The 46,713-nt window shown below is 41.0% G+C and carries 33 protein-coding genes and 1 tRNA gene; 18 read left to right on the forward strand and 16 right to left on the reverse strand.

Annotated elements, in window-relative coordinates:
* Positions 1 to 296: 296 nt before the first annotated feature.
* Entirely contained in the window at positions 297 to 1,649 is a 1,353-nt protein-coding gene (locus I3259_RS03700) for an MATE family efflux transporter (protein WP_238028385.1), read from the reverse strand.
* A gap of 193 nt (positions 1,650 to 1,842) precedes the next feature.
* Here I3259_RS03700 and I3259_RS03705 point away from each other — a divergent pair, with 193 nt between their 5' ends.
* The 10 genes from I3259_RS03705 (at position 1,843) to I3259_RS03750 (ending at position 14,854) form a co-directional block, all read left to right on the forward strand.
* Positions 1,843 to 3,633 (forward strand): IucA/IucC family protein, encoded by a 1,791-nt coding sequence (locus I3259_RS03705; protein ID WP_238028386.1) that lies wholly within the window; start codon positions 1,843 to 1,845, stop codon positions 3,631 to 3,633.
* On the forward strand, positions 3,620 to 5,350 hold the full coding sequence (locus tag I3259_RS03710; RefSeq protein ID WP_238028387.1) for an IucA/IucC family protein: 1,731 nt from the start codon (positions 3,620 to 3,622) through the stop codon (positions 5,348 to 5,350). The genes I3259_RS03705 and I3259_RS03710 overlap by 14 nt, the downstream gene beginning before the upstream one ends.
* 10 nt (positions 5,351 to 5,360) lie before the next feature.
* Positions 5,361 to 6,617 (forward strand): AMP-binding protein, encoded by a 1,257-nt coding sequence (locus tag I3259_RS03715; protein WP_238028388.1) that lies wholly within the window; start codon positions 5,361 to 5,363, stop codon positions 6,615 to 6,617.
* 9 nt (positions 6,618 to 6,626) lie between these two features.
* Positions 6,627 to 7,901 carry a DUF6005 family protein gene (locus tag I3259_RS03720; protein ID WP_238028389.1) on the forward strand — a complete coding sequence of 425 codons (1,275 nt, stop codon included), beginning with the start codon at positions 6,627 to 6,629 and terminating at the stop codon, positions 7,899 to 7,901.
* A 1-nt stretch (position 7,902) separates the two neighbouring features.
* Complete coding sequence (locus tag I3259_RS03725) at positions 7,903 to 8,742, forward strand: TIM barrel protein (RefSeq protein ID WP_105059577.1); 840 nt, start codon at positions 7,903 to 7,905, stop codon at positions 8,740 to 8,742.
* 131 nt (positions 8,743 to 8,873) lie between these two features.
* On the forward strand, positions 8,874 to 9,581 hold the full coding sequence (locus I3259_RS03730) for a response regulator transcription factor (protein ID WP_238028390.1): 708 nt from the start codon (positions 8,874 to 8,876) through the stop codon (positions 9,579 to 9,581).
* A gap of 147 nt (positions 9,582 to 9,728) precedes the next feature.
* Positions 9,729 to 11,693 carry a TonB-dependent receptor gene (locus tag I3259_RS03735; protein WP_238028391.1) on the forward strand — a complete coding sequence of 655 codons (1,965 nt, stop codon included), beginning with the start codon at positions 9,729 to 9,731 and terminating at the stop codon, positions 11,691 to 11,693.
* Between the two features lie 75 nt (positions 11,694 to 11,768).
* Entirely contained in the window at positions 11,769 to 12,911 is a 1,143-nt protein-coding gene (locus tag I3259_RS03740; protein ID WP_238028392.1) for an ABC transporter substrate-binding protein, read from the forward strand.
* A gap of 90 nt (positions 12,912 to 13,001) precedes the next feature.
* Positions 13,002 to 14,078: an iron ABC transporter permease gene (locus I3259_RS03745; RefSeq protein WP_238028393.1), complete on the forward strand. Its 1,077-nt coding sequence runs from the start codon at positions 13,002 to 13,004 to the stop codon at positions 14,076 to 14,078.
* Positions 14,078 to 14,854, forward strand: coding sequence for an ABC transporter ATP-binding protein (locus tag I3259_RS03750; protein WP_238028394.1), 777 nt, complete (start codon positions 14,078 to 14,080; stop codon positions 14,852 to 14,854). Before I3259_RS03745 ends, I3259_RS03750 begins: the two co-directional genes overlap by 1 nt.
* A 245-nt stretch (positions 14,855 to 15,099) precedes the next feature.
* Here I3259_RS03750 and I3259_RS03755 read toward each other — a convergent pair whose 3' ends face one another.
* The 4 genes from I3259_RS03755 to I3259_RS03770 form a co-directional block, all read right to left on the reverse strand.
* Positions 15,100 to 16,407: a TolC family outer membrane protein gene (locus tag I3259_RS03755; RefSeq protein ID WP_238028395.1), complete on the reverse strand. Its 1,308-nt coding sequence runs from the start codon at positions 16,405 to 16,407 to the stop codon at positions 15,100 to 15,102.
* Positions 16,408 to 16,446: 39 nt separating this feature from the next.
* The gene (locus tag I3259_RS03760) at positions 16,447 to 17,829 is read right to left on the reverse strand and encodes an HlyD family type I secretion periplasmic adaptor subunit (protein WP_238028396.1); all 1,383 of its coding nucleotides are present in this window, start codon (positions 17,827 to 17,829) and stop codon (positions 16,447 to 16,449) included.
* A complete protein-coding gene (locus I3259_RS03765) occupies positions 17,822 to 20,002 on the reverse strand; it encodes a type I secretion system permease/ATPase (RefSeq protein WP_238028397.1) in 2,181 nt (726 codons plus the stop codon). Before I3259_RS03765 ends, I3259_RS03760 begins: the two co-directional genes overlap by 8 nt.
* Before the next feature lie 94 nt (positions 20,003 to 20,096).
* Positions 20,097 to 25,157, reverse strand: coding sequence for an Ig-like domain-containing protein (locus I3259_RS03770; protein ID WP_238028398.1), 5,061 nt, complete (start codon positions 25,155 to 25,157; stop codon positions 20,097 to 20,099).
* A 363-nt stretch (positions 25,158 to 25,520) separates the two neighbouring features.
* Here I3259_RS03770 and I3259_RS03775 point away from each other — a divergent pair, with 363 nt between their 5' ends.
* Together I3259_RS03775 and I3259_RS03780 are read left to right on the forward strand one after the other, a co-directional pair.
* A complete protein-coding gene (locus tag I3259_RS03775; RefSeq protein ID WP_005369422.1) occupies positions 25,521 to 26,501 on the forward strand; it encodes a sugar-binding transcriptional regulator in 981 nt (326 codons plus the stop codon).
* A gap of 106 nt (positions 26,502 to 26,607) precedes the next feature.
* Positions 26,608 to 26,702: transfer RNA gene (locus tag I3259_RS03780), tRNA-Sec, on the forward strand.
* A 10-nt stretch (positions 26,703 to 26,712) separates the two neighbouring features.
* Here the strand turns inward: I3259_RS03780 and selB are convergent.
* The 6 genes from selB to fdnG all read right to left on the reverse strand — a co-directional run bounded on the left by selB (position 26,713) and on the right by fdnG (position 35,660).
* A complete protein-coding gene (selB, locus tag I3259_RS03785) occupies positions 26,713 to 28,635 on the reverse strand; it encodes a selenocysteine-specific translation elongation factor (protein WP_238028399.1) in 1,923 nt (640 codons plus the stop codon).
* A 23-nt stretch (positions 28,636 to 28,658) separates the two neighbouring features.
* Entirely contained in the window at positions 28,659 to 30,131 is a 1,473-nt protein-coding gene (gene selA, locus I3259_RS03790) for an L-seryl-tRNA(Sec) selenium transferase (RefSeq protein ID WP_238028400.1), read from the reverse strand.
* Positions 30,132 to 30,144: 13 nt separating this feature from the next.
* Positions 30,145 to 31,035: a formate dehydrogenase accessory protein FdhE gene (gene fdhE / locus I3259_RS03795; protein ID WP_238028401.1), complete on the reverse strand. Its 891-nt coding sequence runs from the start codon at positions 31,033 to 31,035 to the stop codon at positions 30,145 to 30,147.
* Positions 31,036 to 31,134: 99 nt separating this feature from the next.
* Complete coding sequence (locus I3259_RS03800) at positions 31,135 to 31,770, reverse strand: formate dehydrogenase subunit gamma (protein WP_238028402.1); 636 nt, start codon at positions 31,768 to 31,770, stop codon at positions 31,135 to 31,137.
* Entirely contained in the window at positions 31,767 to 32,642 is an 876-nt protein-coding gene (fdxH, locus tag I3259_RS03805) for a formate dehydrogenase subunit beta (RefSeq protein WP_238028403.1), read from the reverse strand. The genes I3259_RS03800 and fdxH overlap by 4 nt, the downstream gene beginning before the upstream one ends.
* Positions 32,643 to 32,645: 3 nt before the next feature.
* Entirely contained in the window at positions 32,646 to 35,660 is a 3,015-nt protein-coding gene (fdnG, locus tag I3259_RS03810) for a formate dehydrogenase-N subunit alpha (RefSeq protein WP_238028404.1), read from the reverse strand.
* A gap of 102 nt (positions 35,661 to 35,762) precedes the next feature.
* On the opposite strand from fdnG, the gene fdhD reads away from it, so the two are divergent.
* A complete protein-coding gene (fdhD, locus tag I3259_RS03815; protein ID WP_238028405.1) occupies positions 35,763 to 36,590 on the forward strand; it encodes a formate dehydrogenase accessory sulfurtransferase FdhD in 828 nt (275 codons plus the stop codon).
* A 325-nt stretch (positions 36,591 to 36,915) separates the two neighbouring features.
* Positions 36,916 to 37,749 (forward strand): penicillin-insensitive murein endopeptidase, encoded by an 834-nt coding sequence (gene mepA, locus I3259_RS03820; RefSeq protein WP_238028406.1) that lies wholly within the window; start codon positions 36,916 to 36,918, stop codon positions 37,747 to 37,749.
* 86 nt (positions 37,750 to 37,835) lie between these two features.
* On the opposite strand, the gene I3259_RS03825 is transcribed toward mepA, so the two are convergent.
* Both I3259_RS03825 and yegQ read right to left on the reverse strand, forming a co-directional pair.
* Positions 37,836 to 38,090 carry a YfhL family 4Fe-4S dicluster ferredoxin gene (locus I3259_RS03825; protein WP_238028407.1) on the reverse strand — a complete coding sequence of 85 codons (255 nt, stop codon included), beginning with the start codon at positions 38,088 to 38,090 and terminating at the stop codon, positions 37,836 to 37,838.
* A gap of 5 nt (positions 38,091 to 38,095) precedes the next feature.
* Positions 38,096 to 39,484 (reverse strand): tRNA 5-hydroxyuridine modification protein YegQ, encoded by a 1,389-nt coding sequence (yegQ, locus tag I3259_RS03830; protein ID WP_238028408.1) that lies wholly within the window; start codon positions 39,482 to 39,484, stop codon positions 38,096 to 38,098.
* A 273-nt stretch (positions 39,485 to 39,757) separates the two neighbouring features.
* Between yegQ and I3259_RS03835 the strand changes: the two genes are divergently transcribed.
* Positions 39,758 to 40,786, forward strand: a complete 1,029-nt coding sequence (locus tag I3259_RS03835; protein ID WP_238028409.1) for a substrate-binding domain-containing protein — start codon at positions 39,758 to 39,760, stop codon at positions 40,784 to 40,786.
* A gap of 83 nt (positions 40,787 to 40,869) precedes the next feature.
* On the opposite strand, the gene I3259_RS03840 is transcribed toward I3259_RS03835, so the two are convergent.
* The 3 genes from I3259_RS03840 to I3259_RS03850 are packed head-to-tail and all read right to left on the reverse strand — an operon-like array spanning position 40,870 to position 43,830.
* On the reverse strand, positions 40,870 to 41,508 hold the full coding sequence (locus I3259_RS03840) for a bifunctional 4-hydroxy-2-oxoglutarate aldolase/2-dehydro-3-deoxy-phosphogluconate aldolase (protein ID WP_238028410.1): 639 nt from the start codon (positions 41,506 to 41,508) through the stop codon (positions 40,870 to 40,872).
* Between the two features lie 22 nt (positions 41,509 to 41,530).
* The gene (gene edd / locus I3259_RS03845) at positions 41,531 to 43,321 is read right to left on the reverse strand and encodes a phosphogluconate dehydratase (RefSeq protein WP_238028411.1); all 1,791 of its coding nucleotides are present in this window, start codon (positions 43,319 to 43,321) and stop codon (positions 41,531 to 41,533) included.
* A complete protein-coding gene (locus tag I3259_RS03850) occupies positions 43,318 to 43,830 on the reverse strand; it encodes a gluconokinase (RefSeq protein ID WP_238028412.1) in 513 nt (170 codons plus the stop codon). Before I3259_RS03850 ends, edd begins: the two co-directional genes overlap by 4 nt.
* A 163-nt stretch (positions 43,831 to 43,993) precedes the next feature.
* Here I3259_RS03850 and I3259_RS03855 point away from each other — a divergent pair, with 163 nt between their 5' ends.
* From I3259_RS03855 to I3259_RS03865, 3 genes are all read left to right on the forward strand, one after another.
* On the forward strand, positions 43,994 to 45,355 hold the full coding sequence (locus I3259_RS03855; RefSeq protein ID WP_238028413.1) for a GntP family permease: 1,362 nt from the start codon (positions 43,994 to 43,996) through the stop codon (positions 45,353 to 45,355).
* 71 nt (positions 45,356 to 45,426) lie between these two features.
* The gene (locus I3259_RS03860; RefSeq protein WP_238028414.1) at positions 45,427 to 46,005 is read left to right on the forward strand and encodes a DNA-3-methyladenine glycosylase I; all 579 of its coding nucleotides are present in this window, start codon (positions 45,427 to 45,429) and stop codon (positions 46,003 to 46,005) included.
* 137 nt (positions 46,006 to 46,142) lie between these two features.
* Positions 46,143 to 46,713 (forward strand): permease (locus tag I3259_RS03865; protein WP_238028415.1); only part of this gene is annotated, 571 nt, incomplete at its 3' end.

Genomic DNA, 46,713 nt, shown 5'->3' on the forward strand with positions numbered 1-46,713 from the left:
AGTTAAATGTATTTGAGTGAGTTGGTAGTTCAGTTGGTTAGCCTCTTTATTGGAGGGCTTAGCGGCCTGTCACGCCGGGGGGCGCGGGTTCGAGTCCCGCTTGAGCGCAAGCCCGGCCGTTCCGCCACTTATTAAGAAGCCTCGCTAGTAATAGCGAGGCTTTTTTTCGTCTGTAGAAAGTTGAAATGATAGTGTGTAGTTAAGCTTTTATTGCGAAGCTTAGGCAAGTCTTGTACTTTCGACCACTTATTTAAGATCTCAGTAGAGCTTTTTTGTATGGCTGATTATTATAAGCATCATATAGTTACCAGCTTAGACTTGTGTTTTATGCTGTGTTGGAAATGAAGGTAAAGCGTTAATGCAATAATAAAAGTGCTGAACTCTGCGATAGGTAAAGCAAAAAGAAACGGGATGCTTGGAATAAAATTTGTGAAGAGTAGAAGTAGTGATACAGGTAAAACTAACCCTCTTGATAAAGCGATAATAGATGATTGAAGAGGACAATGCATCGCTGTGAAATAACAAGATAGTAAGACATTTATTCCGCTAAAGATAAAACAGGGCCATATAACGCCAATATAACTTAATGCCAATTGATAGGCGTCAGATTCTGTATTTTCAATGAAAAGCTTCGTTATTGAATCTGATACAGACAGCGCACTTAATATTAATAGCGTACTAATACTTATCACGGTAACGGTAGCTAAAAGCATGAATTGGTTAATGCGTGTGAAATTTCTTGCTCCATAGTTTTGGCTTACCAGTATATGAAGCGCATCGATAATGCCGTAAAACAGCATCATGCTAATAAATAACATATAGTTTGCGACAGCGAAGCCTGAGATAGCGGTATTGCCCTGCTCTTTCATCAATAGCCAATGAATAGTGAAAATAACAATACCTACAGAAATTTCATTGATATATTCTGAAATCCCATTAAGTAACCCTCTGAAGTAAGGCTTCACGCTTGAATGGCAGAGCTGAAATTTAATCAACCTTTGTTTCTTAGTGAAAAAAGTACAGAGGACTAATAGCTGTATTATCTGTGCTATACCTGTTGCCCAAGCGGCCGATTGAATTCCCCACTGAAAATAGCCAAGAAAAAGAACATCAAGCATGATATTAACGATAGAGCCCAAGACTAAAGCTGTTGTTGCTAGAGTTGGAAATCCATCTACGCGTACAAAATAATATAAAACCATCGTGGTTAGTTGAATGATGAGTACGACTGATATTACTTGGAAGTAAGCTTGAGTAAGGGGGGCTAATTGTTCATCAACACCAAGAAATAAAAATAAACTCTCATTGAAAAATAAACTAATAATCGCCATCAAGGTAGCGAATAAAAAAATAGAGATTAACGATAAGGTAAAAATACCATTAGCCTCTTTATAGTTTCCTTCTCCGATAAATTTTCCTGCAGTAACTGTCCCACCAATAGCCACCATTAGACCCAATGCAAACATGAATGTGATGTAGGGAATAAGAATATTGATAGCAGCTAAAGCTTGAGGACCCAGATATTTACCTACAAAGATCCCATCGACCAAACTTGCAGTCGTAATAGCAAGTAATGCAATGAGTGCAGGAAAAGCAAACAGGAAAAAAGTACTAATGATAGGGCCTTGAGTGACCTTGTTATACGTCATGATTTTTATGTTTTATGAATGAGCTTAATTATCCATTTTGAAGCGTTTCAATCATAAGTACGAGCGTTGAAGTGCCATGTTTTGCTTCCGCATACATTTTTGTGTAACAAATGTAATCATTGTTGAAATGAGAATTAATATCATTAAGAATCTTTAACTAATTTCTTATTTATCAATAAATAGTCGGTTCAACATGATGTTAACAGCAAAAAAAATAGCTGAAGTCGCTTCATTTCAGGCCCTCTTTAATTGTTACTTAAAAGAATGTAAGCAAGATTTATGGTATCGAACTGATGCGTGGATAGAGAAAAATGAATTATGTTGTTCACCATCGTGTCAGTGGATTATTGAAATAAGCTTGCCTAAAGAACATGTGGTTATTGCCGTTGAAGTGACTTATAAAACCATTGTTGGTCGCCATGCTTTTGGTGATATTTGGTTAAAAAACAATGATGAAAATTGGTATACCATCTCTGAAAAAGAAGCTGCAATTACGCTGTTAGATTCACTTTTTGAGCAAAAGACAATGTCACTGAAAAAACAGGAACTCTTGATTCGCCTGTTAGAAAGTATGTCGCTCATGGAGTATTTTTTGGCGGAAAATATGACAAAAAATGCACCGCCTTCTCGCTGTTTTATTGATGCTGAACAGAGTTTAGTTTTTGGACATTGGCAACATCCGACGCCTAAAAGTCGTCAAGGGATGCTTGATTTTCATCATCAATATTATGCGCCTGAATTAAAAGGGGAGTTTGCACTTCATTACTTTAATGTTGCCCGCTCTTTGATTTGCCAGCGCTCAGCATTATCAATTTCAGCTGAAGAGATCATTGCTTCTTCTCTCGAAACCGCAGACTTACAAATTTCAGATGAGTTTATAGTCTTGCCTATGCATCCGCTGCAAGCGCAAAAATTATTACATGATCCTGCTATTCTGGATTTAATGACTCAGGGGCTAATTATTGATAGCGGACAGCATGGTTGTAAGTTCACAGCAACGTCCTCTGTGAGATCGCTATACAGTGCGCATTTATCTTGGATGTATAAGTTTTCGATACCTGTAAAAATTACGAATTCTCTTAGAGTAAATAAACGTCATGAACTTGATGCTGGCGTAGTTATGGTTGGGTTATATCGTAAGACGGGATTTAGTAGTGATTATCCTAGCTTTAATGTTGTGACAGATCCTGCATACGTCACCGTATTATTACCAGAGCAAGAAGAAAGTGGTTTTGAAACTATTATTCGAGAAAATCCATTTCAGGCGGGTCAAGATCAGGATGTTCTTACTATTGCAGCATTGACACAAGATCCGCTGCCAAGTCAAACATCGTTATTAGCCTCTATTATTGTTGAGTTGTCAACGAAAGAACATTGTTCTGAATCTCATGTAGCGATGCGATGGTTTGCCCGTTATTGGGATTGTGCGATAGATCCTATGATCCGTTTGTATGATGAGCATGGCATTGCTTTAGAAGCACACCAACAAAATAGCGTTATTCAATTAGAGAGTGGATACCCATCGAATTATTATTTCCGAGATAATCAAGGTTTCTATTTATCAAAAAGCTATCGTAGTTATTTAGAAGGTATGGAGCCTGAATCTAGCCGTGTTCATGACTTGTATTTTGATGATGAAATGATCTGTGAGCGATTCACTTATTATTTAATGATCAACCATCTCTTTTCGATTATTGGTCGACTAGGCGCTGATCATATTATTGATGAAGCTTTATTACTGAATTTTGTTAAGCAACGGCTCACCGCATTACATAAATCATTACTGGGTGGCGGTAAATTATTTGTCGAGCAATTACTGACAAATAAGCAATGGGCAATGAAAGCGAATTTACTGACACGTGTCCACGATGTCGATGAATTAATGGTTGAGAACGAACAGGCGATTTATTGCTACATCGATAATCCATTTATAACAGCTGATACCACAAATCAGAAAAAGGAGGTATCAGATGCCATTGCCTAATTGTCTTACGCTAGAACCTGAACAGAGAATCATTAAGCAACTTTTTGAAGCCATCATGTTTGAACAATTGGTTGAAATTGATGTTGGCTCTGAGAATGGTCACAATACGTTTACTTGGTTCATGGCGGAAAAGCATTATCACGTTCGTGGTCATATTGGCGCTTTTGGGCGTTATCGTTTAGATATTTCAACTTTAACGATTGATGGTCAGCCTCAGCTTATCTCGCAATCTTGGGAAGATATTGTTCGAGACTTGCCCGCCCTTGAGCAAGTTAAGTTATCTATTATCGAAGAGTTTAAACAAACCTCCAATTTGTGTCGCTGGAATCAAGACAATATTCCTGCTCGTGATTCACGTCGGCAGGCAAGCTTTATTGAGTTGGAAGCACAACTTGATGAAGGACATCCTTATCACCCATCTTTTAAAGCGCGAACAGGGTTTACCTTTCTTGATCATCAATGTTATGGGCCTGAAGCTGGGGAATCATTTTGTTTGCACTGGATCGCGATAAAAAGAACACATTTTCGTTCACATTTACCTGATGAGCATGATCGTTTTTGGTCTAGTGAATTAGATCAAGATCACTGGCAAACACTGAGTTTTATTTTATCTCAGCAGCAAGGAAACTGGCAGGAGTATGCTTTATTGCCTGTTCATCCTTGGCAGTGGCGTCAATTACACAAAGAAGATTTTCCATCTTTACTTGATCAGAAAATTATTATCGATTTGGGAGAGTTAGGGGACCAATATGTTGCTTCGCAATCGGTCAGAACTTTACTCAATGTAACTAATAAAGAAAAAGCCAATATCAAATTGCCATTGAATATGGTGAACACCTCTTCTAAGCGGACCTTAGCAGGTTATTCCGTTTGTTTAGCGCCAGAGATATCAACATGGCTTGAAACCATTGTTAGTCAAGACCCTGAGTTGTCAGGATTAGACATATTAGCCGAATACGCTGGCGGGATTTATGTACCGCTTGGGAAAACGGTGGAGTGTGATCCTTTAAGTGACCAACTGGCGGTTATTTTTAGAGAAAGCTTAGAAAACAAATTAGCGCCAGAGCAAACGGCAGTGCCATTTAATGCGTTGATGATGGTCGAGCAAGATGGTCAGCCATTCATTGATCATTGGATTGAAAAATATGGCTTAGTACCGTGGCTCTCGCAACTTATTGAGGTGGCAGTGATCCCAATTTGGCACTTATTGGTCAAGTATGGGGTGGGGACGGAGCCGCACGGACAAAACATGGTATTGGTTCACCGCCATGGTTGGCCTGAAAAGATTATTATTCGTGATTTTCATGAAAGTGTTGAATACCACTCAGAGTTCCTTAGTACTGAGTCTCCGGCACCTGATTTAGCATTATTAGAACCAATCTTAACCAAGGCACCTTTAGATATATTTTATGCCATGAGTTCGGTAGAGCTGCTGCGTGAATTAGTGATGGATACCTTATTCATTTATAACCTCGCAGAGGTTTCTCACCTTATTGAATGGCATTACGGTGGAACGGAAAGGCAGTTTTGGCAACTGGTTGAAAATAAGCTCGAACAGTACAGCGCAGCGCATCCAGAGCTCACTGATCGGATAGCTCAACTCGATTATCAATCTACTTCAATTGCAACAGAATCATTATTAGCTCGAAAATTTCAGGCTAAGAAACAAGAGTGTCACCATATCGTGGCGAATGCGCTTTCGTGCGCTTTTAAATAATAGGGATATTATGATTTACGTTAACGATGATTATATCGATAGTGCTTTTTTCTCACAGTGTTTCCAAATATTTTCAGCGCACCCTCAGTTAAAAGACTGTGCAGGAAAACGCGTTGCCGTGTGCCTACAAAATCCTGCTCAGCTGCTGGCACTTTGTTTATATTTAAAAAGAAATGGCGGGTCATTTTATCCTATTTTAGCCACGACTCCGCGTTTAGCGGCAAAGCGTTTAGCAGACAAAGCAAACTGCCATATCGTTATCTTTGATATTGAGCAGACGGGACTGACGCTAAAAAGAGAAGACAAAGATCAACAAGCGGTTTTAGTACAAACTAGCTCTGGGACAACAGGTGAGCCGAAAGTGATCACTCGCTCTTGGTTGTCTATTGATGAAGAAATTGAGAGTTATGTGGTAACTTTTACTGCACCTCAGTCCATGACCCCTTTAATTGCTTGTCCAATTACTCACTCTTATGGATTAATTTGTGGCGTACTTGTCGCGCTTAAGCGTGGTTTAGTGCCAGTGATCATAACCAACATTAATCCTAAATACCTATTGAGAAAATGCTTGGATAATAGTGAACACTTACTTTATTCATCACCAAGCTTACTGCATTCCCTCGTACAGCTATACCCCAAACAAGAACAGCTACATGCTGTGATGACGTCAGGAACAGTACTACCGCAAGCTTGGTTTGAAGCGATAAAGGTACGAAGTCAGTATTTATTCCAGCAATATGGCTGTTCTGAAGCAGGTTGTATTGCCGTCTGTGAAAATCCTGATTATGCCAATCAAATGGGCTTTCCCCTTCCACATTTAAGGGTATCAGCAGGGAGTGATGTAACTTCCCCGCAAGAGATCATCGTACCCAAAAATAAGCTTGATATTAATACTCAAGATCTTGGCTTTTTTGATGTGCAAGGGCAGTTATGTTTCGTTTCCCGTAGCGATGACATGATCAATGTTTCTGGGTTGAATGTGTATCCACAAGATGTGGAAAACGTTGTGATGGAATTGGCTGAAATTACAGATGCGGTGGTGTTTAAGCGTGCTGATGAGTTATCTGGTGAGCGTGTGTGTTTGCAGTTTGTGGCAGACACTATGATTGAACCAAGCCGTATTCGTCAATGGTGTCGAACGCGTTTAGCGAATCATCAGTTACCCGTTGATATAGAGCAGCGCGAGATTATCGAAAAAGCGGCAAACGGAAAGATAAATCGAAAAGCGCTTTCACAAAGTAGTGTTTCAATTGCAGCGATTGGTTAAGGAAGAAAAATGCAGCGCGAAGAAATGATCCAAGCTATCAAAAAAGTGCTTGAAGAAAATATGCAAAATAGCCATATGGCGCTTTTTAGTCCATCAGCAAAGTTGAATGAAGAGTTGTATTTAGATTCAGTGTTAATACTCCAGCTTATTTTACATTTAGAGCTCGATTTAGGATTGACCGTACCAGAGCAACATATTACAGCTGCAGATTATGCGACAGTTGCGAGCCTAGCCGACTTCCTATGCCAAGTTAACAACGAGTCAGAGCTAGAACCGAAAGAGCCTGAGGTTGAATTTGAAGATGTAAAAGTACATTGCTTTGTTAGTTGTGTGTGTGAAGCGTTAAAGAGCAAAGGCATTGATCATCGACCATTTTATTTTGCGGTATGGGATGCGACGTTTGATGTAAGTGAGCGCTACCAACTGCAATATCATAGTGACGATATTAATCACCAATTATTTATTGATTGGTACCAACGTTTGTTTGGTGGTGAGCTTATCGCTTGGTATGACAGTGAGAAAACCAAGCTCGCGAATTTAGCCACCATGAGAGCGTTACTTGGTAATAAATCGAACTCAGAGCACTTGATGGTGATGCTCGATCTTTATCACCTTCCTGAGCGTGAAAATAAATTTAATCAGAACCCATTTCCCCATTACGTTATGTTGACGGAAACAGAGACGCCAAAGCATTGGATGATGTGGGATCCTGACTTTCGTTGGCAAGGTGAAATTTCACAAGATCGTATTGAAAATGCTATCTCTCAGCCAACCGTTGAGGGAGGGTATATTTTTAATGAAAATGCTCTGCACGATGCGCCGTTAAATGTGGTGCAAGATTATTTCAAGCTTTGCTTTATTGAAGATAAAAACCCGCTAACAAATGCTGTTCGTGAAATTATTCAAGCTCACCTTGATGGAACGCAGGGGATTAGTTTGTCAGATCTCCCACTTGCTTTACGTGAATTAAAAGTTATCGCGGTGCGTAAATATGCCTACGAACATGGCTTTGCTTATTTTGGCAGAGCGTTAGGTCAAAGTGATGATGATTTTGAATATTGGTGTGATGTGATTGAAGAATTAATCCAGACCTATACCAGTATTCAGTATCAAGTAATGAAAATGGCAGAAACCAAAGATCTTAATTTATATACAGGTATTCAATACTTGTTGGATAAGCAAGACAGAACAGAAAAGCGTATTAAAAAAGGGTTATTTGATATGTATTCCGATTGGTGTGAATTAAACGACTTACCGTGTGATTCTGTAATGGAGGTTTGCTGATATGCAATTATCTATTTGTACTATTTCGTTTCGTCATCAATTAATGTCATTAGAACACTTAGCGCAATGGGCAAGAAGCCATGACTTTCAAGGTATTGAGCTTTGGGGGGTACATGCCATAAGTCTGGAGTCACAACCTCAATATGATGCTCAATGGTTAAAGGAAATGGGGCTCTCGATTTCGATGCTAAGTGATTACTTACCCTTAGTGGGGGATCCTACAGTCACTCAACAAAAGTGTGCGCATATTTGTAAGTTAGCAAATTATTGGAACACAAATAAAGTACGTACTTTTGCGGGGCATCAAGCCAGCGATAAGGTTAATAAAAATGATCGAGAAAAGCTGGTTACAAGACTACGCCATATTTGTGAATACGCGCATCAACAAGGTCTAAATGTACTTGTTGAAACCCATCCCAATACTTTAGCGGATACGACAGAGTCGATTCTGCAACTTTTAGATGAGGTTTATCATCCGGCTTTAAAAATTAATTTTGACAGCTTACATGTTTGGGAATCTGGTGCCGATATTAATTATTTCCATAATCAAATTAGTGATTTTGTCGATCATTACCACTTAAAAAATATCGCTTCCCGAGAATATTTAAACGTGTTTTCACCTGATAACGTTTATTCGCCAGCAGGTAGCCGTGAAGGAATGACACCTTTATTTGAAGGGGCATTAGATTATCAACATTTTATTGATGGATTATCTCAAAATAAAAATGCAACAGCATCACTTGAGTGGTTTGGGAATAATGTAAAGCAAACCTTGATAAATGATAAAAAAGCATTGGATAAGTTTAGTAAGAATATAAAACAAGCTGAGTTGTTATTTTAGTTTTAATTTTTATTTAACTTATATCGATAAATAGTCATTGATTATAAAAAAACGCGCGTATATTATCAGTTACCTAACTGATAGTGATAACTATTATCAATAAAATAACAGATATTTGGCTAGGGATTGGCATGAATATAGATAAGGTCCATCATTCAAGAACAATCTTAATTGTGGAACCTGATCATAATTATGGTCAGCAGTTAATTGAACTGTTTTGGCGTGAAGGTTTTGTGATCAAACGTTGTCAATCTGCACTTGAAGCTGAAAACGTTTATAAAAATGCGATAGTAGATCTTATGTTGGTCTCTAATCAATTACCTGAAATGAAGGGTTTTACGTTTTTAAAACAGTGTCGACAAGTTTCTCACATTCCTATTGTTTTATTAGCGTATAACTATAGTGATACAGAATGCGTAAACAGTTTTTTTCATGGTGTAGATGATTACATTCCACGTAAACAGCCGATTAAGGAAGTCTTGTGTCGTGTTATTGCGATTTTAAGACGTATTCAGCAGCGGCAATTACCGTCAAATAAAACCAAGTTATTAATTGTTGATGATTTGAAAATGGATAAGCAAAGCTTAGCGGTAAGTTATAAAGAAACCACATTATCAATGACACCAATTCAATTTAATTTACTTTGGACATTAGCTTTTCAACAGAATCAAGTACTGAGTAAAGACTATTTATACCGACAGGTATTGTCACGTGAGTTTAGTTTATATGACCGCAGTTTAGATATGCACTTAAGCCGAGTTCGGCGAAAATTAGTATCGGCAGGTATGCCTGTTGAGCGGCTGAAAACGGCTCATGGCGTTGGTTACAGTTTTAATTAATATAAAAAAAGCTCTTATCTAAAGGTAAGGGCTTTTTCCATATTTATTAAGTGGTTGTGAAGTTGTAACAATTGTAAAAAGTATTTACATCTTAGTGCTTAGAAGCAAAATAATGATAATTATTATCATTAACAATGGAAAATTAAGATGTTGAAAGGATGCAAATTCAAGCTGCTACCGACAACGGTTGCTGTCTCAAGTGCGTTGTTTACACAAATTGCGGTTGCCGACTCAGAAGGTGAACATGAAAAAATGGTTGTAATGGGTAACCCATTACAAGCGACAGAAGTGTTTATTGATTCTGAGCAGCTTGAACGACAACAAGCCAACGATATCAATGATATTTTCCGCACAGATCCCGAAGTCAGTATCGGTGGTGGTACTGGCGTCGCTCAAAAGATTTATGTTCGTGGTTTAGAAGATAGTCAGCTAAACGTGACTATTGATGGTGCCGTTCAATCAGGCAATATTTTCCACCACCAAGGGCGTTTATCAATAGAACCAGAATTATTGAAACAAGTTGAAGTTGCGGCGGGTGCTGGACGTGCGACAGATGGTGCGGGTGCACTGGGCGGTGCGATTCGTTTTAAAACCAAAGATGCAGAAGACATGCTGCAAGGTGACGAACGTTTTGGTGGCTTAGTGAAGGCGGGCTACTATGATAATACCGAAGGGTATAAAACTAGCGTTAGCGGCTATGGTTACCTTACTGACAACGTAAGCGTTGTTGCTACTATGGTGTATAGCGATTTAGGCAACTACACAGATGGCGATGGTAACGAGCAGCCGTTTACTGAAGCACAAAACAAAGTTGGTTTTATTAAGCTTGTTGGTGATATCACTGACGCACAAAAAATTACTTTAAGTTATGATCATCGCGATGATGAAGCGTATCGTAACTTCCGACCTCATTGGGCGGAAAGTAGAAAGAACTTCCCGCTTGATCAAGAGATGAACCGAGATACTTTCACGTTGAACTACGGTTTAAATCCTGCTGATAACCCATATCTTGAGCTAGATGTTACCGCATATAACACTGAAACTGAGCTAAAACACAAGAGTCGTCCAGACGCACCTCGTGAAACAAATAATATCGCGAAAACACACAGCTATGGCGGTGATATTCGTAACACGAGTAGCTTTAACTCGTTTGCAATCACTTATGGTGTTGATTACCGTAAAGATACAACAGATGGCACATTCTTAGCTTATAGCCCTGATACTTATGAGTTCAAAGGCACTGTCGCTGGCGTGTATGTACAGAGTGATTTCCGTATTGTTGAGCCGTTACTATTAAGTGTTGGTGGTCGTTACGATACATATGAATTAGAAGATTCTTACGGTACAGAAGTCGATCATTCAGGCTTTAGCCCTAATGTTAGCCTAAACTACAGCGTTATACCTGGCTTGAATGTTTATGCAGGTTACGCAGAAGCTTTCCGTGGCGCACAGATCCCTGATTCATTTATGACTGATATTGAGTTAGATCCAAACCGTAAAGCAGAGCGAGCACATAATACTGAGGTAGGTGCGAGCTGGGTAAACGGTGGTCTTAATTTATCTGCAACGGCATACATTAATAAAATTGACGATGTGGTCGGTAAAAGTGCGAAAAACCAAGGCGACTTAGAAACCAAAGGCTTCACTGCGCGTGCTGGCTACACCTTCAATGATTTAAGTATGTCATTAAGCTTCAACCACTCTCGCTCAGATCTTGATGGTCAACGTTTAATTGATGAAAACTTTGGTATCGGTACCTCTACGGGTGATACATGGGTTGCGGATATTAATTACTATGTACTTGATAACTTGTTAATTGGTTATACAGGTCGCTATGTTGATCGTCTTGATGATGCGGTAGAAGTGGTTGAAATCTATAAAGGTGAGGAGTACGTCACTAACTATAGTGAAAAGCCAGGTTATGCCGTTCATGATATTTACAGCCAGTGGCAACCATTATCGGGCGAAGAGTTAACGCTCTCGCTGGCAGTTAAAAATCTCTTTGATAAAGATTATCGTGATCATGCTAGCTACGGTGATGTAAACGCTATTGCGAGTGCACCACGCGAGCCGGGTCGTGATATCCGCTTTAATGTTGCGTATGCCTTTTAAATAAATGAACAAGGAGAGACAGATGTCTCTCCTTTTGTCGTTTAAGGCTAGGTGAATGTGATCAAAGGGAAAGTTATGCCGCAATTTCTATCAATAAAAAATCGTCTTACTGCACTGCTCAGTGTTTGCTTGGTTTTATTTAGTACTCACAGTGTAGCTAAAAGCATCACTGTAACGGATTTAGCTGGGCGAGAAGTCGTAATATCTCAACCAGTTGAAAGATTACTGTTAAGTGAAAGTCGCTATATTCCCGCGTTAGCGATTTTAGAAGGCGATCAAGTGTTATCTCGCATTGTCGGTATGATGGGAGACATGAAGTTAGTGGATCCTGATTCTTATCAACAATATCAAACCGCGTTTCCTAACATCGATAATATTCCTCTGTTTGGTAAAGGCGCAACTGAGAGTTTTAGTTTAGAAACCGCATTAGCGCTTAAAGCGGATGTGGCTTTTTTAGGTGTAGAAGGTCATGGGCCTAATGCGCGAAATAGCGAAATTATTGAAATTTTAGAGCGTGCGGGTGTAACGGTTGTCTTTATCGATTTTCGCAAAGATCCGGTGAAAAATACCTTACGCAGCCTAGAAGTTATGGGCAAAGTACTTGGTCGTGAAGCGCAAGCGAAAAGCTATATTCAATTTTATAACCAAGAATTAGATAAGGTGAAGCAAGGTCTTGCCACGGTAAAACCTGAAGATGTCCCGACAGTCTTTCTTCATAGCCGTGTAGGCGTTAACGGTGAATGTTGTGAGACCATGGCACGAGGGATGGTTGCTCAAATGCTTGACTTTATTGGGGTGAAGAATATGGCGCAGCCATTACTTCCGGGATCTGTGGGCGTATTAAATCAAGAGTATTTATTAACGCATCAGCCTGATATTTATATTGGTACCGCTGTTGGTTCAACCCAAACTCAAAAAGAAGCACCGCAATATATCGTTCTTGGTACCAGTATTAGTGCCAAAGTAGCGCACCAGTCTTTGGCTGCCATTACTCAACGGCCGCCACTTAATCAATTAACCGCAGTGAAAAATAAACGGGCTTATTCTATCTGGCACCATTTTTATAATACGCCGCTCAATATTGTTGCTATTCAGACGTTTGCTAAATGGGCCTACCCAAAAACGTTTGCTGAGCTCTCACCACAAAAAACATTAGAAACACTATATCGTGATTACCAGCCAGTGCCTCTTAATGGTACTTACTGGATGGCGTTATAAATTAAATATCAGTGTTGTTTTAATTAATTCAATGAGCCGGATGACGTCACTGTTATCCGGTTTTTGGCTTTGTAAGATAAAGGAAATATCATGAAATCAGCCACATTAAGTGTTGATGAAAACCATCAAACAACCAGTTTGTCGCAGTGTTATCGGCGCTTTGTGATTAAACGAATTCTCTTGTTAAGTATGATGGCGATAGCACTTGTCATTGCATGGGTTATTGATACTGCAACCGGCCCGTCTCAAATTGGCTTAAACCATATTTTTTCCGCGCTCTTTCAGCCTGAAGTACTCGATCCCGTCCAACAAGTTATTATTTTTGATGTCAGGATCCCTTACGCTTTAATGGCCATTGTTGTTGGTGCGGCATTAGGGTTAGCGGGGGCTGAAATGCAAACCTCTTTAAATAACCCGTTAGCAAGTCCGTTTACCTTAGGCATTGGTGCGGCTGCAACATTAGGCGCGGCGGTTGCTATCTTATTTGACTGGTCATGGTTACCGTTTCGCTTTGACTACATTTTGCCTTTGTTTGCTTTTGCTTTTGCGCTTTTAGCATCACTGCTGGTGGTGGTGTTATCACGAAGCCAAGGCGCATCGGTCAATACCGTGATCTTGTTTGGTATTTCACTCTTTTTTGCCCTTAACGCCTTAGTCAGTTTATTAATGTTTGTCGCAGACAGTAATGCTTTACAACAGATAGTGTTTTGGACCATGGGCAGTTTGGTGCGAGCAAATAACGAAAAAGTGTTGATTGTCGCGCTTGTCTTTGCGGTGTGTTTCCCGCTTTCTATGCGTCAAGCATGGGCGATGACTGCGATTCGCTCGGGAGAGGATCAAGCAAGAAGTATCGGTATTCGCGTAGAACGCATGCGCTTAATGGTGCTGTTGAGAGTGAGCTTATTAACGGCTGTCGCTGTGGCGTTTGTGGGGGAAATTGGCTTTGTTGGGTTAGTCGGTCCTCATATAACAAGAATGTTATTAGGCGAAGATCATCGTTTTTTTCTTCCGGGTAGTGCCATTGCCGGTGCATTGTTGTTATCGCTGGCTTCTATCGCTAGTAAGAGTTTGATCCCAGGTGTGATTTTACCGATTGGAATCGTAACATCATTAATTGGTATTCCATTCTTCATGAGCCTTATTTTATCGAGTAAAGGGAAGTTGTAATGTCATTAAATATTAATAGCCTCACAACGGGGTATGGTCAGCAAAAGATCATTGAGCAACTTTCTGTTGAGCCGATCCAAAATGGTGAATTGGTGGCAGTATTAGGACCTAATGGGGTAGGTAAATCGACATTGCTCAAAGCGATAGCACGATTACAAAAATATCAAGGTGATGTGTCTCTTGATGGCGAAATATTAAGTCAGTTAGCCCTTAGCGAAAGTGCCAGAAGAATAGGTTACTTGCCACAAACACTGCCTCAGGCAAGCAGTCTTGTTGCTTATGAAATTGTATTTAGTGCTTGTCGCGCGGTAAAACCCGAACTGAGTAAAAGTTATATTGAGAAAATCATTGAAAAAATATTTTCCCAATTAGGAATAACCCATTTAGCACTTAAACAGCTTGCACAAATGTCGGGGGGGCAGCGACAGATGATCGGATTAGCGCAAGTGCTGATTCGAGAGCCTCGATTATTATTACTTGATGAGCCAACCAGTGCGTTAGATCTGCATTGGCAAATTAGTGTACTTCAGGCTGTAAAACAAAATTTGGCGCAAACAGGCGGCATTGGTCTTGTCGCGATCCATGACATAAATTTAGCATTACGTTTTTGCGATAAAGTGTTGGTTCTCAGCCCTGATGGATTGGTCGTGATGGGCAAAGGAGAGCAAGTGTTAACAGCAGAGGTATTACGTAAAGCCTATGGTGTCAAAGGACGAGTTGAGCAGTGTTCGCAAGGTTATCCGATCGTGCTGGTGGATGAAGCGATGAGTGCGTAATTAATTGCGTGCAGACTTTTTAGCTTTAGGTATATATAAGGTAAAAAGCTGTACGCAATATTAAGTGTTTTTATATCAGTTGGTTATGTTTGATTTTAGACATAAGCCTACAGGTGGTAAAAAACACGTTCACTTTTGTGCTGTTTTTAATAGTGAAAGGTGTACATAAGAAGTGATCCTCTTTAGCGGTGTCTTTTCAGCGCTTCCTAGAATCACGTCTCTATCATTTAATGGTGAATTTCGGCTTAATTATTCATCCATGAGTCAGGTACCTGTATTTTATTTGCTGGTAGTAATTGTCCTGTTGCATTTAAGATACGGTAGTAAGCGATCGTCTTATCGCTTTCGGATTTTAAGTAATCTTTACGTGCTTCAAATAACTCGTTTTCAGCATCAAGTAAATCAACTAATGATCGCTGTCCTAACTTAAATTGTTGTGCGTAACTTGCTTGTGTGTCTTTAGCTGCATTAATATGTTGTTTAATATAGTCAAGTTGTTCATATACATATTGGTAAGCGTTCCAAGCCAGCGTGGTACCTTCTACAACTTGTCGATAAGTATAAGCTTCTGCGTCTTTTGAGTCTGATAGGCGGTATGCTAGTTCTCTTTCTTTGGCCATGTCTTTACCGCCTTTAAATAAGTTATATCGCATTTCAATTGTGGCATATGCCTGTTGCTTCGAGTTATCAAAACTATGATGTCTATCATAAGACTTATCTGACCAATCTTTTCCTAGCTCTAAATCAAATTGTGGTAGATAGTTTGATTTTACTGAATTTTGGTCGGCATGAATTGCATTTATGTTACTTAATGCTGCGTGAATCGTTGGATGATTTTTTTCTGCAACTTGAATAGCATTATGTAGCGATTTAGGCATTACTGACATATTGAGGCTTGGTACTGTTAAGTCGGTTGGTTGTTCGTTTGTAACAACAATATATTCAGCACGTGCGTCTGCTAGATTGTTTTTTGCAGCAATTAAATTTGAACGAGCACGAGCTAAACGACCTCTGATTTGAGAAAGATCGGCAACGGAGCCTAAACCTGATTCTGTTTTTTCTTTAATACGTTGATAAATGTTTTTATGTTTTTCAACGTTGTTATTGGCAAGTGTTACCATCTTTTCTGCTTCAATATAGTGCATGTAAGCCTTAGCCACTTGTAGTGCCGTATCTTCTGCCATTGAAATCATGACCCATTGCTTAGCAAGGGTTTGATTATTTAATTTTTCTACTTGGTGCGTGGTGTAAAGACCATTAAAGATATTTTGGTGCAAGTTAAGACTAATATCGCCAGAGTAAGACTGTAAATTTTTGCTGTCTTTATCATCTGTGTTATCTGAGCGATAACTTGAATGTAAATCAAGGCTAGGTAAGTAATCAGCTTTTTCTTGGGCGATTTGTTGTGCACTGGCTTTGTATTGATGCAAGGCTTGTAATACTTTTGGATTCGTTTGAATAGTATGAGACATGGCTTGCTCTAATGTTTCAGCTGATGCTGTTTGTGAAAAGAGAGCTGAAACGATAGTCAGTGTGATGATATTTTTTTTCATGAGTTATTGCCGCTGTTTTATTGCAAAAAAATGAGTAAGTTATCTTTCTTGGAATGCCATATCTTTGGCACGAAGAATCGGGTTTAGAATGTAATCTAAAATGCTGCGTTTCCCGGTGATCACATCTACGGATGTCAGCATGCCGGGAATAATTGGCATCGGTGTACCATCTTTTTTGATCAGGCTAGAGTGCTTGGTTCTTACCTTGATGATGTAGTAACTGTTGCCTTTGTTATCTTGCGAAGTATCGGCACTGATGTTTTCTACCATGCCTTTTAGCCCGCCATAACGAGTAAAGTTATAAGCACTGACTTTGACGACAGCAGGTAGTCCTGGATGCAAAAAGGCAATGTCTTTTGGTGCAATCTTGGCTTCAATCAATAGCTGATCTTCGGTAGGAACGATTTCTAAAATATCGACCCCCGGTTTGATAACACCACCAATCGTGTTTATTTTGATTGATTTAATAGTGCCGTTTACCGGGGAGGTAATAACAGCTTTGTCGACTTTATCTTTTGCGCCAACTTGTGCTTCTGTTAAGCGAGAAAGGCGAGCGCTCAATTCGTTGATCTTTTGGCGTACATCCTTTCTGTAATTGAGTACCGCTTCTTGGCGTTTTAGGATCGCTTCATCCTGCGCTGATTTCGCCTTTTCAATTTGGCTATATAGCTTTGAACGTTCGCCTTTCATGTCATTCACTTTACGCTGCAATTGCAACATATCGACTTCTGATACAATGCCTTTTTTCGCCATAGGGATAGTCATGTTCAGCTCTTGATGAATCAGGCTTAAGCTGTTTTTTAGCGTGCTTAATTGCAGTGCTAGGGTGTGACTTTCCTGCTCTTTTTGAATGACCTGACGACCAAGAATATCGAGCTGATTAGAAAACTCTGCCATTCGGCTTTGATACTCTTCTTTTTGCTGCTGTACGAGGTGCTGCTCTGTTTTTTCGAGATCGGCAGAGAACTGTAACGGGGTCGTATTCATGGTGACTTGCTTACGCCAGTCCGGTTCGTTTTGATCTATAGCGATGCTTTTTAACTCGTGCTGAAGACGTGTGATATTGGCATTTAAGCTATCCACTTCATCTTCTTGTTGGGCGAAATCAGATAAAAAGCGGGTGTCGTCGATGCGAGCGAGCGGTTGCCCTTTTTTGACCTGCATTCCTTCCTTTACATACATAGCTTCTAAAATACCGCCATCCAAACTTTGAATGATTTGGACTTGTGACGAGGGGATCACTTTGCCGTTACCACGGGTAACTTGGTCAACATTGGCAAAATAGGCCCATACAATGAAGGCAAAGATCATGGCGCAAAAAATACGGATAACCATGCGATGTAAGCGAGGAGATTCCATTAGCATGGCGCTATAGAGATCATCTGCCATCGCTAATTCGTCAGGCGTGTGTTGATTATTCATGGTGTGCAGCTCCTGTTGTTACGCCTTGACTCAGTTGTTGAAGCACTTGATCTCGAGGACCATTAGCAATGATGTGGCCTTTGTCGAGCACGATGATCCGATCGACTAATTGCAGTAGGGACATTTTGTGGGTGATCAAAATAAGGGTGCGTTGCTGAGACACTCTTGTCATGTTGTGGATAAATTGCTTTTCAGCAGAGGCATCCATACTGGCGGTAGGTTCATCCATGAGTAGGATGGAAGGATCGGCTAAAATGGCACGGGCAAGTACAACAGCTTGTCGTTGTCCACGAGATAGCGCAGCACCGCTTTCACCGACTTGTTTATCTAACCCTTCATTGTTCTCTGCGGTAAATTGTGCGACGCCTGAAAGATGGATTGCACGTAGCAATTGATGCTCGGTAACTTGGCGTTTACCAAACATAATGTTGTCGCGGATAGTGCCGTGGATCAGCGTGATGTCTTGTGGCATGTAACCGATATTACGACGTAGATCGGCTGGGTGAATTTGCTTTGATTCCACGCCATCAAACAGGAGATGTCCCGCAGTTGGCTGATAGAGTCCAGCTAACATTTTGGCAAGAGAGCTTTTGCCTGAACCGTTTTTCCCTAAGATAGCAACACGTTCACCGGGATTAATGGTGAAAGAGGTCGGTGCGAGGATCGCTTCATCACTGTTTGGATAAGTAAATTCAATATGATTAGCGGTGATTTTTCCCTGTAGTCGTTGGCGATTGATCAAATGTCCTTTTTCTGAAAACTCGTCTTCTTGCTGCATGATCATATCGAGTTGACGCAATGCCGTGGCGGTTTGGTTGCCACGGGTTAGTAGGCTAGCGAGCTGTGCCATAGGTGACACTACTCGACCAGATAACATGACGGCTGCGATAATGCCACCCATTGAAATATGCCCAGCAGAGACTTGGTAAACACCTAAGATCACAACAAAAATAGATGTTAGCTGAGTAATATAAGTAGCAAGGTAAGAGACTGAATTAGAAAGCTCTTTGATTTTAAGTTGCCAGTCTGCGGTGTGGGCAATCATTTGTTGCCATGTATGCTGCATGATCCCTTCTGCAACATTGGATTTAATAGATTCAATCGCACTTAAACTTTCAATTAAGTGGGCGTTTTTAAGGCTAGAGAATTTATTCGACTCTTCTACGGCACGCTTTAATTTAGGTTGGATATAAGCTGTGTACAGCAAAATCACAACGCCAGAAAGCAGTGGGATCACCGCTAAATTGCCAGAGACAAAATAGATAATAAATAAGAACAATAGTGCAAATGGTAAATCAACCAAGGTAGTGATGGTGGCTGATGTCAGCATGTCTCGTACGCTATCAAATTCACTCAATTGTTTTGCCATGCCACCCACGGACGGGGATTTTTTCTCAAGCGGCATGTTCATCGCTTTGGCAAATAAGCGTGATGAGACGATCACGTCGATTTTTTTACCTGCGATATCAATTAAGTAGCTTCGCATATGGCGAATAATAAAATCGAAGGTGAAAGCGACAATAGCACCTGTTGCCAGCACCCAAAGCGATTCAAAGGCAAGGTTAGGTAAGATCTTGTCGTACACATTCATCATAAATAGTGGTGAGATGAGTACGAATAGGTTGATTAATATCGAAGCAAATAAAGCATCACGATAAATAGGGCTGGCTTCTTTGATCATTACCCATAGCCAATGGCCTTCATTGACATGTAAGTGGGTATCGATACTTTTATCGCCACGCAGTTGTTTCTTAATTAAAAACGCATAGCCGGTATAAAGTACATTTAATTCATCGAGGGTGATTTCGGTTTCACCGCCATTTTCGGGTAATTGAATAATGGCTTTGTTTTCATCGTTATCAATGGAATACAACATACAGGCACGTTTATCTTCTAATAATAAAACGCACGGCATTGAAATCGCTGAAATAGTTGTTAGTGGCTTTCTAAGAAGTTTGGCTTTAAGCCCTGCACGAGTGGCTGCTTGAGGGAAAATATCAGGCGTTAACCAAGCATTAGACAGGGGTAACCCTGCGACTAATGCCTCGCCAGAGCAAGGATTACCGTAATATTCTGAGAGTAATACTAAGGCATCTAATAATGGATCTTCGGTAACGGATTGTGAGGCGGAAATATGCCATTGCTCATTTTGATTAACGGTCGTTGATACCACAGAAGGTTCTCTTACTTTTATTTAAATACGACAAATGGGAATAGATAAAAATCTATTCCCATTATTAAATGTTGATGCTAATTAATTAGATGAATTAACAAATGGCATCGTGGTGGTGATAAGTATCTAAAGCCACATTATCAGATGCGGCATGATGGCTATCATGGGCAAAGATCGCTTTTGCTTCGTTGCTATCAAGGAGGTGATTGGTGATCACACCTGCGTTTTTGATGAAAGTTTCAGTATTGGTATTTTTCAAGACAATGTTTAATTCATCATGATGCGCATCGACTTGTCCTTGGCTCTCAATGGTAATGAGTGTGTCGTTACCTTTACCTGAGAGAGATAACACATCTTCAATTGATGCTGAGTTATGGATCAAATCAGACAGATCTAACTTATCGTGGTGAACATCGAAATCTGTGATGGTATCGGTTTCACGGTATAGGCTTTGGTTAGCAAATTTAAAGGTATCATTACCTTCGCCACCCGTTAGCGTATCGTTACCAAGACCACCTGCTAGGATGTCATTACCTTGGCCACCAAATAGCATGTCATCACCAAAGTTGCCATGTAGGGTATCGTTTCCTTGACCACCAAGTAACGTATCATTGCCAAAGTAGCCTTGTAGTTTATCGTTACCACCCTGACCAAAAATAATATCGTTACCATAACCGCCTTTGATGCTGTCATTACCGTCATGATCATTTGAAAGATCAAATGCATTCACATGGTGCTTGATAGCATCTGTAATATCAGACGCTTCTAGAGTACTTGCAGGTTTTCCTGATAGTTGAGCAACATGTTCTTTAAGGGCGCTATAGCCTTGCTCACCGTTAAAGTTAATGCTATCACCAAAAAGAATGTCATCACCTGAATAACCATTAATGATGTCATTACCCTGTACACTTACATCACCTAGCATGAGATGAGCGATATTATTAGGATCAATGCCAGCAAGAGCCGTATGATCCGTATCATAAGGGTTTAAGTCTTCTGTATTAATATCGTGATTAATACCAATAGCTTCGACAGGTGATAATTCAGCTAACTTGTGAAATGCTTGCTGCGCGTACTCTTTTGCGCCTTCTATATTGGAGAACCAGTGGTGGTTATCAGTTGTTGGTTTACCGTCAGTTAATAAGTAAGTAATGTTGTTGTAATGTGTTTTATTCGCGTTTTGTTGTGTAAACCAAGTTGTTGCATGGTTAAACGCATCTTCATAATTGGTACCATTAAAAAGGTCGTGAATTTTATTAAAGAACCCTTTGGAGTACTCATCAATCAATGAATGTGCTTTATAATCAGATAAATTAATATTTACTGTTGTGGCATAGCCGTTCATTGCAATAAGAGATATATTAATATCACCGTATTTAACGCCATTATGGTTAGCATTTGCGACAGTATCTTTTAAATTCATCAATACTGTATCTATCTGTTTTAATGCTGCTGTATAAGCATCAGAACTGCCATTGTACATGCTACTTGATGTATCTAAGATAAATGCAATATTGGTTTCTTCACCTTGGGTTAATTGAATCCCTTTAGTATCACCAATAATAATATCATTAGTAATTTCGTGGTGCGCATCACCAATAATTACATTATCTGCATTTGCGTTAACTGCTGCGATATCGTGTACTGTGTTGTGAGTAGCAGCATCTTGTAAATTGACGTTAATAGAAAGGCGGTTACTTATCTCATCGTTATGGTCGACAACATCAAGTCCAAATGTTTTCGCACCATTTAAGCCATCAAAATCTTCAGCTTTATTGATGTAATGCAAGCTGCGTAGTGCCGCTTCAAAGTCATTATTGCTCACCTCACCATTAGCAATTAGCTCCCAACGACCAGTTAGTTGATGTGTATTTACATCAGTATATGGTGCTACTTTTAGGGTAAAGTGTGCAGAGAATGCATCATCTAAGGTTAGGTGATCATGTTCGATATCAAAACCATTACGACCATCATTATTCACATCTGGTGTAATAGTGATAGTTGCACTTTTTATTCCATTTTCACCGGCAAGATTGATATTAGACAGTAATGCCATTCCTTTGCTATTTTCACTGAATACGCCAGTAGTAGCATTTTCAAATATCCAGCCATGGTGGTTCATATTATCCGTATAGATGAATGGTGTTGTATCCACATTATTTTGCGCAAACTCACTTATTGCATGTAGTGCCGTTGCTTGTTGATGCATCACGACATTTACTGACAGTGTTTTATTTACCGCATTTTGATCATCAACCACATTGATGCCAAAAGATTTAGCTCCATTGAGACCTGTCATACTGTCAGCAGTATTGCTGTAAGTCAGTGTTTGTAGCGCATGTTGGAAGTCTTCAACACATGGGTTAGTGCCTGCTTTAGCAACGAGTGTCCATGTTGCTTGAGCACTGTTGTGATCTGCAGTTAAAGTGAAAGTATCTTCTAGGGATTTTGCTAGTGTGAAGTGATCATGATCTGCATCAAAGCCGTTGTGATCTTTGCTCGCATTCATGCTAATAACAACACGAGAAAGATGTTGGCTATCTACGTCAGTCAGTTTTATATCAGACAGTAATGCTTGCTCGCCAGTCCCTTCGTGGTAACTACGTGTGATCCAGCCATTTTGCACATCATCAGCAGTTGTGATAGGCGCATCATTCATTAATAGGTTTACAGAAAATGCTTTATTTAGTGCATGCTGATCATCCATAACATTGATGCCAAATGATTTAGCTGCATTTAATCCTGTCATGCTGTTAGCTGTATTTTCGTAACATAGTGCATGCAGTGCATTTTGGTAGTCTTCAACCGTTGTATATGCAGGATCTGTCGCCTGTAGTGTCCATGTCGCAGCGTTGTCATCATGAGCTGCTGTTAGGATAAATTTATGAGCTAGCTCTGGCGGTAAGCTGAAATGATCATGTATGGCATCAAAAGCATTATGATCTTTGCTTGCATCCATAGTGATAACAATACGATCAAGGTGTTCGCTATCAACATCTTTTAAGGCAATATCTGTTAGTAGCTGCTGAGGACCTGCATTTTCACTGTAAGTGCGAGTGATCCAGCCATTTTGCATATCGTCAGTTGCAGTGATTGGCGCATCGTTCATGATAACATTGATAGAGAAAGCATCGTTCGCTGCATGGTGATCATCAAAGACGTTAATACCGAAAGATTTTGCACCGTTAAGACCCGTCATGGATTCTGCAGTATTTTCGTAGCTAATTGACTGTAGTGCCGCTTGGAAATCTTGCACGCTTAGCTGTGCGCCATTTTTTGTTGCTAGTGTCCATACCGCAGCACCATCTTCAACGTGCTGAACGAGGGTAAATTTATCGGCAAAAGCAGCATCTAAAGTAAAGTGATCATGCGCAGCATCGAAGCGATTAACATTACCCTCTGTTGTCATGGTGATCTCAACATAAGATAAATGCTGGCTATCAACATCTTGTAACGTAACGTTAGACAGTAATTGCTGTGGACCTGCGTTTTCACTGTAAGTGCGAGTGATCCAGCCATTTTGTACATCATCCGCCGTTGCGAGAGGTGCATCATTAACGTTATTCATAATAACGTTCACAGAGAAAGCATCATTTGCGGCATGGTGATCATCAAAGACATTGATACCAAAAGACTTCGCACCGTTAAGTCCCGTCATGGAGTCTGCGGTATTTTCATAGCTAATTGACTGTAGTGCGGCTTGGAAATCTTGCACACTTAACTGAGCGCCATTTTTAGCTGCTAGTGTCCATACTGCAGCACCATTTTCAACGTGTTGAACGAGTGTAAATTGATCGGCAAATTTAGGAGAAAGAGTAAAATGATCGTGTGCAGCGTCAAAGCGGTTGAAGTTTCCTTCAGTCGTCATGGTGATTTCAACATAAGATAAATGTTGGCTATCCACATCACTAAGCGTTACGTGTGATAATAATTGCTGTTGGCCTGAATTTTCAGTGTAGTGGCACGTGATCCAACCGTCTTTTGCCTCATCTGCTGTAGCAATAGGTGAGTCATTCACATTAATAGGATCAAGTTTGATACTTAGACGGTTACTAAAGGCATTGTGATCATCGTAAACATCAAGACCAAGTGACTTTAAGCCATTAAGGCCTGTCATTGATTCTGAGGTATTAATGTACTGCACTGAACGAATTGCTTGTTCGAAATCATGAATAGATGCAGGTGCACCATCTTTGGTTGTTAAGATCCAGCTACCAGCATCTTTTGAATAATCAAATGATTGGATTAACTGGAACTTACTATTCATTGAAGCATCCAGTTGTAGGTACTCATGTGCAGCATCGTAGCCGTTAATACCATCGTGATTCACATCAGGCGTAATAGTGAAAATAGCTTTAGTTAATGTTTTGCTATCAACATCTGAAATTGTGGCATTTGGGATCAGGTATTGCGCACCTGTACCTTCTGTATATTGGGTGTAAATGTAGTTGTTTTTATTAGCATCGGGTGTTGTTAAATGTGGAGCATCGTTCATAGGAGTGACGTCTATATTGATAGTGTGAACCGAATTGGATGTTTCACCTTTTATGGTGAAATCGAATGAAGCATCACCATTGAAGTTTTTATCTGGGGTAAAAGTGATCGCTCCATTGTTATTAATGTGGAGTTGACCATGAGAAAGTGAAACATCTTGTTTTTCACCTGATAGACGAATGTTATTAATACTGACAATTTCGTTATTATTGGTATTAATATTTAACAATAAGCTATTATCTTCTTTTATTGAGTAATAATCTTTTGTGTCTGAATTATTAAATGGTGTTTCATTGATATGATTATTAATATTTAGCTTTGATAATGATTGGGCATATTCATTATTGTTTAAGTCGCTACTTATTTCGCTATTTGGTGTTGTTGCAATAACTTCATTATTATTTCTTTCAATAGTGACATAGCCAAAATCACCACCGCCATTTACAGTATGACCTGCACTAGGTGCTGCTAATTGTGTTGGGTCTTTTCCGTCAAGAATATAAGAGTAAAGTGTGTTTAAATCAGATGGAGTAGTGTGTACAAGTGCATTGTTGCTTTGATTATTCACTGAATGGTTAATAGTATTGATGGTACTGTAACTATCTGAATTTATATTGGTATTTAAGGGGTGTTCTTTGTTGGCTAAGAGTGACGGTTTCATTTGCTATCCCTGATAAGATAAATGAAAAGTAATGATTGATAATAATTTGTATGTATCAAATGGCATATATTATTCTCTAGCAGGATAGGTGTGAAGTTGCATTCTTGTTTTGGTTGTTAATCTTAATAAATTAAGCGTGTTTAAATATGGTTTGATTAATATATAATCCATATTTTAAAATATAGATATGATTGTTATTTTAAATTTAACTGTCATTACTTAAATATAAATAATAGAAGTATTGTTAAATTATTTTTAGGTATTTAACTCGCTCTGTTATTAAAAATAATTAATCATCTTATTATTGATTGAAAAGTGTTAAAATTATTAAGTTAATCGTATTGCAATAGAGTGAGGATTAAAATGAGCATAAGCAGTACTGACAGTAACCATGTAGACAGTGATTTACTTACCGAGATCGCTATTGCTTATTATCAGGATGGTGCTACTCAAGAAGAGATCTCTCAGCGTTTTGGTATGTCTCGCGCTAAAGTCGGTCGTTTACTGCGTCGCGCGCGTGATGAAGGGGTAGTGGAAATTACCGTTAAATATCACCCTGTTTTTAGTGAAAAGTTAGAGCAGCAATTAATTGAGCGCTTTAATTTAAAACGCGCATTGGTTGCACTTGATCAGCCTGATGATGAAACCCAACGTCAGCAAGTGGCAAGTCTGGTTTCGAGCTACCTAACGACGACATTAACTGATGATATGGTGGTTGCGGTTGGACAGGGACGCAATATCGCGTCTATTGCTAATCATGTTGGTGTTGTCCCGCACCGTAAATGTCGTTTTGTTTCTGGTATTGGTGGTACGCACCGTTCAGGTAATGCGATTAATGCCGATCATATTTGTCGCCAATTAGCGAAAAAATATGATGGTATTAGTGAAACCTTGTATGCCCCAGCTTATGTTGACGACATCATTGTGAAAGAAGCATTTATGAAAAATGGTACGGTAAAAGAAACCTTAGATCGTGCTCGTCGTGCTGACTTAGCGTTGGTTGGCGTCGGCGACATGAATGAAAATAGCCATATGGTGAAGTTAGGTTGGTTCACACCGCAAGAAATTGTAGAAGCCCGTATTCGTAAAGGTGTGGTCGGTGATATTGCGGGTTATGACTTTTTTGATAGCCACGGAAAACAAGCCGATACTATGATGAGTGATCGTGTTATTGGTTTAACCATGGAAGAGCTACGAAATATTCCTACGGTTGTGGTAACGGCAGCAGAAAATAGTAAAGCCTTAGCACTATTAGGGGCGCTGCGTTCTGGGGTTGTTGATGTATTAGCAACCAGTGTAAGTAATGCGCTCACTATTTTAAATTTAGATCAACAAATGAAGTAGTTTGATATTTAATCAGTTGATCTTAAAAATAAACGGCTATCACTGAAAGATGGTGATAGCAGTTGATAATAATGCTTTTAGCGCATAAAATACGTCACACAAATGTGGAAGAACGGCGTATCCGGTGATGCGTCCGGATTTCAAATCCGGGTAGGGCTGCCAGCAGTCCTGGGTAGGTTCGACTCCTATGTTCTTCCGCCACTTCATTTGTTTACTCTTTGAGTAACGCTTCATCACGCAGTTCGCGATAGTTAAATTTCCGTTTTGTAAAACCAATCTTATCGAAATATTCCAAGATCTGAATGGCGACTTTTCGTCCTAATTGACTAATTGTTCTAAACTCTGCTGTTTCAAGTTTTTGATGGTGTTCAATATGCTCACGGACACGGTTAGCAATTGAGATCAAATAGTCGTGGCTTACATAGCGATCCTTAACTATTGCAGAGATATAGCCCAGTTGTGCCAATTTATAGCTCAGAGAACGCAATTCGTCTTCATCAAAATCACATTCATTGGCGAGATCGCGCACCCACCAAGGCGTTGGATTTTGCTGCATGATTTGGGCAATGTGCTGCCAGCTTTTTTGTTCAAGCTCTGTGAGTTGTAGCTGGTGGCTGGCAAGGTGTAACCAACCACGAGTATTGATAATGCTTTGCTGGGCTAATAACTGAGCCAAAAGCTCATTAAAAATAGCTGCAGGTTGGTTGAGTGCTGCAATGCGATAAAGACGATCTTTACCTAAGCCGATGTGGTCATTTTCTTGTTGATGATACTGCGTTAGCTTTTCAATGATGTGCAGTTGTAGTTGTGCTTGATACGCAGAAGTACAAAGGAAATCACCGTACTGGGTAATATCGTTTTTAACATTACTCGCTGCGATTTGTTCGATGTGCTGATTTTGATGCTGCCACGTTAACTCACTGATAGATTGTGGTTTATTTTCCAATTTAAAGGAAATGATGTCTTTAATGGAATCAAGTTCTGCGCGTTGGGTTAAATAAGTTAAACGCTCCGGCTTTCGCTTACCACGGTTAGGCGGCAGCAAATCAATGACAACGCCACTACCAAGGTTCGTTTTTAAAGCGGGATCACGTAGTAAAAGGCGATCTTGCTCTGCTAAACATAATGGACTATCGAAGGTAATTTCAGCCAGTACATGCTCGCCTGCTTTCGCTTTATCCGTTTCAAGTAGTGCAATACGACCCGTGGTATGGGCTGCAGCATGGAAAACTTGTACGGCTTGCCAGTGCCTTATATCGGTATTGGCAGTCAGTGTCATCGTTACGCGATTGATCACGACACCGGGCACAATGTTGACTAACCAGTCACCACGGCTAAGTTCGTCCTTATCAATGTCACCAACGATATTCATAGCTACACGCTGGTTTGAAGTTGCCACTTGCGCTGTATTTCCTTGGGCATGTAAACCTTTTATTCGTACATTTTTTGCCTGTGTTTGCCCTTGCTTAAGTTTGTTATGGCTAACAAAACTCAGACTATCACCGACCTTTACATTGCCACTTAATGCCGTTCCTGTAACAACCAATCCAGCGCCTTTGACGTGAAAAGCACGATCAATGGCAAGACGAAAGCCTAAATCATTTTGCTGTTGTTTTTCATTGTCAGCTAAAGCGATCAAGTGAGTTTTAAGTTCGTCAATACCATCACCAGTAAACGCGGAACAATGAAATATTTTTGGCTCGGTAAAACCTTGCTGAAATAAGAGTTGAGTGAGTTGTGCTTCTAACTGCTGCTGTTGCGCTAAGGTAGTGAGATCTGACTTGGTGATCACCACTGTTAGGCTATCCATGGCCAATAAACGCAAAATGACTAAATGCTCATAGCTTTGCGCCATCATGCCCTCATCACCCGCGACAATCAGCATCGCATGATGGGCTGTACCGACACCGGCTAGCATGTTGGAAAGAAACTTCTCGTGACCCGGAACATCAATAAAACCAAGCGTTTCTTGTTGCTGTGTTTGTGCTGAGTAATAGGGCATAAACGCGTAACCCAAATCAATGGTTAATCCACGTTTTTGCTCTTCTGGTAAGCGATCAGTATTGATGCCCGTTAAGGCTTGAAGTAAATGGGTTTTACCATGATCAACATGGCCAGCAGTGGCGATTATCATAAAGTGGTGTTATTAGTTCTTTGTTATTCGTGATTGGAAAGTGAAAGTTGAGCAAGCTGAGCAAGCTGAGCGATGAAGTCTTGTTCATGGCTGATCCCACGTAAACATAACCATAGTTTGTCATGGTGAATGCGACCGATAATTGGGATCTCGCCGCTTGCTAAAAGATCCGCAAGATCATTAAGCGTATAAGATGTTTGGTTATTGTTAATATTGAAACATAAGGCGACAGATTCAAGCTGCTCGGTGGGTAGTGCGCCACTGCCTATTTGTCCCATTGAAGGCATCACCGTAACTGTAAAATACTGGCTAACCAACTGCTGACAGTAAGGCACTAGACGTTCACCTAAATCTGTAAGTGCATCAAGGCTACGAGTTAGCATAGATAGCGTGGGTAGATCGCAAGGTAAACGCTCTGGATGACGGTATAAATTCAGTGTCGCTTCAAGAGCCGCTAAGGTCATTTTATCGCAGCGAAGTGCGCGTTTAAGTGGGTGATGTTGCAGTTGCTCAATGAGTTCAGATTTACCGGCAATGATCCCAGCTTGGGGGCCACCCAATAGTTTGTCACCTGAAAAGCTCACTAAATCAATGCCATCTTGCAGCATCTTTTGTGGCATAGGCTCGCTTGGTAGTCCGTACTGGGCTAAATCGATTAATGAACCACTGCCTAAATCGCTGATCACTGGCACTTGCATTGCGCGCCCTAACGCACAGAGTTCAGCTTCAGATACCGCGCTGGTGAAGCCTTGGATCATGTAGTTACTGGTGTGTACTTTCATCAATAACGCGGTGCTTTCATTAATTGCTTGTTGGTAGTCTTTTAAGTGAGTGCGATTCGTGGCACCAACTTCAACGAGCTGACATCCCGCTTGGCGCATGACATCAGGAATGCGAAATGAGCCACCAATTTCAACTAACTCACCGCGTGAAACAATCACTTCTTTGCCATTGGCTAAACTTGCTAACATGAGTAGTACTGCAGCAGCATTGTTATTAACCAAACATGCATCTTCACAACCAATGAGCTGTTGCAGTTGCTCACTGATCGCTTGATCACGATGACCACGTTTACCTTGCTGGAGTGAATATTCCAAGGTTGACGGAAAGCGCATGACATCAGTCACTGCTTTTATAGCGGCTTCTGCCTGTAAAGAACGGCCTAAATTGGTGTGTAAGATAGTACCGGTTAAATTAAAAACGCGACGCTGTCCTTTATGTTGTAAAGGTTCTATTGATTGTGCGAGATGATGAGAAAACAGATTGATACGCGCCAATTTTTGTTGTGGAAGTGCCAGCCCGTCGCACTCACTGAGTGTTAGCCATTGCGGTAATTGTTGTTGTTCACGAATGGTATTACGAGCTTGTTCTAAAAGTTGGCGAACAAGTACAGTGGTGTGTTCTTTGCCAAACTGATGGATCAAGGGCTGTTGTAATTCGTGATTTAAAATTAGATCAACACTGGGTAAGTGGGCATAGAGTGCTTGGGCTGTCATATCGCTCTCGGCATTACTGCATTAGTGGTAAAAGGAATGGGTTAAAACCATTACGGTATAATTCGTTTTGGTTTAACTTCTGATCTAGCACTAATGTTGCAAGGTCGTCTGCGATAGGATCAAGGTTTGGTTGTTTTTCTAAAAATAAAACCTTCAGGTAACTATTACAGTGATCGCAAGTTTCTGCACGTACCGCATCTTCTAGCGTTTCACTTTGTAGTTGAATATTTTCACCATCCGCACATTGGGTACATTCAGCACGAAGACGATGCCACTCAGTTTCACATTGGCTGCAATGTAAGTAACGGTGACCACTGCCTTTAATCAAACTAGCTACTGGCGCACCACCACAAAGGGGACAGAAATGTTGTTTTACATTTGGCTCAGGTTGCCATTCTAATGCTGTGGTTTTTACAACCAAGCTAGTGAAGGTATTGATACAGGCCCATAGTAAAATGGCAAGATCTGCAGGTACACGCTCAGACTGATTATGCTGAAGCGCGGTGAAGTAATGATGAAGAGTGTCGCTATCTACATCTTGCAGTGAGTCGATCACTTTTACGATATCATCAGATGTCACTAGGCGTAACGATGTGGTTAATTGCAATAACATGGCTTCGAGAATAGGGTACCAAGCTTGATCTAAAGATAGCGGCCAAGTTAGGGTGTTTTCTGATACAAAGTTAGCAACGGGTTGGGCAAAATCTTCGGTTAATTGCGCTTGTTGTTGCACAATCTGTCCGGCTAGTAATAGGTAGTCTGCCATAAAAGAGTCTTTAGCTAGTGCACGTAAACGTTCGGCACGAGCAGAAAAAATGGTTGCAGGATCCCCAATGATTAACGGAGTAAAGCCGTCACTGTTTTGCTTAATGATGGTGTTTTTATCTAGAATTTTAACGCTCATACTGTTTTCCAATTACAAGAATACCAACCAAAGTAAACCTTGGTTGGTATGAAAATAGAAAAGCGGTAAGTGCAGGCTTACCGCTTTTTAATTATGTTGTTAGTGTTGGTTTTTGCCGCTAGTTAGCGAGCGGAACCAACGTGGGTGGTGTTTCTTCGCCCAAGCAGGAGAAACTTTACCTTCTAACATGCCGTCGATTGACCCTTTAACCCAGTATGCCATGTAAGCATGGATAATAAGGCTAAGCGCAAAAACAATGGCAGTGATTGAGTGAACAATCAGTGCTATACGTACAACATCAATGCTGAAGTACGCCGCAAAGTAGGCACGCCATGCAATCAAACCAGTAACGAGAAGGATCAGTCCACAAGCAATAAATTGACGTAGGATCATTTTTTGACCTGCGTTGTATTGTCCTGCTTCTGGTACGTTTTCTTCGTTCTCGGTTAAGACATCTTTAACTTTGAGCATCCACTGGAGATCACCTTTTTCAAAGTGATTGTGGCTCCAGTAGCGCACAACTAAAAACGCTAAGCCAATGGTCATAATAATTGCGCCGAATGGGTGCAAAATACGTGCAAGTTGCGGCGAACCGTAGACATAGCTAAGGAAGTGCAGTGGTGCAAACATAAAAGATAAACCAGACAATAGTGTCCAGATACCAGTTAATGCGACAGTCCAGTGCACAACGCGATCTAAAGGCTTATGACGTAAAATTGTTTTATTCAAACTCATTTTTCATCTCCTTCTTCTTCTGCAACACGGCTACGACCAACGGTGACACGGTGAATAGCAGCAAGTGCAAGCGTACCCACTAAACCTGCAGCAGCCAGAGGCTTCACATCGTCTTTCCATAGCTTCACGGTTTCACTGATCTTTGGATCTTTAGGTAGATCGTATCGCTCAGGATCGGTGATATCGTGCAATACATAAATTACGTGTGTACCGCCGACACCTGCTGGATTATATACGCCAGCATTTTTGTGACCTTTGGCTTTCAGTGCTGCGACACGTTGATTAGCGTATTCAAGAATTTCTTCTCTCTCACCAAAACGTAGTGCACCTGTAGGACAGGTTTTTGCACATGAAGGCACTTGACCTGCCTGTAGGCGATCAAGACACAAAGTACACTTGTAAACACGGTTATCGACTGGGTTCATGCGTGGAATATCAAACGGACAACCAGCAATACAGTAGCCACAACCGACACACTTTTCAGAGTTGAAATCGACAACACCGTTTTCGTATTGCACGATAGCATCAGGCTCTGGACAGGCTTTTAAACAGCCAGGATCAGAACAGTGCATACAGCTGTGTTTACTGAATAACCATTTGAACTTGTTATCTTCTTCAATTTCTTTGAAGTGGATAGTGGTCCATGTTTCAGCGGTTGTATTTGGCGGGTTTTGGTAAGTGCCTTCAAAGGTACCTACTTTGCCGCGCAAGTTGTTCCATTCGCTACACGCATCCATACAGCCTTTACAGCCAGTACAGCACGTTACATCGATAAGCTTTGTTACCTGAATTTGGCGTTTACGCGCATCAGGTGAAGGCGTTAGCGATGATGTCGCAGAACTACGAATAATATTCTGTGATTCCATACCCATGGCTTACTTCACCTTTTCCACGTTAACCAAGAATGCCTTGTACTCTGGTGTTTGCGAGTTTGCATCACCCACATCTGGTGTTAGCGTGTTAGCTAAGTAACCAGGTTTGGTGTCGCCTTCGTAACCCCAGTGAATAGGAATACCTACAGTGTGAACGGCTTGACCGTTAACATGCAGCGGCGTAATACGCTTAGACACATAAGCTTTCGCTTCAATGAAGCCACGCTTAGAGGTGACGCGAACCATGTCAGCATTCTTGATGCCACGCTCTTTCGCTAAGCCTTCACCAATCTCAACAAATTGTTCAGGTTGTAGAACAGCGTTGAAGTGAGAGTGGCTCGTCCACGTATGGAAGTGCTCCGTTAAGCGGTAAGTTGTACCGACAAATGGGAACTGCTCTTTTTGACCAAGCTGCTCAAGATCGTCTTTGAAAATACGTGCCGCTGGGTTGGATACCACATTCTTATGTAATGGGTTGGTACCAATTGGTGTTTCAAACGGTTCGTAGTGCTCAGGGAACGGACCTTCAGCCATTTTATCAAGCGCAAATAGACGACCCACGCCTTCTGGTTGCATGATAAATGGACCGGCATTGCTTGATGGTGGCAACTTAGCGTTAAAGTCTGGCACATCAGGACCAACCCACTTACTACCATTCCATTCAACTAACGTGCGTGACTTATCCCAAGGGCTACCGTCAGGGCGTGTTGATGCACGGTTGTACAGTACACGACGGTTAGCAGGCCAAGACCATGCCCAGTTTGGCGCTAAACCTAAACCGGATGGATCGCTATTATCACGACGTGCAGTTTGGTTACCCGCTTGAGTCCAACTACCTGTGTATAGCCAACAACCCGCAGTGGTCGAACCGTCAGCTTTTAGTTTACTAAAGCTAGATAGTTGATTACCGTTAGCATCTTTACCGTTAAGCTCTTGTGCTAATTCTTTGGTGTTTGGCGCATCAGGGATAGCGTAGTTCCAATCTAGAGATAAGATTGGATCTGGGTATGTACCGCCATTTTTCTGGTACATATCGCGCATCTTCAAGAAGATACCCGCTAAAATCTCAGCATCACCTTTCGCTTCTCCCGGCATATCTGCCGCTTTCCAGTGCCACTGTAACCAGCGCGCTGAACTTACGATGGTGCCATCTTCTTCAGCAAAACATGCACAAGGTAAACGGAATACTTCAGTTTGGATATTCTTGGTATCCACTTCGTTTACGTTTGGCTTGTTCTGCCAGAAAGTAGAGGTTTCTGTCGCTAGTGGATCGATCACTACCAAGTATTTCAACTTAGATAGCGCATCCAGTGATTTCTGCTTGTTAGACATCGAGCCAACAGGGTTGAAACCTTGACAGATGTAGCCGTTCATTTCGCCTTTCTTCATCATGTCGAAGACGCGAAGCATGTCGTAACCCTTATCCCACTTCGGCATCATGTCGTAACCAAAGTTGTTTTCTGCGGTTGCATTTTTACCGTAGAACGACTTCAGTAATGAAACGAAGAAAGACGGGTAGTGTTGCCAGTAGTTTGTTTGATCTGCTTCAAGTGCCACGGGTGTGTGGTGCTTAAGGTGAGTAGCAAGATCGACATCTTTATCAGATGGCAGCTTTAAGTAGCCCGGCAAACTTTGTGCTAGCAAACCAAGGTCAGTAATACCTTGGATATTTGAGTGACCACGTAGGGCGTTAACACCGCCGCCAGCCATACCCATGTTACCGAGTAGTAACTGGATCATTGCCATACAACGGATGTTTTCAGCGCCTTTTGAGTGCTGAGTCCAACCTGTTGCGTACAAAATAGTGGCAACACGGTTATCGGCTGCTGTGCTACCTAGCGCTTTACACACGTGTTCAAACATATCAACAGGGGTACCTGTGATGTTTGAAACTACATCAGGTGTATAGCGAGATACGTGATCTTTTAGTAAGTTCCATACACAGCGAGGATGTTGTAGGGATTCATCCTTCATTGCGTAGCCGTTATCGTCTAGCTTGTAGAACCAGCTACTACGATCGTACTTACGTTTCTCAGCGTCATAGCCAGAGAACAGACCATCGTGGAATGCGTAATCATCACGTACGATAAAGCTAGCGTTAGTGTAGGCTTTCACATATTCGTGATTCACTTGACTGCTTGCGATCAGGTAACGAATAGCACCTAATAGAAAAGCAATATCAGCACCAGATCGGATCGGTGCATAGTGATCAGCCACTGCTGCTGTACGCGTGAAACGTGGATCAACAACAATGATTTCAGCGTTATTGGTTTTTTGAGCTTCAATTGCCCAGCGGAAGCCAACAGGGTGTGCTTCTGCTGCGTTACCGCCCATTACAAGGATTACGTTGGCATTTTTAATGTCAACCCAGTTGTTGGTCATCGCGCCGCGGCCAAATGTTGGAGCAAGACTTGCTACCGTTGGGCCGTGTCAAATACGCGCTTGAGTGTCAACTGGAACCATGCCCAAACCACGGGCAAATTTTTGTGTTAACCAACCATTTTCGTTGCTTTCTGCCGAAGCACATAGCATACCTGTGGTTAGCCAGCGGTTAACTGTGGTGCCTTGCTCATTTGTTTTAACAAGGTTTTCATCACGGTCTTGCTTCATTAACTTGGCAATACGGGTGAATGCTTCATCCCATGAGATACGTTGCCATTTGTCTGAACCAGGTGCGCGATATTCGGGGAATTTCAAACGTTGTTCGCTGTTAACAAAACCAGCTAGACCCGCACCTTTTGGACATAATGCACCACGGCTTACTGGATGATCAGGATCACCTTCAACGTGGAATACTTTTTGTTTAATGTTACCGTTTGAAGCACCAGTGCTATAAAGCAAAGTACCGCAACCAACAGAACAGTAAGAACACGTATTACGCGTTTCTTTTGCCGCTGTTAATTTAAATTCTCGCGCTTGCGCCCAAGCCTTTTGCGGTATTGTGGCAAGGGAAGCAATAGATGTCGTAGCGACAGCTCCCGCGCACAATTTAAATAATTGACGTCTACTTATATTCAAAGTCAACTCACCTAATTATTATTAAAAAGAATTGTATTACATAAGAGGTCGGCTATTATAGGCGCGAATATAATATCGTCAAATTTTTGTGTGAAATAATAAATGTCTAGTTGTTTAATTACTGATGAATATATAGAACATAAAGAATATTCCATTCATGAAATAATCAAATATAAGAATGGAATAAAAATAGAATGTGAAGACTTTATTGCAGAAGAAGTTCCCATTGCGCTTATTTATAATGGAATATCCCATGTGGTAATGATGGCAACCCCTTCAAATCTAGAAAGCTTTGCTATTGGGTTTTCATTATCTGAAAGAATCATTAACAATATTAAAGAAATAAAACATATTGATATAAAAAGTAGTAAAGAGGGAATAGAAGTTTATATAGAATTACAAAATCGTGCTTTTATGATGCTTAAAGAACAGCGTCGACAGTTGGTGGGAAGAACCGGTTGTGGGCTGTGTGGTATTGAGCATTTAAAACAAGCAATGAAGCCAGTTAATACTGTCCCTGATACGCAGAGAATGCCACTTTCTCTTATTAATCAATCTCTTAAATCTCTCTATAACAATCAGGAACTCGCTAACCGTACGGGCTGTACCCATGCTGCAGTGTGGCTAAATGAGCAAGGTGAACTTGCCGCAATTTATGAAGATGTTGGTCGGCATGTAGCATTAGATAAGTTAATTGGTGCTCGTGCAAAATACTCACGACTTACCAAAGGTGCAATCTTAATTACCAGTCGTGCAAGTTATGAAATAATTCAAAAGGCCACATCTGTGGGAGTGGAAATATTATTTGCAGTATCAGCACCTACAGCATTAGCGATTAATTTAGCTGAAGAATCTGGATTAACATTAATCGGATTTTGTCGTGAAGGTCGCGCAACTATTTACACAAATAAACACAGAATAATAAATTAGAAATTTTCTTTTAAATAAATAATAGGCAATGGTTATAACGTTTAATAATGTTATTAGATTATGTTTACTTTCTATTTTATATAATCTTAGAGTCAGTAATTATTATTTTAAATAAGTTAAAATAACGAATACTGACTTATATAAACCTAAAATACCCTATAGTTTTAATTACACAAGATAATCATTCTCATTTATTTGTTAAATCTGTGATGTGTCTAAATGTGTAATATCGCTGATTGTAGAGATAAAAAACAGAGCTTAATTGGAATCAAAAAAGTGCTTAGGCTATGATCGGTCATTATTAATAATGAATGGGAAATATCGAGTGCTAGGGAAATTATTAACGACAGGGTTGTTACTCGTAGCTGCAAGTTCGAGTGTAATGGCATCGCCATGGGAAAAAGTAAAAACGCCAACGGTTGGCGCATCAAATTCGATTGGCTCATACGCTAACGGTTGTTTGGCTGGAGGTGAAAGTCTGCCATTACAAGGCGATGGTTATCAAGTGATTCGCGCAGAGCGTGGTCGTTATTACGGTAACCATGAAATGATCACCTTTTTAAAAGAGCTAATGAAGACCTCACAGCAACTTAAAATTGGTAATGTGCTGGTGGGTGATATTGCGATGCCTCGTGGTGGACGCTTTTCGTCAGGTCATGCTAGCCACCAAACAGGATTAGATGCTGATATCTGGTTACGTATTCCTGAAAAGCCATTAACCCAAAAAGAATTAAAAACAGTGTCTGCGCTGCCAATGGTGGATGTGAAAAATTACAAAATCATTGAAAAGAACTGGAGCAGTAAACAAGCACATTTGATCCAGCTTGCGGCAAGTGATGAGCGTGTCGCCCGTATATTCGTTCATCCTGTGATTAAAGAGCAGCTTTGTAAAACGGAGTGGAAAGATCGAGGCTGGTTACGTAAAGTCCGTCCATGGTTTGGTCATTACTACCATTTCCATGTCCGCTTAAATTGTCCTGAAGGTAGCACTTACTGTGAACCACAAACACCGCCACCACCGGGTGATGGTTGTGGTAAAGAGCTTGCGTCATGGTCGCCTGACTATAAAAAGCCAGTATCAAACAAGCCTGCGGTGAAGCCAAAGCCGAAGCCAGTGTTACCTGCGCAGTGTCATGTAGTTATAAATGAAAAAGCGTAAGGTTTAAAACTAGATACCATTAGCGAGATATAAAAAAAGCGCCAAAAGGCGCTTTTTTATTGTCTGATTGTTGGCTCGAATAAGAACTAAGCAAGCCCTTGTAAGGTAACAAACTTTTCTAACAGTTCATCGTCAGATTCAACGTGATCAGGATCAGTAATAATGCAGTTGGTGATTGGACAAACCGACTGACAGGTCGGCTTGTCGTAATGCCCTTTACATTCAGTACAGCGATCTGGGTTGATTTCATAGATCTCGTCACCCATGGTGATCGCCTCGTTAGGGCATTCAGGATCACACATATCGCAGTTAATGCATTTGCTTGTAATGAGCAGTGCCATAGTGCTTATTTACCGTCTTTAGGAGCGTGAGGGTTACGTGTATCTTCGCCATTACCCAAGTTACGCATTAACAGACCAAAATCAAGATCCATATCAGCAGGTACAGGGATAAATACGAAGTGACCATTACCTTTCGCGTCATCAATTACTTCAGACTTACGGTTTTCCATTGTCTCAAGATTGAAGATAACGTTACCTTTGGGTGTCATTACTTCAAGGCTATCACCAACAACGAACTTGTTCTTCACTTCAACTTCCGCAAGATCGCCACGGCGTTTACCTGTGAACTCACCAACAAATTGTTGAGAATCAGAAATTGAGTAACCGTAGTCATAGTTTTGGTACGTGTCATGGGTGTGACGACGTAGGAAACCTTCAGTGTAACCACGGTGCGCTAAGCTTTCTAATGTGCCTAGTAGTGATTCATCAAATGGTTTACCTGCAACGGCATCATCAATCGCTTTACGGTAAACTTGCGCAGTACGAGCACAGTAGTAAAACGACTTAGTACGACCTTCAATCTTCAGTGAGTGAACACCCATCTTAGTTAGACGCTCAACGTGTTGAACAGCACGAAGATCTTTTGAGTTCATGATGTAAGTACCATGCTCATCTTCAAATGCCGCCATTTTTTCTTCTGGACGGTGAGATTCGCTTAGTAGCACAACATCATCAATAGGTTTACCTAGACCTAGTGTATTATCAGGACGCTCTTTAACGTCTTGTGTTTGCACTGCGTCTTGAACTTCAACGATTTGACCCGCATCGTTTTCAGTTGCTTTTTCTGTTTTATATTCCCAACGACATGCATTCGTACATGTGCCTTGGTTTGGATCGCGCTTGTTGATGTAACCAGAAAGTAGGCAGCGACCAGAGTAAGCCATGCAAAGTGCACCGTGAACGAAGATTTCTAGTTCAGTGTCAGGACAATGCTCACGAATTTCTTCGATTTCTTCTAGTGAAAGTTCACGAGATAGAATGACACGTTCAACACCTTGGCTAGCCCAGAATTTCACTGTTGCCCAGTTAACCGCATTGGCTTGAACTGACAGGTGAATAACAACCTCAGGGAATGCTTCACGAACCATCATAATAAGACCAGGATCTGACATGATAAGTGCGTCAGGGCCCATTTCTACGATTGGTTTAAGATCGCGAATGAAGGTTTTTAGCTTTGAGTTATGCGGTTGAATATTACATACCACATACAGCTTTTTACCTTGTGCGTGTGCTTCATCAATACCAATCTTTAGGTTTTCATGATTGAATTCGTTGTTACGAACACGAAGGCTGTAACGAGGTTGACCTGCATAAACAGCATCAGCGCCGTAGGCAAATGCATAACGCATGTTTTTAAGGCTGCCAGCAGGTGAAAGTAATTCTGGTTTAAACATCGCTCTATATTCTCTTATTCTGATTCCAGATCAGTTCGTATCACCTAGTGATACAAAGTTAAGGCGGGATTTTACGTTTTTCGTGACCTAAGTGCCACTTTTCTCATTGAGTTTTTTCTTTTTTGCAATAAATCGATTCTTTAATATTGCTTTTAAGCTTAGGGTTAAAAAGATAATGATGATGAATTTGCAGATAAATAGTTGCTGCTATTAGATTTACCTCATAATCTACGCTATATCACATTTTATTTTATCCATCGTCAGGACTGACTCATGACAACCAAACCGAAACACCGTCCCACGTTAAATGATGTCGCAAAACAGGTGGGAGTGACAAAAATGACGGTGAGTCGTTATTTGCGTGATCCTAGCTCTGTGGCTGAAAGTACCCGAGAAAAAATCGCGGTAGTGGTGGAAGAGTTAGGTTATGTCGCCAGTCGTGCGCCTGATATTTTATCGAATCGTAACAGTAAGGCGATTGGGATCTTACTGCCTTCGTTATCTAACCAAGTGTTTGCCTCTTTATTACAGGGGATTGAGTCGATAACCCAAAAAGAAGGTTATCAAACCCTGATCACCCACTATGGCTATAGTGCGGAGGAGGAAGAAGAAAAGATTGCTTCGTTATTGTCTTACCATGTTGATGGTTTGATCCTGACTGAAAGTATTCACAGCGAACGCAGTTATAAGATGATCAATGCTGCAGCTATTCCTGTGGTAGAAACCATTGATTTGCCTGAAAACCCAATTGATATGGCGGTAGGGTTGGATCACAAACAGGCGGCATTTGATTTAGTCTCTAAGATGATTGAATACGGACGCTGCAATATTGTTTATTTTGCTGCGCGATTAGATCGCCGTACCCAATTGCGTTGTGACGGTTATATTCAAGCGATGGAAGCAAAAGGACTAACGCCACGTATTGTCTCGACAGAAGAGCACTCAAGCTTTACCCAAGGGCGAGAATTAATGCGTCAAGCTCTCGCGCAACACCCAGAGTTGGATGCCGTATTTTGTACCAATGATGACTTAGCGATTGGCGCTATGATGCATTGCCAAGAGCACAATGTTGCCATTCCAAGTCAGGTAGCCATTGCAGGCTATAACGCCTTAGATATTGGTAAAGCGATTTCCCCGACGCTTGCGAGTGTGAATACACCGCGTGAAGAAATTGGTGCGGCAGCAGCGACATTATTATTGAAGAAATTAGCGGGAAAGAAAGTGGCGAACCCTATTCAAGATATTGGTTATAGCTTGTACTTAGGTGAGAGCTTAGGAAAGCCAAAAGTAGAAAGTAAGTAATAAAAAAACAGCGCACGAGAGTATCGTGCGCTGGCTACATTTATTCATCAATCTTTATTTATTAATCACTGATTGATTTAGCATTACGCTAATAGTGCTACCGCCTCTTGAGAAAGTTTGGTGATTTCTTCCCACTGACCATTATCAATCAGATCCTTAGGTAGCATCCAAGAACCACCAACTGTAGCAACACATTTCACCGCTTTGTACTGATCAACGTTTGCAGGGCTAATGCCGCCCGTTGGGCAGAATTGTACTTGTGGTAATGGCGCAGCAATAGCGGCGAGAGCTTTAGCACCACCATTCGCTTCCGCAGGGAAGAATTTTAATTGCTGGTAGCCAAGCTCTAATACTTGCATGATTTCTGATGGCGTACTCACACCTGGAATTAAAGGTGCGGTGCCAGATTTTGCATAGCTAAGTAACTTAGGTGTCATTCCTGGAGAAATCACAAATTTTGCGCCAGCTTCAACTGCAGCGTCATACTGCTCGCAGGTAAGTACTGTTCCAGCGCCCACCATCGCATCAGGCATCGCTTCGGCAATCGCACGAATAGCATCAAGAGCAACAGGCGTACGAAGGGTAATTTCAAATACCGTGATACCACCATTTTTTAGTGCTTGTGCCATAGGAACAGCGTCTTCTACGCGTTCAATGATCATTACAGGTACAACTGGCGATGCGGCAAACACATCTTGTGGATTAACTTGCCAAGTATTCATGTTTTTCTTCCTATCCAATAACTTAAAAAATAGTGGCGCCAGTATCGGCACTTGAAACTTGCTTGCGTAAATTGGCGAATAAGTTACGACCAAAGGTAAATGCAGGTATGTCGTTTTCCATCGGTGCGCTACGCGCTGTAAGATCAGCGTTAACCGTTAGCTCACCTGTGATCGCATTTAATTCCACTACATCGCCATCTTTAATTAAACCAATTGCACCACCACGTAGGGCTTCTGGCGTAATATGGATTGCAGCAGGAATTTTTCCTGATGCACCTGATAAGCGACCATCGGTAACCAATGCGACTTGATACCCTTTCTTTTGGATATTACCTAAAATTGGCATTAATTTGTGAAGTTCAGGCATACCATTTGCTGCAGGTCCGTTATGGGTCACAACAATAATCGCATCTTGATCTAACAAACCTTGTTTATAGGCTTTTTCAACCTCGTTTTGGCAACGGAATACTTTCGCTGGTGCTGTAATATGTTGATGCTGTTTTGCAACCGCAGACACTTTAATCACCGATGTACCAATATTTCCCTTTAATACTTTTAAGCCACCTGTCGGGTTAAAAGTGATCTCAGGTGTACAAATAACATCACTATCTGTTGAGTCAGCACAAGGCGACCATACCAGTTTGCCATCTTGTAAGCTTGGCGTGGTCATTTGGTCAGTAAATTCACCAAACGCCGTTTTCACATTGGTATTGAGTAGCCCACGTTGGTGCAATGTTTTCATTAATGTTGGTACACCACCGGCTTGTTGGAAAGCATTAATATCAGCAGGCCCATTCGGATACATGCGTACCAATAAAGGAACCACATCAGATAAATCACTAATGTCATCCCACGTTAAAATAATGCCCGCACTACGAGCAATCGCCACCATATGTAAGCTATGGTTAGTACTGCCACCTGAGGCTAACCATGCCACTAAACCATTCACCAAACTTTCTGCCGTCATTACTTCATAAAGAGGGCGGTATTGGCTTGATTGCTGATTTGCTGCCGCAGCAATACGACAAGCGGTTTCTTCAGTTAATACTTTTCGTAGTTCGCTTGTCGGTGGCACAAACGCCGAGCCCGGTAGCATTAAGCCCATAGCTTCTAAAATAAGTTGGTTAGTATTCGCTGTGCCATAAAATGTACAAGTACCCGGTGAGTGGTATGCCTGGCATTCCATGGTTAATAGCGCAGCAGAATCGACTTCACCAGCGGCATATTGTTGACGAACATTAACCTTTTCATCATTGCTGATCCCTGTACCCATAGGTCCAACTGGCACGAATGCTGTTGGAAGGTGTGCAAAAGATAATGCGCCGATTAATTGCCCCGGGGCGATTTTGTCGCAGATGCTTAATAGCAATGTGGCATCAAAAGCGTTATGACTTAAGGTAATTGCCGTTGCTTGGGCGACAATATCACGAGAAAACAGCGACATTTCCATGCCAGGTTGACCTTGAGTAATACCGTCACACATTGCAGGAACACAACCTGCGACTTGGCTGGTATGACCGTATTCCGCCAGCGCTTTTGCAATAATATCTGGGTAATATTTATAAGGCTGGTGAGCACTTAGCATGTCATTGTAGCCACTGACGATAGCAATGTTGGCATGCAGGAAATCTAAAATCGCTGATTTTTCTTGGGCGCAATTAGCCGCAACAACGTGAGCTAAATTGCCGCAAGAGAGCTGGCTACGGCCTTTACCCGCTTGTTCCATTTCTTTGGTCATAGCTAACCATTGCGGATAACTTTCAGCACTTCTTGCTTTAATACGATCGGTAACGGCTGAAATGATCGGATTCATAGATTTGCCTCACGTAATTGCTGAACTGCATCTTCAATAATTTCGTTAATAGAACCATCGATAGAGACAGTGAACACATCCATCTCATCAACAGGGCGCTCAAGAGTTTCAAGTTGGCTAGTTAACATGGTGTCACGCATAAAATGACCTTTACGGGCACGCATTCGTTCAAGGATCAATTCACGATCACCATCTAAAAAGACGAACGATACATTTTGATTACCTTCACGGATCTGATCGCGGTATTTCTTTTTTAAAGCTGAGCAAACAATGATCCCAACTTCGTTTTTATTCTCGAGGCTATAAGCCGCATCACGAATACGCTCTAACCAAGGTTCACGATCGGTATCGTTCAATGGAGTTCCACTGGCCATCTTTTGGATGTTTGCTCTTGGGTGTAAATCATCACCATCGATGAACTTTGCATTTAAGCTGTGGGCGATACCTTCACCAATCGTAGATTTCCCGCAACCACATACCCCCATTACAATTATGCTTTGACCTGCCATTTTTTAACCTCTATCTCACTTTTGAACATCAGTTGTTCTATTTTCTTGTAAGTTACCATGTTACGGGTAACATGTTACCCGTAACATTGAGCGTTGTGAAGATACTCACAATAAAAATATTCACAACGGAATAAAACATTCTTTTTTACTGGAGAGATCCTGTATGACGTTAGACCCAACCTACTTATTGTTTATCGCAGCATGTTCTATCTTGTTGTTATTACTGCTTATAATGAAATTTAAGTTACATGCTTTCCTAGCGTTAACTTTAGTGAGTTTTATTACAGCAGTAGTAACTGGTGTTAATGCTGATCAAGTTGTACCTACCATGATGTCAGGTTTTGGAGGCACATTAGCCTCTGTTGCTCTTCTGGTTGGTCTAGGTACCATGATAGGGCGAATTCTTGAAGTGACAGGGGGCGCTAAAGTCTTAGCGGATACCCTTATTGGTCGCTTTGGTTCGGATAAAGCCCCCTTTGCATTAGGTGTTGCATCATTATTATTTGGTTTCCCTATCTTCTTTGATGCTGGCTTAATGGTCATGATGCCAATTTTGTTTAGTGTTGCTAAACAATTTGGTGGCTCAACAATTAAGTACGCGCTACCTGTTGCTGGTGCTTTTGCTGTGATGCACGCATTCTTACCGCCACACCCAGGTCCTGTTGCTGCAAGTGAATTGCTGGGAGCAAATATCGGTTTATTAACCATTGTTGGTTTGTTGATTGCACTGCCGACTTGGTATTTAGGCGCTTACCTTTACGGTCTATGGGCGGGTGAAAGATTTAACCTTCCTTTGCCACAAGCATTCTTAGCAACGCAAGAAGTGATTGACGAAAATAACTTACCTAAGTTCTCAACGGTACTTGCTATTTTGTTAATGCCTTTAGTGCTTATTTTTATGGATACAGGTTTACACACACTAACAGTCATGGGTGTGGTAAATGGTGATGCAACATGGGTTAATGCCTTACGTATGTTGGGTAAAACACCAATCGCATTGATGATCACCTTGTTGTTCTGTTTGGCACTGTTCTCTAAAAATTACGGCATGGCAAAACTTGAAAAACTATGTGGTGATTCACTTGCGCCAATCTGTGCCGTTATTCTTGTAACAGGTGCCGGCGGTATGTTCGGTGGTGTACTTCGTGCAAGTGGTATTGGTGACGCGCTAGCTAACTTAATGTCTGATACTGGTATGCCAGTAATTGTAGCTGCATTCTTAGTTTCTACCGCACTGCGTGTAGCACAAGGCTCAGCAACGGTTGCTCTAACTACAACAGCAGCGTTGATTGCACCTATGGTTGCAGCCACAACAGGTTTAAGCGCATTAGATTTATGTTTCATCGTGATTGCGATTGCATCGGGTGCAACCGTGTTATCTCACTTCAACGATTCAGGGTTCTGGCTAGTAGGTAAACTGCTAGATATGGACGAGAAAACCACCCTAAAAACGTGGACAGTAATGGAAACACTTCTGGGTACGATTGCTTTCATTATTGCTGCAACATTAAGTGTTTTCTTATAAATTATTATAACGACATGTAGAAGCCAATACGGGAGTAGCAATACTCCCGTATTTTTTTATTAGAGGGTGTTATGACTAAAACTCGCTGCGATTGGGCAACGACCGATCCATTGTTACAGCATTACCACGATACCGAATGGGGTAAAAAAACATGTGATGATAACGCCCTTGCAGAATGCTTTGTTTTAGAAAGTATGCAAAGTGGCTTGAGTTGGTTAACCGTGCTGCGAAAACGTCCGGCTTATCGGGCTGCTTTTCTTGATTTTGATTTGGCGAAAATCGAAGCTGAATTATTGCCACAGCCACGAGAAGTATTGGTCGAGCATATTTGCCAACATTTTGATGTGATAAAACATCGAGGGAAAATAGCGGCTGCTTTAAATAACCTTGCCTTGTTAATTGAAATTCGTAAGCAGATGCCACTCGCTGATTTTTTCTGGCAGTTTGTGGAACATAAAACGGTCGTTAATCAATGGCAAACCATGGTAGAAATGCCATCCCAAACAGATCAGTCGGCATACATGAGTCAGGTACTCAAGAAGCAAGGGTTTAAGTTTATTGGTGCAATAACCTGTTATTCCTTTATGCAAGCGGTAGGGATGGTGAACGATCATTTAACGACTTGTTATTGTAATTCTAATAACACATAACCTATTTGATATTGTTGTATTTTTACTAAGACACATTTGCAAAGTTAGTTTGAGTGATAAAGCGATGTAAGGCTTTCGGTAAGCGTACTATGCTTAATTTATATTCTCTTCTAAATAACAATAACAAAGGTGTCTTCATGGAAAGTGGGGATAGCAATATCGTCTTTCATGTCATTTCTGTGTTTTTTAACATGTCATGGCAAATCTTTTGGCCATTAGCCTTTGGCTTAATACTCTCTTCTTTTATTCGTAACTTATTACCTGTTGATACCGTGGTGAAACACTTAGGCAAAACTAATGTGAAAAGTCTGAGTTTTACAACCTTATTAGGTATGGTGTCATCATCGTGTTCTTATGCTGCGGCGTCACTGTCTCACACCTTGTTAGCAAAAAAGGCAACAGTCGCTAACGCAATGGCATTTTTAGTATCAAGCACTAACTTGATAGTGGAAATGTTTATTGTGCTGGTGGCACTAATGGGGTGGACATTCTTATGGGGTGAAGTCATTGGTGGCTTGATCTTAATCGTAACCGTTGGCTTTTTGTTTAGTCGTTTTTATCCTAAAGATGTTGAACAAGAGCTGCGTGATCATATAGCAAATGCCGAGCCACAACAAAAAGCCAGTTGCGGCATGGACATGTCTGAAATGAAACATGACAGCAGCGATTGCGGCATGGATATGTCTAACATGAAACATGACAGCAGTG

The sequence above is a fragment of the Photobacterium sp. Ph5 genome (assembly GCF_022129445.1).
GTDB lineage: Bacteria > Pseudomonadota > Gammaproteobacteria > Enterobacterales > Vibrionaceae > Photobacterium.

What these genes read in the sequence shown, in the direction of transcription:
- I3259_RS03860 (WP_238028414.1), top strand. Translation starts at nt 45,427, where the DNA reads ATGACTAAAACTCGCTGCGATTGGGCAACGACCGATCCATTGTTACAG.
- fdhE (WP_238028401.1), bottom strand. Translation starts at nt 31,035, where the DNA reads ATGAGCGTTAAAATTCTAGATAAAAACACCATCATTAAGCAAAACAGT.
- I3259_RS03855 (WP_238028413.1), top strand. Translation starts at nt 43,994, where the DNA reads ATGACGTTAGACCCAACCTACTTATTGTTTATCGCAGCATGTTCTATC.
- I3259_RS03730 (WP_238028390.1), top strand. Translation starts at nt 8,874, where the DNA reads ATGAATATAGATAAGGTCCATCATTCAAGAACAATCTTAATTGTGGAA.
- I3259_RS03750 (WP_238028394.1), top strand. Translation starts at nt 14,078, where the DNA reads ATGTCATTAAATATTAATAGCCTCACAACGGGGTATGGTCAGCAAAAG.
- I3259_RS03735 (WP_238028391.1), top strand. Translation starts at nt 9,729, where the DNA reads ATGTTGAAAGGATGCAAATTCAAGCTGCTACCGACAACGGTTGCTGTC.
- I3259_RS03760 (WP_238028396.1), bottom strand. Translation starts at nt 17,829, where the DNA reads ATGAATAATCAACACACGCCTGACGAATTAGCGATGGCAGATGATCTC.
- selB (WP_238028399.1), bottom strand. Translation starts at nt 28,635, where the DNA reads ATGATAATCGCCACTGCTGGCCATGTTGATCATGGTAAAACCCATTTA.
- yegQ (WP_238028408.1), bottom strand. Translation starts at nt 39,484, where the DNA reads ATGTTTAAACCAGAATTACTTTCACCTGCTGGCAGCCTTAAAAACATG.
- I3259_RS03710 (WP_238028387.1), top strand. Translation starts at nt 3,620, where the DNA reads ATGCCATTGCCTAATTGTCTTACGCTAGAACCTGAACAGAGAATCATT.
- I3259_RS03725 (WP_105059577.1), top strand. Translation starts at nt 7,903, where the DNA reads ATGCAATTATCTATTTGTACTATTTCGTTTCGTCATCAATTAATGTCA.
- I3259_RS03800 (WP_238028402.1), bottom strand. Translation starts at nt 31,770, where the DNA reads ATGAGTTTGAATAAAACAATTTTACGTCATAAGCCTTTAGATCGCGTT.
- fdxH (WP_238028403.1), bottom strand. Translation starts at nt 32,642, where the DNA reads ATGGGTATGGAATCACAGAATATTATTCGTAGTTCTGCGACATCATCG.
- I3259_RS03775 (WP_005369422.1), top strand. Translation starts at nt 25,521, where the DNA reads ATGAGCATAAGCAGTACTGACAGTAACCATGTAGACAGTGATTTACTT.
- I3259_RS03825 (WP_238028407.1), bottom strand. Translation starts at nt 38,090, where the DNA reads ATGGCACTGCTCATTACAAGCAAATGCATTAACTGCGATATGTGTGAT.
- I3259_RS03720 (WP_238028389.1), top strand. Translation starts at nt 6,627, where the DNA reads ATGCAGCGCGAAGAAATGATCCAAGCTATCAAAAAAGTGCTTGAAGAA.
- I3259_RS03745 (WP_238028393.1), top strand. Translation starts at nt 13,002, where the DNA reads ATGAAATCAGCCACATTAAGTGTTGATGAAAACCATCAAACAACCAGT.
- I3259_RS03850 (WP_238028412.1), bottom strand. Translation starts at nt 43,830, where the DNA reads ATGGCAGGTCAAAGCATAATTGTAATGGGGGTATGTGGTTGCGGGAAA.
- edd (WP_238028411.1), bottom strand. Translation starts at nt 43,321, where the DNA reads ATGAATCCGATCATTTCAGCCGTTACCGATCGTATTAAAGCAAGAAGT.
- selA (WP_238028400.1), bottom strand. Translation starts at nt 30,131, where the DNA reads ATGACAGCCCAAGCACTCTATGCCCACTTACCCAGTGTTGATCTAATT.
- I3259_RS03715 (WP_238028388.1), top strand. Translation starts at nt 5,361, where the DNA reads ATGATTTACGTTAACGATGATTATATCGATAGTGCTTTTTTCTCACAG.
- I3259_RS03700 (WP_238028385.1), bottom strand. Translation starts at nt 1,649, where the DNA reads ATGACGTATAACAAGGTCACTCAAGGCCCTATCATTAGTACTTTTTTC.
- I3259_RS03770 (WP_238028398.1), bottom strand. Translation starts at nt 25,157, where the DNA reads ATGAAACCGTCACTCTTAGCCAACAAAGAACACCCCTTAAATACCAAT.
- I3259_RS03740 (WP_238028392.1), top strand. Translation starts at nt 11,769, where the DNA reads ATGCCGCAATTTCTATCAATAAAAAATCGTCTTACTGCACTGCTCAGT.
- I3259_RS03835 (WP_238028409.1), top strand. Translation starts at nt 39,758, where the DNA reads ATGACAACCAAACCGAAACACCGTCCCACGTTAAATGATGTCGCAAAA.
- I3259_RS03705 (WP_238028386.1), top strand. Translation starts at nt 1,843, where the DNA reads ATGATGTTAACAGCAAAAAAAATAGCTGAAGTCGCTTCATTTCAGGCC.
- I3259_RS03755 (WP_238028395.1), bottom strand. Translation starts at nt 16,407, where the DNA reads ATGAAAAAAAATATCATCACACTGACTATCGTTTCAGCTCTCTTTTCA.
- fdhD (WP_238028405.1), top strand. Translation starts at nt 35,763, where the DNA reads ATGTCTAGTTGTTTAATTACTGATGAATATATAGAACATAAAGAATAT.
- I3259_RS03840 (WP_238028410.1), bottom strand. Translation starts at nt 41,508, where the DNA reads ATGAATACTTGGCAAGTTAATCCACAAGATGTGTTTGCCGCATCGCCA.